The 57,671-nt window shown below is 35.3% G+C and carries 50 protein-coding genes, 1 tRNA gene and 1 pseudogene (1 of these 52 only partly in view); 29 read left to right on the top strand and 23 right to left on the bottom strand.

The window, feature by feature from the left end:
* On the top strand, nt 1-321 hold the end of the coding sequence (locus FNW52_RS02210; RefSeq protein WP_143375782.1) for a hypothetical protein. The gene continues 894 nt to the left of window position 1, outside the view; only the last 321 of its 1,215 coding nucleotides appear in the window; the start codon falls outside the window, past its left edge; it ends in the stop codon at nt 319-321.
* A gap of 375 nt (nt 322-696) precedes the next feature.
* Nucleotides 697-1,257 (top strand): fasciclin domain-containing protein, encoded by a 561-nt coding sequence (locus tag FNW52_RS02205; RefSeq protein ID WP_143375781.1) that lies wholly within the window; start codon nt 697-699, stop codon nt 1,255-1,257.
* A gap of 186 nt (nt 1,258-1,443) precedes the next feature.
* On the opposite strand, the gene FNW52_RS02200 is transcribed toward FNW52_RS02205, so the two are convergent.
* From FNW52_RS02200 to FNW52_RS02170, 7 genes are all read right to left on the bottom strand, one after another.
* Nucleotides 1,444-1,815 carry a group III truncated hemoglobin gene (locus FNW52_RS02200; protein ID WP_143375780.1) on the bottom strand — a complete coding sequence of 124 codons (372 nt, stop codon included), beginning with the start codon at nt 1,813-1,815 and terminating at the stop codon, nt 1,444-1,446.
* A 212-nt stretch (nt 1,816-2,027) separates the two neighbouring features.
* Nucleotides 2,028-2,795, bottom strand: a complete 768-nt coding sequence (locus tag FNW52_RS02195; RefSeq protein WP_143375779.1) for an ABC transporter permease subunit — start codon at nt 2,793-2,795, stop codon at nt 2,028-2,030.
* 46 nt (nt 2,796-2,841) lie between these two features.
* Complete coding sequence (locus tag FNW52_RS02190; RefSeq protein WP_143375778.1) at nt 2,842-3,585, bottom strand: ABC transporter ATP-binding protein; 744 nt, start codon at nt 3,583-3,585, stop codon at nt 2,842-2,844.
* Nucleotides 3,582-4,811 carry a nitrous oxide reductase family maturation protein NosD gene (locus FNW52_RS02185; RefSeq protein WP_143375777.1) on the bottom strand — a complete coding sequence of 410 codons (1,230 nt, stop codon included), beginning with the start codon at nt 4,809-4,811 and terminating at the stop codon, nt 3,582-3,584. Before FNW52_RS02185 ends, FNW52_RS02190 begins: the two co-directional genes overlap by 4 nt.
* A 70-nt stretch (nt 4,812-4,881) precedes the next feature.
* Nucleotides 4,882-5,898 (bottom strand): nitrous oxide reductase accessory protein NosL, encoded by a 1,017-nt coding sequence (locus FNW52_RS02180; RefSeq protein WP_143375776.1) that lies wholly within the window; start codon nt 5,896-5,898, stop codon nt 4,882-4,884.
* A 143-nt stretch (nt 5,899-6,041) separates the two neighbouring features.
* Complete coding sequence (gene nosZ / locus FNW52_RS02175) at nt 6,042-8,018, bottom strand: Sec-dependent nitrous-oxide reductase (RefSeq protein ID WP_143375775.1); 1,977 nt, start codon at nt 8,016-8,018, stop codon at nt 6,042-6,044.
* 36 nt (nt 8,019-8,054) lie between these two features.
* On the bottom strand, nt 8,055-8,540 hold the full coding sequence (locus FNW52_RS02170) for a cytochrome c family protein (protein WP_143375774.1): 486 nt from the start codon (nt 8,538-8,540) through the stop codon (nt 8,055-8,057).
* Nucleotides 8,541-8,919: 379 nt separating this feature from the next.
* On the opposite strand from FNW52_RS02170, the gene FNW52_RS02165 reads away from it, so the two are divergent.
* The 5 genes from FNW52_RS02165 to FNW52_RS02145 all read left to right on the top strand — a co-directional run bounded on the left by FNW52_RS02165 (nt 8,920) and on the right by FNW52_RS02145 (nt 15,564).
* Nucleotides 8,920-9,909 carry a sensor histidine kinase gene (locus FNW52_RS02165; protein ID WP_143375773.1) on the top strand — a complete coding sequence of 330 codons (990 nt, stop codon included), beginning with the start codon at nt 8,920-8,922 and terminating at the stop codon, nt 9,907-9,909.
* On the top strand, nt 9,887-10,615 hold the full coding sequence (locus tag FNW52_RS02160; RefSeq protein ID WP_143375772.1) for a LytTR family DNA-binding domain-containing protein: 729 nt from the start codon (nt 9,887-9,889) through the stop codon (nt 10,613-10,615). Before FNW52_RS02165 ends, FNW52_RS02160 begins: the two co-directional genes overlap by 23 nt.
* A gap of 113 nt (nt 10,616-10,728) precedes the next feature.
* A complete protein-coding gene (locus tag FNW52_RS21025; RefSeq protein WP_255515455.1) occupies nt 10,729-13,146 on the top strand; it encodes an agmatine deiminase family protein in 2,418 nt (805 codons plus the stop codon).
* 222 nt (nt 13,147-13,368) lie between these two features.
* Nucleotides 13,369-14,514, top strand: coding sequence for an agmatine/peptidylarginine deiminase (locus FNW52_RS02150; protein ID WP_143375771.1), 1,146 nt, complete (start codon nt 13,369-13,371; stop codon nt 14,512-14,514).
* A gap of 618 nt (nt 14,515-15,132) precedes the next feature.
* Nucleotides 15,133-15,564, top strand: coding sequence for a hypothetical protein (locus FNW52_RS02145; protein WP_143375770.1), 432 nt, complete (start codon nt 15,133-15,135; stop codon nt 15,562-15,564).
* 92 nt (nt 15,565-15,656) lie between these two features.
* On the opposite strand, the gene hemL is transcribed toward FNW52_RS02145, so the two are convergent.
* The 4 genes from hemL to FNW52_RS02125 form a co-directional block, all read right to left on the bottom strand.
* Nucleotides 15,657-16,943: a glutamate-1-semialdehyde 2,1-aminomutase gene (gene hemL, locus FNW52_RS02140; protein ID WP_143375769.1), complete on the bottom strand. Its 1,287-nt coding sequence runs from the start codon at nt 16,941-16,943 to the stop codon at nt 15,657-15,659.
* 172 nt (nt 16,944-17,115) lie between these two features.
* Complete coding sequence (locus FNW52_RS02135) at nt 17,116-17,952, bottom strand: glucosaminidase domain-containing protein (RefSeq protein WP_143375768.1); 837 nt, start codon at nt 17,950-17,952, stop codon at nt 17,116-17,118.
* Nucleotides 17,953-18,199: 247 nt separating this feature from the next.
* Nucleotides 18,200-19,093, bottom strand: coding sequence for a 1-aminocyclopropane-1-carboxylate deaminase/D-cysteine desulfhydrase (locus FNW52_RS02130; RefSeq protein WP_143375767.1), 894 nt, complete (start codon nt 19,091-19,093; stop codon nt 18,200-18,202).
* A 252-nt stretch (nt 19,094-19,345) separates the two neighbouring features.
* Nucleotides 19,346-19,687 carry a hypothetical protein gene (locus tag FNW52_RS02125; RefSeq protein ID WP_143375766.1) on the bottom strand — a complete coding sequence of 114 codons (342 nt, stop codon included), beginning with the start codon at nt 19,685-19,687 and terminating at the stop codon, nt 19,346-19,348.
* A gap of 125 nt (nt 19,688-19,812) precedes the next feature.
* On the opposite strand from FNW52_RS02125, the gene FNW52_RS20635 reads away from it, so the two are divergent.
* The 4 genes from FNW52_RS20635 to FNW52_RS02110 all read left to right on the top strand — a co-directional run bounded on the left by FNW52_RS20635 (nt 19,813) and on the right by FNW52_RS02110 (nt 24,414).
* The gene (locus FNW52_RS20635; protein WP_185965894.1) at nt 19,813-19,989 is read left to right on the top strand and encodes a DUF5522 domain-containing protein; all 177 of its coding nucleotides are present in this window, start codon (nt 19,813-19,815) and stop codon (nt 19,987-19,989) included.
* Between the two features lie 736 nt (nt 19,990-20,725).
* Nucleotides 20,726-22,702, top strand: coding sequence for a urocanate hydratase (locus FNW52_RS02120; RefSeq protein WP_143375765.1), 1,977 nt, complete (start codon nt 20,726-20,728; stop codon nt 22,700-22,702).
* A 31-nt stretch (nt 22,703-22,733) separates the two neighbouring features.
* The gene (locus tag FNW52_RS02115; protein ID WP_143375764.1) at nt 22,734-23,843 is read left to right on the top strand and encodes a hypothetical protein; all 1,110 of its coding nucleotides are present in this window, start codon (nt 22,734-22,736) and stop codon (nt 23,841-23,843) included.
* Between the two features lie 31 nt (nt 23,844-23,874).
* Nucleotides 23,875-24,414, top strand: coding sequence for a DUF4136 domain-containing protein (locus tag FNW52_RS02110; protein WP_143375763.1), 540 nt, complete (start codon nt 23,875-23,877; stop codon nt 24,412-24,414).
* Nucleotides 24,415-24,481: 67 nt separating this feature from the next.
* Here FNW52_RS02110 and FNW52_RS02105 read toward each other — a convergent pair whose 3' ends face one another.
* The 6 genes from FNW52_RS02105 to FNW52_RS02080 all read right to left on the bottom strand — a co-directional run bounded on the left by FNW52_RS02105 (nt 24,482) and on the right by FNW52_RS02080 (nt 34,431).
* Entirely contained in the window at nt 24,482-25,471 is a 990-nt protein-coding gene (locus FNW52_RS02105; RefSeq protein WP_143375762.1) for a phosphatidylinositol-specific phospholipase C, read from the bottom strand.
* A gap of 156 nt (nt 25,472-25,627) precedes the next feature.
* Nucleotides 25,628-27,454 carry an alkaline phosphatase gene (locus tag FNW52_RS02100; protein ID WP_143375761.1) on the bottom strand — a complete coding sequence of 609 codons (1,827 nt, stop codon included), beginning with the start codon at nt 27,452-27,454 and terminating at the stop codon, nt 25,628-25,630.
* A 177-nt stretch (nt 27,455-27,631) separates the two neighbouring features.
* Nucleotides 27,632-29,167: a RagB/SusD family nutrient uptake outer membrane protein gene (locus tag FNW52_RS02095; RefSeq protein WP_143375760.1), complete on the bottom strand. Its 1,536-nt coding sequence runs from the start codon at nt 29,165-29,167 to the stop codon at nt 27,632-27,634.
* Nucleotides 29,168-29,188: 21 nt separating this feature from the next.
* Nucleotides 29,189-32,581: a SusC/RagA family TonB-linked outer membrane protein gene (locus tag FNW52_RS02090; protein ID WP_143375759.1), complete on the bottom strand. Its 3,393-nt coding sequence runs from the start codon at nt 32,579-32,581 to the stop codon at nt 29,189-29,191.
* Between the two features lie 127 nt (nt 32,582-32,708).
* The gene (locus FNW52_RS02085) at nt 32,709-33,650 is read right to left on the bottom strand and encodes a FecR family protein (RefSeq protein ID WP_143375758.1); all 942 of its coding nucleotides are present in this window, start codon (nt 33,648-33,650) and stop codon (nt 32,709-32,711) included.
* A gap of 202 nt (nt 33,651-33,852) precedes the next feature.
* Nucleotides 33,853-34,431 (bottom strand): RNA polymerase sigma-70 factor, encoded by a 579-nt coding sequence (locus FNW52_RS02080; protein WP_143375757.1) that lies wholly within the window; start codon nt 34,429-34,431, stop codon nt 33,853-33,855.
* A gap of 618 nt (nt 34,432-35,049) precedes the next feature.
* Here FNW52_RS02080 and FNW52_RS02075 point away from each other — a divergent pair.
* The 7 genes from FNW52_RS02075 to FNW52_RS02045 all read left to right on the top strand — a co-directional run bounded on the left by FNW52_RS02075 (nt 35,050) and on the right by FNW52_RS02045 (nt 41,592).
* On the top strand, nt 35,050-35,487 hold the full coding sequence (locus tag FNW52_RS02075) for a hypothetical protein (protein ID WP_143375756.1): 438 nt from the start codon (nt 35,050-35,052) through the stop codon (nt 35,485-35,487).
* A 45-nt stretch (nt 35,488-35,532) separates the two neighbouring features.
* The gene (ilvA, locus tag FNW52_RS02070; RefSeq protein ID WP_143375755.1) at nt 35,533-36,777 is read left to right on the top strand and encodes a threonine ammonia-lyase IlvA; all 1,245 of its coding nucleotides are present in this window, start codon (nt 35,533-35,535) and stop codon (nt 36,775-36,777) included.
* A 255-nt stretch (nt 36,778-37,032) separates the two neighbouring features.
* Nucleotides 37,033-37,425, top strand: a complete 393-nt coding sequence (locus FNW52_RS02065; RefSeq protein WP_143375754.1) for a group III truncated hemoglobin — start codon at nt 37,033-37,035, stop codon at nt 37,423-37,425.
* 172 nt (nt 37,426-37,597) lie between these two features.
* Nucleotides 37,598-37,930 (top strand): PadR family transcriptional regulator, encoded by a 333-nt coding sequence (locus FNW52_RS02060; protein ID WP_143375753.1) that lies wholly within the window; start codon nt 37,598-37,600, stop codon nt 37,928-37,930.
* Nucleotides 37,930-38,532 carry an HAAS domain-containing protein gene (locus tag FNW52_RS02055; RefSeq protein WP_143375752.1) on the top strand — a complete coding sequence of 201 codons (603 nt, stop codon included), beginning with the start codon at nt 37,930-37,932 and terminating at the stop codon, nt 38,530-38,532. Before FNW52_RS02060 ends, FNW52_RS02055 begins: the two co-directional genes overlap by 1 nt.
* A 252-nt stretch (nt 38,533-38,784) precedes the next feature.
* Entirely contained in the window at nt 38,785-39,564 is a 780-nt protein-coding gene (budA, locus tag FNW52_RS02050) for an acetolactate decarboxylase (RefSeq protein ID WP_143375751.1), read from the top strand.
* 264 nt (nt 39,565-39,828) lie between these two features.
* Nucleotides 39,829-41,592: an aromatic amino acid hydroxylase gene (locus tag FNW52_RS02045; protein WP_143375750.1), complete on the top strand. Its 1,764-nt coding sequence runs from the start codon at nt 39,829-39,831 to the stop codon at nt 41,590-41,592.
* Nucleotides 41,593-41,760: 168 nt separating this feature from the next.
* Here the strand turns inward: FNW52_RS02045 and FNW52_RS02040 are convergent, their stop codons facing one another.
* From FNW52_RS02040 to alaS, 4 genes and pseudogenes are all read right to left on the bottom strand, one after another.
* Nucleotides 41,761-42,381 (bottom strand): DUF4230 domain-containing protein, encoded by a 621-nt coding sequence (locus tag FNW52_RS02040; protein WP_143375749.1) that lies wholly within the window; start codon nt 42,379-42,381, stop codon nt 41,761-41,763.
* 2 nt (nt 42,382-42,383) lie between these two features.
* Nucleotides 42,384-43,349 carry a GSCFA domain-containing protein gene (locus FNW52_RS02035; RefSeq protein WP_143375748.1) on the bottom strand — a complete coding sequence of 322 codons (966 nt, stop codon included), beginning with the start codon at nt 43,347-43,349 and terminating at the stop codon, nt 42,384-42,386.
* A 195-nt stretch (nt 43,350-43,544) separates the two neighbouring features.
* A pseudogene (locus tag FNW52_RS02030) lies at nt 43,545-43,922 on the bottom strand (GxxExxY protein).
* A 245-nt stretch (nt 43,923-44,167) separates the two neighbouring features.
* Nucleotides 44,168-46,798, bottom strand: a complete 2,631-nt coding sequence (gene alaS / locus FNW52_RS02025) for an alanine--tRNA ligase (RefSeq protein ID WP_143375747.1) — start codon at nt 46,796-46,798, stop codon at nt 44,168-44,170.
* A 435-nt stretch (nt 46,799-47,233) separates the two neighbouring features.
* Here alaS and FNW52_RS02020 point away from each other — a divergent pair, with 435 nt between their 5' ends.
* The 9 genes from FNW52_RS02020 (at nt 47,234) to FNW52_RS01980 (ending at nt 53,942) form a co-directional block, all read left to right on the top strand.
* Nucleotides 47,234-48,211: a M23 family metallopeptidase gene (locus tag FNW52_RS02020; RefSeq protein ID WP_143375746.1), complete on the top strand. Its 978-nt coding sequence runs from the start codon at nt 47,234-47,236 to the stop codon at nt 48,209-48,211.
* 98 nt (nt 48,212-48,309) lie between these two features.
* The gene (locus FNW52_RS02015) at nt 48,310-49,416 is read left to right on the top strand and encodes an AAA family ATPase (RefSeq protein WP_143375745.1); all 1,107 of its coding nucleotides are present in this window, start codon (nt 48,310-48,312) and stop codon (nt 49,414-49,416) included.
* A gap of 2 nt (nt 49,417-49,418) precedes the next feature.
* Nucleotides 49,419-50,075 carry a DUF4276 family protein gene (locus FNW52_RS02010; protein ID WP_143375744.1) on the top strand — a complete coding sequence of 219 codons (657 nt, stop codon included), beginning with the start codon at nt 49,419-49,421 and terminating at the stop codon, nt 50,073-50,075.
* 88 nt (nt 50,076-50,163) lie between these two features.
* Nucleotides 50,164-50,496, top strand: coding sequence for a MerR family transcriptional regulator (locus FNW52_RS02005; protein WP_143375743.1), 333 nt, complete (start codon nt 50,164-50,166; stop codon nt 50,494-50,496).
* 77 nt (nt 50,497-50,573) lie between these two features.
* Nucleotides 50,574-51,161: a LemA family protein gene (locus FNW52_RS02000; RefSeq protein ID WP_143375742.1), complete on the top strand. Its 588-nt coding sequence runs from the start codon at nt 50,574-50,576 to the stop codon at nt 51,159-51,161.
* Nucleotides 51,162-51,254: 93 nt separating this feature from the next.
* Nucleotides 51,255-51,692, top strand: a complete 438-nt coding sequence (locus FNW52_RS01995) for a TPM domain-containing protein (protein ID WP_143375741.1) — start codon at nt 51,255-51,257, stop codon at nt 51,690-51,692.
* A complete protein-coding gene (locus FNW52_RS01990; RefSeq protein ID WP_143375740.1) occupies nt 51,692-52,549 on the top strand; it encodes a YgcG family protein in 858 nt (285 codons plus the stop codon). The genes FNW52_RS01995 and FNW52_RS01990 overlap by 1 nt, the downstream gene beginning before the upstream one ends.
* A gap of 169 nt (nt 52,550-52,718) precedes the next feature.
* Complete coding sequence (locus FNW52_RS01985) at nt 52,719-53,132, top strand: Rrf2 family transcriptional regulator (protein WP_143375739.1); 414 nt, start codon at nt 52,719-52,721, stop codon at nt 53,130-53,132.
* Nucleotides 53,133-53,201: 69 nt separating this feature from the next.
* Nucleotides 53,202-53,942: a DUF2490 domain-containing protein gene (locus FNW52_RS01980; RefSeq protein WP_143375738.1), complete on the top strand. Its 741-nt coding sequence runs from the start codon at nt 53,202-53,204 to the stop codon at nt 53,940-53,942.
* A gap of 435 nt (nt 53,943-54,377) precedes the next feature.
* On the opposite strand, the gene der is transcribed toward FNW52_RS01980, so the two are convergent.
* Complete coding sequence (gene der / locus FNW52_RS01975; RefSeq protein ID WP_143375737.1) at nt 54,378-55,688, bottom strand: ribosome biogenesis GTPase Der; 1,311 nt, start codon at nt 55,686-55,688, stop codon at nt 54,378-54,380.
* Between the two features lie 141 nt (nt 55,689-55,829).
* Between der and FNW52_RS01970 the strand changes: the two genes are divergently transcribed.
* The gene (locus FNW52_RS01970) at nt 55,830-56,327 is read left to right on the top strand and encodes a hypothetical protein (RefSeq protein WP_143375736.1); all 498 of its coding nucleotides are present in this window, start codon (nt 55,830-55,832) and stop codon (nt 56,325-56,327) included.
* Between the two features lie 266 nt (nt 56,328-56,593).
* Here FNW52_RS01970 and era read toward each other — a convergent pair whose 3' ends face one another.
* Nucleotides 56,594-57,475, bottom strand: a complete 882-nt coding sequence (gene era, locus FNW52_RS01965) for a GTPase Era (protein WP_143375735.1) — start codon at nt 57,473-57,475, stop codon at nt 56,594-56,596.
* A gap of 118 nt (nt 57,476-57,593) precedes the next feature.
* On the opposite strand from era, the gene FNW52_RS01960 reads away from it, so the two are divergent.
* Nucleotides 57,594-57,666, top strand: a tRNA-Met gene (locus FNW52_RS01960).
* Nucleotides 57,667-57,671 lie beyond the last annotated feature (5 nt).

The following is a 57,671-nucleotide window of genomic DNA, read 5'->3' as shown; positions in this document are numbered from 1 at the left end:
AGTCAGCTGGCATTTGGGTTCAGACCCATTGTAATTGCCTATTTACACTTGGTTTTATTGGCTGTAATCTCATTGTTTCTATTGTTTTATATTTATACCAGTCATTTGATTTTAATTACAAAAAAAATAAAATTTGGTTTGATCTTATTTTCAACCGGCGTTTTACTGAATGAAATCATTTTAGCCATTCAAGGAATTGCTTCTTTCAGTTACACTCCAATACCCTATGCAAACGAGCTGTTGTTTATTACGGCTTTGATTCTTTTTTTAGGCATTGGAATCACTACTTATTATTCGTTAAAAAAAGTGGCTGTAGTCTAAAACAATGTTGCTAATGAAATTTGTTATTCACATTAAAAACAGCTATATAAATTAGTCTTGTATAGTCCCTACGGGACAATTGACACGGTGAATTTGTTTTTCTACCAACATTTAGCTCCTACGGAGCAATATCCCGTAGGGATTAAATGTTGGTAGCTAAAAATTTACGCACATGCTGTTGTCCCGTAGGGACTTTACATTTTTGATCAATTAATAGCTGACTGTTAAAGTTAAGTATAAACAATGAAAAATGTAAAACCATTTATTTAGACTACAGCCAAAAAAGCTAGAAACAACCCGGTTTTATGATTTCACTCATAAAATAAACGCTAGCTATTTTGGTAATTTGTTCTATAAAACCAAAGTACTATAATTATGAAAAAATCGATTCAATTATTATTAGCTGTTAGTTTTGTGACCTTCTCGAGTTGCAAGCAAAATAGCGAAACCAACGCTGAAACAGCAAAAACAACAGCAGCCACAGAAACTACAGACACTGGACAATCTGGAGTAAAAGATGAAACTTCATCCCCAAATATTGTACAAGTTGCATCAGGAAGTAAAGACCACACTACCCTAGTGGTAGCCGTAAAAGCTGCCGGATTGGTGGACGCCTTAAGCAATGCAGGTCCATTTACCGTATTTGCACCAACAAATGCCGCTTTTGATAAGTTGCCGGCTGGAACAGTTGATGGCTTGCTTAAACCAGAGAAAAAAGGAGATTTAGAAAATATTTTGGGATACCATACTTATGTGGGTACTTTGAAAATAGAGTATATGCAAGACGACCAAGAATTTGATATGGTTTATGGTGGTAAAGTAAAAATTACCAAAAAAGGAGACAAAACCTTCGTAAACGGTTCTGAAATTGTGGCTTCGATACCAACTTCAAATGGAATTATCCATGTTATTGGCGATGTGTTATTACCAAAATAAAAGTATTATTAATTCATATGTAGATAATATTTGTTTTTTATTTGAATATGGTATCGCCAGATCTTCATTGCTGTTTGCGACAACTGTTGTCATGGCGATTTCAAAATACTAAATTGAAAAAAGCGGAAGTTGTGATAACTTCCGCTTTTTTTATACAAAACCTTAAAACTATTTATTTTTAAACAATTACTCTAATGCTTTGGTCATCATAACTGCCGCTATATTCTGTGCTCTTTGCTTGATTTCGCTGGCTCTTTCGCCTGCAAACAACTCATCGACCGTATCATTAAACAGCGTATTCCAATGCAGGAAATGTGCTGGATTCAATTTGCTTTTTTGATGTAATTCTTTGTGTTTAAGCATAGGATTTCCATCAAAATTACCCGTAGAAAACAAAATATTCTCCCAGAAATCATACATTATAGGCAAATGTTTTCCCCAATCTACTTTGGCAACTTCTGTAAAGAAATAACCAATCTCGGCATCTGTTTTTATTTTATCATAAAAAACATTAACCAACTTTTCGATATCGGCTCTATTTATAATATCTGGTTTCATATAGATAATATTTAAATTTTAATGGATCCCGATAGCTATCGGGAGGTATCGCCAGATCTTTATTGGTGTTTATCTCATCGGTTAATATTTTGTTTTGGTATTCGATGATTTTCAATTGCGACAAACGGGGTCATGGAGATTTCATATCAATTCCAATTAACATTAAATACAAATTCCTTTCAACGGCATCAACCCAGCTGAAAACATAAAATTTACAAATCCTTATATTTGAATTTTCTCAAAGAAATAAAGAAGGGTACAATAAACCACAAACACAACAATAAAAAAGACAGTATCAATCCCCAAGTTGTGCCAAAAAAATCTTTAAAAATTGCCCCCGTATATCCCATCATGGCAGATTGATCCAAGTGCAACAGTATCTGTATTCTTGCTAAATCTATCGGACTGAATGCGGTAATAAAAACCATTGCTTTTTCTATAGGATAATCCGAAAGTTGGAACAGTAAAAACAAAACTATACCATCAAAAAGTAAGGCAAAATACAACCAAGTCATTATGGCGATTCCTATTCCTTTTGCTTTGTCTCTGGTGAGAATTGAACTTAAAAAAGCCAATGCAACGAATACCACAGAAATTAAGCATCCTACAATAAGCATCATTACCCCAACGATATCGGGTGCATTGATTAACAATGGAATTCCTGCTCCAACACAAAAAGCTAAAACCATGGAAAGCGACAAGCCAAAAAACAAGCTCAACCAAATCTTTTTGCGTTTTATAGGCTGACTCAACAACAGCTCAATAAACTCCGAACTATTATACAAATATATCGTTGCAAAAAGAATGGAAACTAAAGGCACCGTAAACAAAATAACGTTCAAAATCGTGAGTAAACCCTTGGCAGAATTGTCTTCTAAACCAAAAGAACTCCAGGAGAGTAATCCTAAAATTAAAGTATATCCAATGATAATTTTATTCTTAAGAATATCGAGCAGAATAATTTTAATGATTCTATTCATATGAAGATAATATTTGTTTTTTAATGGAATATGGAATCGCCATTCTTCATTCCAATTTTTGATTTGGAATCATGGCGATTTCATTTTTTTTATCTTTTAATATTTTAGCGATTGCTTTAGATATTTTTTGTTCGTTTGTAGAAAGCAATAAATCATCAATTGTTTTATGAAAATGGACTTTTCCATCTTGCATAAAAATAATTTGCGTGATCATATCATCCAATTCGCTTAATAAATGGGATGTAATCAAAATAAGTTTTCCTTTCTCTTTTTCTTTGATGATTTTCTCTTTTAATATCTCGGAAGCCAATGGATCTAAACCGGCAGTGGGTTCATCGAGAATCAACACATCAGGATTAAACAAGAAAGCCAATGTCGCACTTACCTTTTGGGTTGTCCCTCCCGAAAGCGTACGCATGGGTTTGTCGAATATTTTTTCCAGTTCAAAATTCTTGATTAAATCTACGTCCAATACTTGGTTTGAATTTCTGATTTTCTTCATCATTTCGATAATTTGACCAATAGTCATATAATCCGGATAGCGTCCCATTTGAGGCATATAACCAATATTCTCACGGTATCTATATTTACCTAAAATAGATTTTTGATCAAATAAAACATCCCCTTTGGACGGAATGACCATCCCCAAAATACATTTAATCAAAGTTGTTTTTCCACAACCGTTTGGACCAATGAGCGCAATACATTCGCCGCTATTGAAAGTTAGATTCACGTCATTTAGAACTTCTAAGTTTCCGAATTTTTTGGTAATATTTTTTATTTCAATCATAAAGACAAAGAATGCATTAATGGGGTTTTATCCACAAAATTATCGGGAGTGATACTGGGCAATATTTTTTCTGATTTATCCAAAAGCGTAATCATAAAACTTCTAAAAAGCAACATCGCAGAGGGGTTGTTTTCCGTAAGAACCGCAAACAAACTCAGCGGATGGTAGGGTACGTCCCCAACTCCATTTTTATTTAAATCATACCCTTCATATTTATCCCAATAATTACTGTTGAAGGTATTGAGAACCAAACTCCCGTTGGTACTAATGTCAAAAGTATTTCCCACAAAATTATTATTCTTGATTTCATTATCCATACAACTGGCCTGAATTTTCATCCCCCAGCCATTGGCTTCAAAAATATTTTTTTCAATAAGAATCCTACTCGTGCCCTCCATGTGAATTCCCGATGTGTTTTTGATAAATTTATTGCCTATAATATAGCTGTCCGAAATTTCTTTTAGCAACAATCCATAAGCGGCATCACCCCAATTTTCCTCAAAATAATTGTTAAACATCTTCACCCGCTTGGTAAACATAACAGCCACTCCAGCACCATTATTTTTAAAAACATTGGAAATATAAGCATCATCATTAGAGAACATAAAATGCAACCCATACCGAATGTTTTTAGTAGAAATATTTCTCCATATTACAGAATTGGTGACAAATTCAAAATAAATGCCATCACGATGACCCGAAACTGTATTGGCAGTAACTTGAAGACTATCGCTTTTCCAGCAATGAATTCCGTTGCCAATGCGTTGTTCTTCTTTTCCGTAAGCCCTGATTTTATTGTTTTTTATAATGCAGTTTGTTCCGTTTTGAATATAGATCCCAAAGAAATTATCATCCAGGATATTATTCTGAATTGTAACGTGATTCTTATTATAGACTTTTATTCCACAGGGATCATCAAGTGTTCCATAACCCGAATTTATTATTTTAAAACCATCAACGATAACACCATCCGCTTTTACCGAAAGTACTTCGTGTTTTTTTTGTCCATCCAATACTGGAAAGCCTTTTCCCAAAAAAACAATCCTTTTGTCGATAACAATATTCCCTTCTTTGTAAATACCTTTATAGACCAAAACTGTATCACCAACTTTGGCTAACGCAATGGCTTTTTTTATCGATTTTATGGGTTTATTTACTCCAACTTCAATTACGTTGGCTTTAAGGAATGAGGAAAAGAGAAGGATTATATAGAGGAGATTTTTCATGTATTGAGTAAAAAATGGCATTTGTTAAATTAAAAACTTAACTATTTAACAAACCAATAGGTTCCTTAAATTATTTTTTAATAACTGCATCCCAAGTTATTGATTCAGCCTTAAATTTTGATTCTAATGCTGCCGCTTCTTTATTGGATGAGAATGCGATCACTCCCCCTTTCATTGGGCTTAGAATCGTTTCTCCGGAAAGAAAAAAAGCAGTCTCTCCAGGAATTAAAACATTTTCTTTAGTAAAATCATTGACGTAAAAGGCTTTTATTTTGATAGCGGAATTTTCTCTACAATAATTGACCATACACATAATATCGTCAAATTTATAAACCCTTCCTTTTTGGGTAATCACTTCAGCCCCAAACTTACCGTCTGCAATGCTCATTTTACAAAAATCGCAATTATCCGTATTTAATTTAATTGCAACCGCATTGTAGTTGGTACAAGAAAAAACAGAAAAGGACAACAGAAACAATAAGACTGGCCCAATATTGGGTTTTCTGATTCTGCGTATCAAATGAAATTCTTTTACCACGATAACAAAAAGTAAAACCCCAGCAAGAACCATCATCCAACCTCCAACATCCGGAATGGAATAGGCTCCGAAATTCAGTAATTGTTTATACCCAATTAACGGCGGTTGATAGGCCATTCCAGGAACAACAATGGCGGCATTTGGATTCAGATTATGCCCGTATTCATAATTCCATCTGTAAAAATCAACACCTGCCAAAACACCAAAAAGCACAAAAGAAACAAAAAGTAAAATCACCCCTTTTCTTTTGGCGACGAAAACCATTATCAAGGAAACCAATCCAAAAAAACCGAAGACATAAGGCAATATCGAAAATTCGACAAAATCTTTAGTATGCAAGGTTTTCATCCCTATATAATGATTCAATCCATTGATAATATCTACATCTCCAGCAATTTTATTGGCGTGTAATTTTAACACTAATCCTTCAGGGTATTGAGGCGCTGTAAGTTCGATTCTCCACATTGGAAACAACAAAGAACCAAAAAACAAAGCACTTACAATCAAAAGAACCGCTTTTGAGAACAAAGATAATCTTGAAGTTTTCATAATTTATTTCTTAATATAAAAGTGATATAAAAAAAATGAACCATTAAGCATTTAAGCAGATTAAGATTATGAGTAACTTAAAATTCTTAACTTCTTAATGGTTCAAAAACACTAATTTTAACCTTAATTATTTACTTATTTATTTATTTAGTAGCTGGAAGATTTGTACCCAAACTAAAAGTCAAAGGAACATTGCTTCCTGCTGGAGATACTCTTACATATCCTTGCATTTCTTGATGCAAAGCACTACAGAAGTCTGTACAATAAAATGGCACTATTCCTATTTTTTTAGGAATCCATTTCAAAGTACAAGTTTCTCCTGGCATAATCAGTAGCTCTCCGTTATCGGCACCTTTAATGGCAAATCCATGAGGAACATCCCAATCTTGCTCTAAGTTGGTAACATGGAAGTACACCTCATCACCTAATTTAATTCCTTCTATATTATCTGAGGCAAAGTGAGAGCGAATAGAAGTCATATAAACGTCAACTCTTTTACCTGATCTCACCACTTTTGATTCTTTTTCTCCTTTTGTTACGAAAGGATGGTTGTTGTCTTCAATTTTATAGAATTTAATCTGTCCATTATTTCGAATCAAATCAGCTGGTGCCGCTTGTGCGTAATGTGGTTCTCCAATGGTTGGGAAATCCAAAATCAATTGCATTTTATCACCACTAATATCAAAAATTTGAGCACTTTGACACAATTCTGGTCCAGTAGGCAAATAACGATCTTTAGTGATTTTATTATAAGCGATCAAATATTTTCCAAAAGGTTTTCTACTGTCTCCACCAGGAATACAAAGATGTCCAACAGAATAATAAGTAGGAACTCTGTCTAATACTTTTAAGGATTTGATATCCCATTTCACCACTTCAGAAGAAACGAAGAAAGTGGTATAAGCATTTCCTTTTCCGTCAAATTCGGTATGCAATGGCCCTAAACCTGGTTTTTGTACTTCACCATGCAAAGCGGCTTCGTATTTAATAACTGGAATTCCATCATATTCACCATCAAACTGTTTGTTTTTGATAGCGTTTTGCAATTTATCAAAACTAAATACCGGAATTAACGCCGCTAATTTTCCTGAACCCACAATGTATTCTCCCGTTGGATCTACATCACAACCGTGAGGCGATTTTGGACAAGGAATCATATAGCAAATATCTTTGAATTCTTTGGAATCAAGTACTAAAACTTCAGTTCTGATTTCAGATTTTGCAGTATGTGTTTTTTCATCATACGTATTGTGGGCATATTTTACGGCTTGTTTTTTTCCTTTACCCGCTTTGATGTATTCTTCGGCTTTTTTCCAGTTTACAGCCATAATAAAGTCTTTGTCTTTTTGAGAAGCATTCACTTCAAGCAAAGTATTGGCTTTTTCTGTATTGTAGCAAGAGAAGAAAAACCAACCGTGTGATTTCCCTTTACCAGCGTGACTTAAATCGAAGTTCACCCCAGGAGCTGCAATTTGAAAAGCAATATCCATCTGACCTTCCTTACCTACTTTTACAAAACTCAAATAGCCTTTAAAATTTTGTTTGTACGTATTAATTGGCACATCACCATTAGCATCATCTGGCGGAATGCTAAAACGAGTTCCAGCCACTATATATTCTGTATTCTCTGTAATAAATGGAGAAGAGTGGTTACCCGCACTATTTGGCAATTCAATAATTTCTTTTGTAGTAAACGTTTTCAAATCAACACGTGCAATACGTGGTGTATTGTTGGCATTGGCAAAAAGCCAACGACCGTCAACTTCACCGTTTGTTTGTGACATTTCAACATGGTGTTGATCATCCCATGGCACAAAACCGTGAGAAGTGTTCAACATTGGTTTTGTTTCCTCATTGTAACCATAACCACTTTGGGGATCGGCAGAGAAAACAGGAATCACTCTAAATAATCTTCCACTTGGCAATCCATAAACAGTAACTTGACCACTAAAACCACCGGAAACAAAATTATAGAATTCGTCATATTTCCCAGGAGCAACGTATGCTTTTTGAGCGGCATCGCCACTTACTACATCATTGGAGTTTTTGGGTTTACAAGAACTAAAAAAAGCGGCAACTAAAGCAATCGCTAAAGTCCCTTTTAAAAATTTATTTTTCATAGTATTTACGATTATATGTTAACTAATTTTCTACAATTATTTTACACCATCATTTTGACGCATATATTCTAACACATGTCTAGCATCATCATCACTTAAAGACTGATTTGGCATACGCATCAAACAAAGCTCCAATTGTGCTTGCAGTTTTGGATCTTTGTCAATCATAGGATCTGGGTTTGTAATAAAGTTCATAATCCATTCTGGTTTATGACGAGAAGTAACCCCTTTCCAACCTGGGCCTACTAATTTTTCTTCAGTCAATTTGTGGCAAGCGGCACATTTTACGCCTTGTATAGCCTCCCCTTGCTTGGCCATAGCCACATCCAGTTTATCTCCTAGATCAACTGTTGTAAATTTCCCTAATCCTCTGTTTGGGTCATATGAAGACGGATCTGTTGCTTCGGCTGCAGTACCTTCTTCAGAAGAAGTGCTTTTTGAAAAATCTTCTGTGGACTTACTTTTATCTCCACAAGAAATTAACATTAACAGTGCAACTGCAATAAATGATAATTTGTACATAATAAATTGGTTTTAATATTTCTTAGGCAAATTTCAGAAAACAGTAACCATTTGATTATGATTACAATCATAGTTTATTGCTTTTTTAAATCCTATTTTAATCGAAATGAGTTAAACTTCTACTAAAGATTTCAACATCACAACACATTGAATATCTTGCAAATACAACAACTAAATAAAAACAAAAACACAACCAACCTTAAAAGTTAACCCCGAATTTTACAAATTAATTCGAGTCAATCAGCGCTATTCGGGGGCTTAAATTTTACCCAAATATTAATATCTGCACAATGGATCGCAATTTGGATTATTGCACTAATTTGAAATAACTAACCGTATTATTTCAAATTTAATTACTTTGCACAAAATTTAAAGTCAAATGAATAAAATTTACTACCATCTCCTTTTTTGGATGTTTATTTCTTTATACGTATTTGATTATATAGCCTCTTTTTACAATTTCAAAGAAAGTATCCTTTACTCCTCTTTTGAAGTAACTATACTTTGCGCCGAATTTTATATAAATCTATTCATTTTACTCCCTTTTGTTCTAAACAAAAAAGGCAAAACAGCCTATGCCGCAGCCCTAATCACGCTATTGAGTCTTAGTTTCTCTGCCTATTATGGTACCGGTTTAAACATCACTTTATACAATGATGATTTACTAAGGTCCATTATTTCTTTTCTGTTAAACCATTCACTTTATCTTTTCATCTCTTATATTGTTTGGTTTTTCAATAAATATTTTACGGAAAAACAACTGCGACTGCAATTGGAAAATGAAAAATTACAAACAGAAATGATGCTGTTAAAATCACAAATCAGCCCTCATTTTCTTTTTAATGCACTCAATAACATTTATACCTTGACATTGATAAAAAGTGACAATGCCCCAAAAATGCTTGCTACTTTAGCCGATATACTCCGCTATTTTCTTTATGAGGGAGACCAGAAACAAACATTACTAGCATCGGAAATTGAGATAATCCACAAATACATTCAAATCCAAAAGTACCGTCAAATTGAGGGAATGAACAATATCACTTTTAATGTATCCGACGACAATTCGGTAAAACAGGTACCGCCATTGTTGTTCATCACGCTTGTTGAAAATGCTTTTAAACATGGCGATATTATCGAAAACAAAAATGGATTTGTCACTATAGATTTGGCAACTTCCCACAACAAGATTGAATTCACTATTGCCAATTCTTTTCAATTTAAAGCAAACAACCAAGGAATTGGATTGAGAAATTTGGAATCTCAGCTTAAAAACCTATTCGAAAATAAGTATCAATTAAAAATTGAAGATAGCAATTCAATTTATAAAGTCAGCCTAAGTTTTTATGGAAACAAAGACAATATATAAATGTTTGATCGTCGATGATGAAACTTTAGCTCGCATATTAATTCGCACACACCTACTACAAATTCCCGAACTCGAAGTGGTACAGGAATGCTCTTCGGCAATTGAAGCAGATCACTATCTAAAAACGCATAAAGTAGATTTACTGTTCTTGGACATTCAGATGCAGCATCTTTCAGGAATAGATTTCTTAAAGTCATTAGAAAATCCGCCCAAAGTAATTTTTACAACTGCCTACTCCGAATTTGCGTTAGATGGTTATGAATTAAATGTTGTTGATTATTTATTAAAGCCCATAACTTTTGAACGATTCTATAAAGCAGCTCATAAAGCGTTAGAATTATTAAATTTAGAAAACGAGAATAAAGAAGCTGAGGAAGCTACTTTTATTGACAAATCAATAGTCATAAAGTCCAGTCATCAGCACATAAAAATTCTATTGACAGATATTTTATTTATTGAAGGACTTCACAAATATGTAAAAATTGTTACAGAGAAAAAAAATCATACCACTCTAATTGCCCTTACTGCAATGGAGGAAGAACTTTCAACCCTGCTTTTTTATCGCTGTCATCGTTCTTTTATTGTCAACCTCAGTAAAGTAGAGCTGATTGATGGCAACCAAGCTATTATTGGCACTCATAAAATACCAATCAGTAAATTAAACAAGCAAGAGTTCCTCGTTAAATTGGGTAAGAAAATAGGGTAGAAAAAAAAGTCAAACTAACTTTCTATACCCAAAACTAATCCATTGGGAGAAAAAAAATCAATTGAGCATCATTATTTATTCTATTTGGCAAATAATTAATAAACCCAAAAACAATGAAGCTCAAAAAATCACTTTTATCATTAGTTGTTCTCCTAATGGGAATTAACTTTAATTTGTTTTCGCAAACCGTTCAATATACTTTTCCTGATGAGACAGAACCCCATGAAGGAACTTGGTTGCAATGGCCCCATAAATATGAATATGGTGTAGCTTTCCCAAACTCAACCGATGCCACTTGGGTAGCCATGACAAAAGCATTAGTTGCCAATGAAAAAGTGCATATTATAGCTTATGATGCTACAGAACAAACCAGAATAACCAATTTACTGACTTCCAATAGTGTCGCATTGACCAATGTAACCTTCAAGATTGCTCCAACCAATGATGTTTGGGCTAGAGATAACGCAGGTGTTTTTGTCCGTAATGCTGCCGGAACATTAGTGCTTCAAGATTGGGGATTTAATGGATGGGGCGGAGATTATGCTTTCGCCAAAGACAACTTGATCCCAACAGCAATAAGCGCTGCAAGTGGAATTCCTGTCATAAACTTAAACAGCACAATGACCATTGAAGGCGGAGCATGGGAATTGGATGGTGCTGGAACCTTTTTGGCAACTAAAACTTCCATTTTGAGTCAAACCAATCCAACTGGAATTAAATCGATTCGAAATTCTGGAATGACCCAAGCACAAGCCGAAGCTATTCTTACTCAAAATATAGGGGCAACAAAATTTATTTGGTTAGATGGTTGGTTCAGTACTGACGACATAACCGATGCTCACATTGACGGATTTGCAAAATTTGCACCAGGTAACAAATTGGTCACTATGAGTCAAGCTGATCTAATATATTGGGGTGCTCCACAATCTGACATAGACAAATTATATGCAGCTACCAATAAAAATAATGTTGCTTATACCAAAGTTTATATACCAATAACTGTAAATAATGTAAAAACTACCGCAAACAAAGATTTAGGTTTCAAAGGAAGTTATGCCAACTATTATGTAGCCAATAGCCGTGTATTAGTTCCAAACTACAATGACCCTAATGATGCTACAGCAAATGCTATCATTGCAGGTCTGTATCCTGGAAGAACTGTAGTAGGAATTGATGTTAGAAATCTATACGAAAACGGAGGAATGGTTCATTGTGTAACGCAACAACAACCAATAGCGGGAGTAGTCGTTGGTGATACCCAAGCACCTACAGCACCGACTAATTTGGCTGCAGCTGGAACTACAGCAACAACAACCAACTTATCTTGGACAGCAGCTACCGATAATATTGGCGTTACTGCTTACGATGTTTACCAAGGAATGACCTTGAAAGCAACGGTTACAACTACTGCATATTCTGTTACTGGACTTACAGCTTCAACAGCTTATTCCTTTACAGTAAAAGCAAAAGATGCAGCAGCAAATGTTTCAGTGGCAAGCAATGCTTTTAGCGTTACTACAACTGCGCCAGCAACAGATACGCAAGCACCTACAGCACCAACCAATTTGGCTGCAGCTGGAACTACAGCAACAACAACTAACTTATCTTGGACAGCAGCTACCGATAATGTTGGCGTTACTGCTTACGATGTTTACCAAGGAACGACCTTGAAAGCCACGGTTGCAACCACATCCTATTCCGTTACAGGACTTACCGCTTCAACCGCTTATTCCTTTACAGTAAAAGCAAAAGATGCAGCAGCAAATGTTTCAGTGGCAAGCAATGCGGTTAGCGTTACTACACCGACTGCAACGACCGCTAACTATTGTGCTTCGAAGGGAACCGATGCTTCTGGAGAAGTTATAAAAACAGTTGCATTTGCATCAATCAACAAATCTTCTACGGCAACAATAGGGTATGAAAATTTCACAACGACTTCAACCAATATTACAAAAGGCACAATTTACACCATTACAATAACCCCACAATGGTTTTATGGAGCGTATGCCGAAGGGTATGCTGTATTTATTGACTATAATAATGATGGAGATTTTGCCGATGCTGGAGAGACCGTTTTCACAAAAGCAGCATCTACTGCAACAACTGTGACAGGAAACATTGCGATTCCTACAACTGCAACAACTGGAAGCACAAGGATGAGAGTGGCCATGAAATACAATGCGATTCCTACTGCATGCGAAACTTTCCCTTATGGACAAGTAGAAGATTACACTGTAAATATCACAGCTAGTACCGCAAGAATCGCAGCATCTGAGCCAGTTGCAACAAAAGGTGAGACTAATTTTACTGTTTCTCCAAACCCTGCAACGTCAGACATTGAAATAGAAGGAGCTCCAACTAACTCAATAATAGAAATATACAACAGCGCAGGAAAATTTATAAGAAAAGCGGATTTTAATTTGAATGGAAACAAAACTCCAATTACAGATTTAGTCCCTGGATTATATTTTATCAAATGTCTGGATGCTACTTCAAAAACAGTAAAAACAGTAAAACTTATCAAGCGATAAACTGTTTTACAAAAAAATAAAAATTTTACACGAATTTCACGAATTAACACGAATTCAGGATCAAAATTGAATCTAATTTCACAAAAAAAACAATTTCACAATGCAATTTGTGCAAATTTGTGTAATTCGTGTCTGTTTTTTTTTAATCCTACGTTAATTTGGTGTAGGCTGAATAGTAACAATAATTTTAAACAATAAATAAACAATAAAATGATTACCAGAATGAATAATAAAACAATCTTAATGATGTCTTTAGCAATTTTAATTTCGGCTTGTGATGGCGGTGGAGCTGACGAAACAACACCTAATCCTGATTCAAATACACCAGTTACTGATATTCTTTATACTTTTCCTGATGAGTCAGAAACACATGAAGGTACTTGGCTACAATGGCCACATGAACATGAATATGGAGTAGAATATCGCAATAGTTTAGATGCAACATGGGTTGCTATGGCTAAAGCACTTCAATCTACAGAAAAAGTTCACATTATCGCTTATGATGCAACAGAACAAACAAGAATTGAAGCCCTTTTGACAACAGCGGGAGTACCATTAACCAATATTAATTTCAAAATACATCCAACAAACGATGTTTGGATTAGAGATAACGGTCCTATTTTTGCTAAGAACCAATCAGGTCAACTAGTCCTTCAAGACTGGGGATTTAATGGCTGGGGTGGAAAATTTGGATTTCAAAAATGCGATGCAATACCAACTTTTATTGGAAATGAGATTGGCGTGACAGCAATAAATGTCCCAATGGTAAACGAAGGTGGATCAGTAGAATTAGATGGTCATGGCGTATTAATGGCTACTAGAAGTGCAGTGCTAAGTCAAAAGGATAAATCTACTAGAAATGTGGGAATGACTCAAGCGCAAGTTGAGGCCAATTTTACCAAATATTATGGTGCTACAAAATTCATTTGGTTAGAAGGAGGTTTTAGCAAAGACGATGTGACTGATATGCATATTGATGGTGTTGCAAAATTTGTTCCAGGTAACAAATTGGTAACCATGAGCAGTGCCGATTTATTAAACTGGGGATTAATTCAAAGTGATATCGACTTATTATTTAATGCTACCAACAAAAACAACCAAGCGTACACTAAAGTCTATTTGCCACTATCCAAAAACAATGTAGTAACTACAGACGGAACTGATTTAGGATACAAAGGATGTTACATCAACTTCTATGTAGCCAACGGAAAAGTTTTAGTGCCAAATTATAACGACCCGAATGATGCTGTTGCAAATGCTATTATTGCTGGTTTATATCCTGGTAGAACTGTAGTAGGTATTGATGTTCGAAATCTATACAAAAATGGCGGAATGGTTCATTGTGTAACGCAACAACAACCAAAATAGTGGTAGAAAAAAATGTCCTAAGCATTTGACCAACTAAAAATTCAGAACCCCTCAGACAAAATTGTTCGAGGGGTTTTTTTAACATTTGTTTAGTCTTAAAAAAAGTTGACTACAAAACAATGTCTAGTCCTGAAAAAAAATCCGCAGATTAAACCCAGAATCCACATTAGACTTCATGACGATGCCAAATTACAACTCATCCAAACCCTGAAAGGGTGCAATGATTATAGAATATATATAACGTTGACAATTAAACCCTGAAGGGGTGAAATCATTTAATTCCTTTTTTATTAAAAAATATTCATCGTAATAATCAATAATACCACCCCATTCGGGGTTTTGGGATGATGGAATTACTTTTTTCTATAATCATTGCACCCTTTCAGGGTTTTTAAAAGACATCGAAGATTACATTTGATCTATAAAAAACTATCAAAAATACCAATGAATTCAGACACAATAGATTTATCTCATATTGATATAGTTTTATGGGAGTAAGATGATTTATAATTCTAATGCAGAATATAGATTTTCCTGTCTTTCATAAATTAGCGTTAAGACATTAAACCTTTAATAGCCATAACCGTCTTATAGCCATAACTTCAAAAACAAATAAAAATGAAAAAATTAATTATCGCCTTAGTATTCGGAATTGGCATCACTGGATTTGCTCAAGAAGCCACCTCAAAACCCACCAAAGCCGACATGGAAAAAATGACTCCAGAACAACGTCAGGAAAAACACTTGGCCCACCTAACCAAAGAGTTGACTTTGGATACCAAACAAAAAGAAGCCGTAGGTACAATTTTAGCAGAGAAAAGTGCCAAAGCACAAGATGCAAAAACTCAAAAAGATGCCCGTAAATCTAGTGGCGAAAAAATGACCTCAGAAGAAAGAGCAGCTTTTAAGAATACAATGGAAGCCGAAAAAGCAGATACTGAAACTAAAATGAAAGCTATTTTATCTACCGATCAATATCAAAAATGGATTGCATTGAAAGAAGAAAACAAAGAAAAAATGAAACAGAGAAGAACAGAAAACAAAGAATAATTTCGTTTCTTTTTAAAAGTTAAACACAAATTCCACTAATTAGCACGAATCAATTTGTGCTAATTAGTGGAATTCGTGTTTTATGATTGCATTTAAAACGTTTTAGAAACTTTATCAATTGCTTGAATAGTGAAATCTAAATCTTCATACGTCAATGCATCAGTAATAAACCAAGTTTCATAAGCTGATGGTGCGATATAAACGCCTTCAGCAAGCAATCCGTGGAAGAATTTCTTGAAAGTTTCATTATCTCCTTTGGCCGCACTTTGAAAATCGGTTACAGGATTTGCATCAAAGTGCACTGAAATCATCGAACCAATTTGATTGATCGTAAAAACCACATTATTGGCTTTCAAAACCCTTTCGATTCCAGCGCCCAAATAGGCTGTTTTCTCTTCCAATCTTTTAAAAATTGCGCGATCAGTATCTAATGCTTGCAACATAGCCAATCCCGCTGCCATAGCCAATGGATTCCCAGACAAAGTTCCCGCTTGATAAACAGGTCCCAATGGTGCTAAGTAATTCATGATTTCGGCACGAGCTGCAAAAGCACCAACTGGCAGTCCGCCCCCGATTACTTTTCCGAAACAAACAATATCGGCATTGATGTTGAACAATTCCTGCACACCACCTCTAGCCAATCTAAAGCCTGTCATTACCTCATCAAAAATCAATAGAATTCCGTTGGCTGTACACAACTCACGTAATCCTTCTAAAAATCCTTTAACCGGTGGAATACATCCCATATTTCCAGCAACAGGCTCGACTATTATAGCCGCAATTTCATTTTTGTTGGCTTCAATTAAAGTCGCCACGTTTTCCAAATCATTGTATTTGGCTAGCAAAGTATCTTTGGCTGTTCCTGCTGTTACACCCGGACTATTTGGCGTTCCAAAAGTAACTGCTCCACTTCCCGCTTGAATCAAAAACGAATCGGAATGACCGTGATAGCAACCGGCAAACTTGATAATTTTATCTCTCTTGGTAAAACCACGAGCCAAACGCACCGCGCTCATACACGCCTCCGTACCCGAATTCACAAAACGGATTTTATCAATATTGGGAACCATCGAAACGGCTAGAGCTGCAATTTGAGTTTCCAATTCGGTTGGCATCCCGAAAGACGTTCCTAGTTTCGCTTTTGCAATTACTGCTTCCACCACTGGCTCGTAGGCATGACCTAGAATCATTGGCCCCCAAGAATTGATATAATCGATCAATCGGTTTCCGTCTTCATCGTACAAATACGCTCCTTTGGCACTTTTTACAAATATCGGGGTTCCTCCCACGGCTTTAAACGCTCTTACTGGTGAATTTACTCCTCCCGGAATTACTTTTTCTGCTTCCGCAAAAAGTTCGCTACTTCTTTTATATATCATTACTATTTATGATTTTAGATTTTTGACTTTAGATTTTAGATTAAACTGAAATAAATTAATAAAAACGATCTTTTGTCATTTCGACGGAGGAGAAATCACACTGGCTACTCACGTTATGTGATTTATCCCGTTGGTCGAAATGACAAAAAAATATTGACTGAACACTGCCAACTTACTTCACTATCAACTTCTGCCCTATCGAAAGCGCATTCTCCGACAGATTATTTTTCTGCTTTAATTCATCCACCGATAAATTAAATTTTTTGGAAACCGAATAAAATGTATCTCCTTTTTGAATTTCATACAAACCGGCTTGATCAGCATCAAAATTGTCATTAAGCAATACTTTCGCCTCTTCTTTTGCCATTTTATTCCCTAAAACTTTGGCATCAAATTGACTTAAATTGTACGACTCTATATAACTGATTAATTTTTCTGGATATCTAGGGTCAGTGGCATATCCTGCGTCTTTCAAGCCTCTTGCCCATGCTTTGTAATCTCCTTTTGGCAATGTAAACAAATTAGAATATCTTTTTTTACCCGTCAATACCATCGCGTGATCTTGGTAAGATTCGGAGGCTTGATTGTATTTTCGAAAACATTCTTGAAGACTATCATCATCTTTATAAACCTTATCTCCCGTCCAATCATTATGGCATTTGATACCGAAATGGTTGTTCGCTGTTACTGCCAAATCCCCTTTTCCTGCTCCCGATTCTAGAATTCCTTGTGCCAAAATAATGCTGGCAGGAATTCCATAAGCTTTCATATTAGCCATAGCAACCGCGTTGTATTGGGCGATGTAAGCATTAGTAACTTCATTGGTAGTCATTGTTCTGGAAGTCACTATTGCATTAGAGGAAGATTCCTTTTTTACCTGCTTATTATTCTGTTTTGTTTTAGAATACTTCCAATTAACAGGTTGTTTTGTAGTAACAATAACGGGTTTCGAAGAACCACATCCTATGATGGTTCCGATTAAAAGGAATAAGATTATTTTTTTTAACATGAAGCTTTATTTGGCGTTATATGTTATTGTTATTTTTCGAATTAATACATCATTGAACAACCTTGATAAAAGTAGTGGCACGCAGATTTAGTTCATTCTTCAATATTTATTTTGGTATTCACTGATTTTCAATTTGCAGATTTCGCAGATTAAAAAAGCTCTTAATATGTTTTATGCAAACAACTCCTTAATATTACCATTAAAATTGTCATTGCTATTGCCATTGAAATTGTTATTGTCCTTGCTATTATTCCACCTCAATCAACGTCTTATTCTTCTTCTTCAAAATCAAATTCATTCCCTGGATTCCCTGTAATCCTCCAGTATGAATCAATAAAATTTTGGCATTATTGGGGAAATATTTTTTCTGAATTAGATCTATAACGCCAAAAACCATCTTTCCAGTATAAACTGGGTCTAATGGAACTTGTGTTTGTTTGTAAAATTGATTTATAAACTGAATCAGTTCTTCATTTACCTTTCCGTAGCCCCCAAAATGATAGTCGGTTATTAATTCCCAATTTGTATTGGTGGCAAATTTACGAATTTCATCTTTTAAAAAGTCTCCTTTTAATGCAGGAAATCCCAAAACTTTTTGGTGTGCCAATGCGCTGTTAATAATCCCCGAAATGGTTCCGCCAGTTCCTACCGCGCAACAAATAAAATCGAAAGTGGCATCTTCCTCGGTTAGTATTTCTTCGCACCCTTTTATTGCATATTCATTGGTACCACCTTCCGGGACAAGGTAAAACGAGCCAAATTTTTGTTGTAGGTTGGCTATAAAATCAGCTTCGATTTTGAATCGGTAGGCTTCTCTGGTCACGAATTCGAATTGCATACCACACTCTTGCGCAAACTGCAAGGTTGGGTTTTCGGCAATTTTATCGCCCAACTCCTCTCCGCGAATCACTCCAATGGTTTTAAAACCCTGCTCTTTTCCCGCATACGCCACCGCCGCAATATGATTGGAATAAGCGCCACCGAAAGTAAGTACGGCTTCCTGATTTTCGGCTTTTGCCTGAAGCAAATTGTATTTTAGTTTCCTAAATTTATTTCCCGATATAAAAGGATGAAGCAAATCTTCTCGTTTTATTTCAAGCGAAATTCCATTAGGTAGTTCGTATGTTATTTTTTGATTCAAAATCGAGGATTTAAATTATTCACTGCTAATTTGGGTGTTTTTTTTTACCGCTAAAAATTAATTGTTTTATTACCACAAAGTCGCTAAGACACAAAGAAAAGAAGCCTTTTTTGATATAATTATTGTTTAATGGACATAGCGTGTTTTCTCAGTGAAAATTTGAAAATTAAAGTTGCACGCAGATTTTAACTTTTAGACCTCTTTAAACTTTTCTAAACCTTTCTAAACTTCTCTAAACTTTTAAAAACCTCCTCACTTCCTGTCTTCCCTCAAATAGTTTAAAAAACTAAAAAAAGGTCTCGTTTTAAGGTAGTCTAATTGGCGTTCATTGGCGTATGCCTCTCTTTCGAAACTGATATTTCTATAAGCCAAATTGGCGTTTTTATACTGCAACAAACGTACCGCATATTCTAGAAAATACCAAACAAAAAAAGGCAACACTAGTAACTCCAATTGTTGCCGAAGATGTATTTTTTCGTGATTTACTACTACTTTATCATCTGAGTCAAACCGGTATTTTATAAACACAAAAGGAAAGAGGGTTAGCCCTCGATATCCTTTTGGAATTAAATATTTGGCAACAATAACAAACATTGATTATAAAATTTATAGATTTGTACAGGCAATTTAGACCAAATTTAAAGAAAAAAACAATCGCCTAGTAGCGAATTTCAAAATACAGAGGTCTCCAAAAGAGAAATCTTCAAGCATAAAACAGAATGGCGGAACAAAGTAATGAAAATAAATTAACCGAAGGAGAGGATTTTTATTACACTCCCGAAGGTTACAAATGTTTTACCGAAAAATACCATTTAAAAAGAGGGTATTGTTGCAAAAGTGGTTGTCGTCATTGTCCTTATGGGTTTGATAAGAAAACTGGAGGAATTAGAAAATAGAAAATAGAGAATAGAGTATAGACTGCAGATGGCCGAATTTAGATTTAAGATTGCGCCTTTTTAAAATTTATAATTTCTAGATTTATTTCAAACAGCATTGAATTGCCTCCTGCTTTAGCGATACTATTTAATGGCTTTTGATCAATATTATTAAGGATTAAGAAAAAATGGAACGGAATTAATACCTAACAGGTTAAAAAAAACCTGTTAGGAAACGCAATCCTAACAGGTTTTTTTTAACCTGTTAGGTATTACAACTCATAACTTAATGCTATTGAGCTAGAGCTTAAAGGCAATTCAAAAGCGAAAGACAATTTAGATAAAGCATACTTCTTAAAACATTAAATCATTCAATAACAGCAATGGACACCATTTCTTTAAAATATAAAATTAAAATCCATAAATCCTACCACAGGTCGGATATACGGTATCCCTAGTGGTCACTTTTTTTAGTACATAAAAAAGCAACAAACACGATTGAATAATAGGACACCTTTTGAAAAAGTCATTTCTGGTTTTCCAAAAAAGGTCTTGATTTACGGGATGTGCGTGAGGGATAGAAGTAAGCTACCAAAGTAGCACGTCCCGATAATTATCGAGAAGCCCGACCGTCCCGATAGCTATCGGGAGAAAAGGGGCAACTCACGACCCTCCTAAATCAGCCCCTTTTTCTATTGTGGTCACGCCAAAATGTTGCTCATTAGAACGATTAATTTTAAATTTTAAAACAAAAAACATGACTTTTCAAGAACAAATACAACAAGGAATTCCATCTATATTACCTCAACCAAAAGCGTACGAAGCCAACATCAATCACGCGCCGAAACGGAAAGAAATCTTATCTGACGACGAGAAAAAACTAGCGCTTCGTAATGCTTTGCGTTATTTTGAGCCGCAGCATCACGCTGAGTTGATTCCTGAATTTCGCAATGAACTAGAGACTTACGGTCGTATTTACATGTACCGTTTGCGTCCCGATTATAAAATGTATGCCCGTCCAATTTCGGAATATCCTGGAAAAAGCGAGCAAGCCAAAGCCATTATGCTGATGATACAGAATAATCTGGATTATGCGGTGGCACAACACCCGCACGAATTGATTACCTACGGTGGGAACGGAGCGGTTTTCTCGAACTGGGCACAATATTTATTGACGATGAAATACTTATCGGAAATGACCGACGAGCAAACATTGACGATGTATTCAGGACATCCGATGGGATTGTTTCCTTCCCACAAAGAAGCACCGAGAGTTGTGGTTACGAACGGAATGGTAATCCCCAATTATTCGCAACCCGATGATTGGGAAAAAATGAATGCTTTGGGCGTTTCCCAATACGGGCAAATGACCGCAGGAAGCTACATGTACATAGGCCCACAGGGTATTGTACACGGAACTACGATTACGGTTTTGAATGGTTTTAGAAAAATAAAACGCAGTCCAAAAGGAGGTTTATTTGTGACTTCTGGTCTTGGAGGAATGAGTGGCGCACAACCGAAAGCAGGAAATATTGCAGGTTGCATCACGGTTTGCGCCGAGGTAAATGCAAAAATCACTCACATTCGCCACAGTCAAGGTTGGATTAATGAAGTAGTTGAAGATATTGATAAATTGGTGCAAAGAGTAGCTTTGGCGAAAGCCAATAACGAAACCGTTTCTATCGGCTACCTTGGAAACGTGGTAGATGTTTGGGAACGATTTGACGAAGAAAACATGCATATTGATTTGGGTTCCGACCAAACATCGCTTCACAATCCGTGGGCTGGTGGCTATTATCCGGTTGGAATTTCATTTGAAGAAGCCAATGATATGATGGCCAACAATCCTGATTTATTCAAGGAAAAAGTACAAGAAACATTGCGTCGTCATACTAAGGCTATCAACAAACACACAGCTAAAGGAACGTATTTCTTTGATTACGGAAATGCCTTTTTACTGGAAGCTTCTCGCGCCGGAGCCGATATTATGGCCGAAAATAATATTGATTTTAGATACCCGAGTTATGTGCAAGACATTATGGGGCCAATGTGTTTTGATTATGGTTTTGGGCCTTTCCGTTGGGTTTGTGCCTCTGGAAAACCGGAAGATTTAGCCAAAACTGATGCTATTGCCTGCCAAGTATTAGAAGAAATGGCCAAAACGGCTCCAATAGAAATTCAGCAACAAATGCAGGATAACATTCAGTGGATCAAAGGCGCACAAGAAAACAAATTGGTTGTGGGTTCTCAAGCCCGAATCCTATATGCCGATGCAGAAGGTCGTGTAAAAATTGCCGAAGCTTTTAATCAGGCTATTGCCAAAGGTGAGATAGAAACCGTAGTTTTAGGCCGTGACCATCACGATGTTTCGGGAACGGATTCACCTTACAGAGAAACTTCTAATATTTATGACGGATCTCGTTTTACAGCCGATATGGCGATTCAAAACGTGATTGGGGACAGTTTTCGTGGCGCCACTTGGGTTTCTATACACAATGGTGGGGGCGTAGGATGGGGAGAGGTTATCAACGGTGGTTTTGGTATGGTGCTAGATGGTAGCAAAGACGCTTCAAGACGTTTAGCTTCTATGCTTTTTTGGGATGTCAATAACGGGATCTCAAGACGTAGTTGGGCTAGAAACGAAGGAGCTGTTTTTGCCATAAAACGAGCTATGGAAGCCGAACCTTTGTTGAAAGTAACCCTTCCGAATCTTGTTGACGAAAATTTATTTTAGTATTTAGAAGCTAATCAATCTGTACATTACAATGAACAACGAACTAAAAGTCATACTTCAAGAAAAATCTGGAGAAAAAAAGAATAAAAAAATTGAAGACATTAGCAAAAAACTTCAAAAAATAGAAAAGCTAAACGCCGATTTTGTAACTTTAAATAAAAAAATAAAAACCATTCGGGAATTGGTTGATGAAAAAACGACCAACACCAAAAAACTTTTGTGCCAAACCATAGAAAAATTTATCATTTTGTTGATAAAAAAGTACGGTATGAAAAGTTTTGCCAAATGGGAAAAAGAAACCATAGCAGGCATTATAAACGAAGAGTTAGAAACTTTGGCTAATTACGATTATAAATCCGAAACGCTACAAAACGCCATTGACCAATTTATCACGTTTCAAAAAGAAAACATGAGTAAATATGAGAAGGAATTGGCACAAGAAAGCTACAAGTTAATGATGGATGAATTCGATTTGGATTTTGAAGAAGGTGATTTAGATTTTGACAAAATAAACGACCCTGCCTTCAAGAAACAATTTGAAGAAAAAATAAGAGCCAAACAAAAAGAACAGCAAGATCGCCAAAAGCAATTTGAGAAAGAACAAAAAATAGAAAAAACCGACATTGATTTTCAAAAAATTTACAAAAAATTAGCCAAATTAGCACACCCCGATTTGTACAAATCAGAAAGCGAAAAAGCGGTAAAAGAGGAGCAAATGCAACGGCTTACCAAAGCTTGGGACGAAAGAGATTATTACGAATTGTTGATGCTTTGGCTAGAAATAGATCCCGAGAATACCATTGAATTAGAAATAACAGAAAAAAATCAGAAAAATATAATTGCCCAATTAAACAAAAAAATAACCGAAATCGAAGCCGAAACCTATCGTGTGAAATTTCATTTTGGCGACACCGCTTTTTACTACCAGTTTAACGCTCCGTCTGAAAAAGGCATCAATACCAAAATAGAAAAATACAAAAAAACGCTTGACAAAAACTCAGAAATGACCGCATTAAAGCATATTGATGTCGAGAAAACAAAAACATTCAAAATTATATTAAACGAAATTTACGAATCAAACCAGCAGGACGATTTTGATGATTTTTTAACAAATTTCGGCATGGATTTTGATGAAGATTAACCGAAGTACTAATCATTAAATAAAATTAATCATGAAAACATTTAAATTCTTACCCTTAATGTTACTTTTCATAGTTGCCTCTTGCGACTCCGTAAGAGTATATTCTGATTATGACAAATCAGCCAATTTTGCACAGTACAAAACTTTTGCCTTTATGAAATCAGGCATTGACAAAGTTGAAATTTCTGAATTGGACAAAAAAAGAATTCTAAACGCTATCGACCAACAATTACAATCCAAAGGATTGACCAAAAGTGAGAATCCTGATTTATTAGTTAATATATTTACTAAATCCCGCGAAGAAATTAGTGTAAACCAATTCAATTCTGGTTGGGGATACGGATGGGGATGGGGATGGAATCCTTATATGTATGGCGGACAAACCACCGTTAGCACCTCTACAGAAGGTACTTTGTATATAGACCTTATCGATGCCAAAAAGAAAGAACTAATTTGGCAAGGAGAAGGGACCGGAACGCTCTCTAAAAACATGGATCGAAAAGACGAAATCGTAAATAACATTGTCTCTCAAATTTTGGCTCAGTACCCACCGACACTTCCAAAAAAATAATAAATAAGCCTACGTTTTTGTAGGCTTATTTGTTTAAATAAATGTTTTTATCCGAAGTTTATACCTTTTAAAAGTTTGTCTTTACTACCAAGCTGTTTCGACTTGCTACTGCAAAATCCATTATAATTACCCCATAATGTCCTTTAGGATTAGTTTCAAAATAGGAAGTTACTTTAGGATTTATTGAATTTGAAACCGTTGAAATATTAGGAATTCCAAAAAAACCTGGCTTATAACCACTACAGTAATTAAGATATAATTTTGAATCATTTCCGTTTTTGGCTTCTTCTGCTAAAGCATAAATTAGGTTAAACTTAGTTTCATTATCAGGCACCTTATATTGATCTTGTACTTTAATCGGTTGTGTGCCGATAATATCAAAAACAGTATTATCAGACCATAAAGAAGCATCAATTCCTTTTGATGACGAAGCAGAAAAGCGTCTTAACAATACTATTTTACCTTTAGCACTTTTTAGTGTTGGTACTGTAGTTCCCATAAACCATAAGTTTGTATTTAGATTACAATACGAATCAAAAGTCGCTTCAAATGAACGATTATTTCCAGAAGCGTCATACTCTTCTTTGACAGACATGATAATTGTCTCTGAAGGATTTTGCGATAAAAAAGAAGAACAACTGTTTAATACATTCGTGAAATTTATTTTTTGATAAACCGACCCGTGGTGGATTACAAAATTATTATCCAAGTGACGGCAGCGAATATCTAAATACCGTACACCAGCTTTAAGCTGTTCATCAATTGTTAAATTTTGACAAATCGCAGTTCCTGAAAAAGATTCAAACCTAGCTCCAGAATCATGAGTCCCAGGAATAGATAAAGCGGTTAATTTTAAATTCTCATCTAATGCTCCCATCCAATTAGACATAGTGTAATTGGCCACTTTAGCAGTTAGCCCTTTCTTGATTTGTTTTCCAACCATAGTTGATTCGACATTTGCGGCTTGAATTTCATCACTTGGACTTGTTTCACAGGAAGTCAACATCGTTCCAATCATACAAATAACAATTCCTAAATTTTGCACATAGTTTTTCATAAAATAATTAATTAAGATTATACTATCAATATAGTCTCAAAAACTAATCAAAGAGGTAGTACGAAGTCAATTACCAAATGGTTAAATAATTGTAACCCAATGAAAAAACCGCTACATCACAAGTAAGTTGTATTGTAGCGGTAAACAAAAAATGTATTATTTTAAAGACAAGACTTCAACTATTTTAGAATAAATGGCCGTATTTTGATACACGCCTTTGAAGTTCTCAGCACCAGGGCCGTAGGCAAAAACCGGAACAGTAACCGCAGTATGATCATTGGTACTAAAATCCCCAAGAACATAGCCCGTTTGAGAATTTCCATCAATTAAAGTAAGTCCGCCCGTCTCATGATCGGCAGTTACAATAAGTAAGGTTTCTTGGTTTTCATCAACAAACGCCATAGCTTTCCCTACTAGCTGATCAAAATCTAAAACTTCCCGAATCACATACTCTAAATCATTTTGATGGCCTCCATAATCAATTTGCGCTCCTTCTTCCATAATAAAAAATGGTTTTGAGGTTTTAGAAAATGAATTACACGTTTTTTCAAAGGCTTTCTCCAAGAAATCACCTCTTCCTGCTTTTTTAGACACAACAGCTTCATTATCTAGTAGAACAAATCGTTTATTTTGAATAGTATCAATTGCTTTCCATTGAATGGAAAAAGTATATCCTTTTTTCCTCAATATTTCTCCTAGATTTATATCATCCTTTCGTTTTGTAAATTCTTCTACTCCTCCACCAATTAAAATATCTGATGGATTCGATAAAAAATCATTTGCAATAGCCTCATTAAAACTTCTATCGATTTGATGAGCATAAAACCCAGCGGGTGTAGCATCTGTAATATTGCCCGAAGAGATAATCGCAGTTTGATATTTTTTTTTGGCTAATTTTTGCGTAATAGATTCTAAGGGGCTTCCTGACGGATCAACGCCTAAGAATCGATTTTTACTTTTGTGACCGGTAGCCATTGCTGTTGCTCCAGCTGCGGAATCCGTAATGTAACTATCTGATGCCTCTGTTATCGAAAAGCCTTGTGTTGGAATATTGAACATATTTAACTGTCCTTTATTGGCAGTATACCCAGCATAAATTTGGGTCAGTCCCATACCATCCCCTATGAGTAAAATGATGTTTTTAGGATGTTTTTTTACAAAAGGTTCCGAAATATTTTTAGGAATATATGCTTTATAGAATGCTGTATTATTATAAGAAAATTTTTTATTATTACTGAGAAACTGAGAAAGTTCACTCGTTTTATCGGTACCTATATAATCTACTTTCAAACCCATTAGCGTAATCCAAGTATTCACATTATCTTGAGTAGACCAAAAACGGATTTTTTTATTTTTATTGTGAACCTCTCTAATTAAAGTCTGAATTTTATCTAAATCGGCTTGCACCAATACTCCTTTCCCATTCCATACTGTCTGATTTTTAATATCTTCACTTATCATAGCTACCCGAGCTAATTGTTGAGAAGTATAGATTTCGCTTATTCTTCCATCAAAACAAATAAAACTAGGATACTTTTGCCATAATGTACGATCTGGTCTATTTCCTGATATTACTATGCGTATTGCATTACAAGACACTATTTCTGGGTATGCATTTAATTGTTTGACAATTACATCTAGAGTACTAACTGCCTCAGACTTTACATCAATCATTATGTCCAAAGTTTTATCATTCTTATAAGGATACCCCTTAAGCGCTTTTATTTTATCCAAAAGAGGGTCTAAATATATTTTTTTTAAAGTGTAATTAGGTAAAATTTCATTTGCCGTATGAGCTAAAAACAAATCATTATTAAGCAAAAACACATCAGCTTCAATAACTCCAACTTCATTATTAAAGGCTTCTACAAAAGGAAGCTTATTAGAATAATCGTTATGCGAATGAATGTTAGCAGAGCTATATTCTTGAGCACATAAAGGCATTAGAATATGGAGACAAAAAAGGGTTATTATTTTTTTCATTAGGACAGTTGTATTTGTGCGATTATCGAGAAGTAATTAATAAGGAAACCGATCATTTTATAGAATAATCGGTTTCCTATTTATTGTTTTTGCTTTCATTTAAAACCTCAGCAGGTTATTGTGAAAATAACCTGGAGGTTTCACCAAAATACAAAAAAACTAACTAAAATTTATGAATTACCATCCTTCGTTTTGAGGTAGTTTTCCTTTGCTTACTGCAATTTCATCTGGTGGTATTGGCCAAACATGGTGGATTTTTGGATTAAAATTACGCCCTGGATAGATTACAGTTCCGTCATAATGATGCAAAGGTTGCGCATAAACGGTTTGTGCATCCCCCCAACGAACGAGGTCAAAATGACGGTCTGTCCACTCACCTGCTAATTCACAACGCCTTTCTATTTTTAGATTTTTCATTGTTGCTCCAGTAATACTTATTAAACCAGCACGATTCCGAATCATATTGATTTCTAAATCTGCATTTTGTCCTTTCATTAGTTTGGCTTCGGCCAACATCAAAATTACATCTGCATAACGTAACAAAGGTAAATTTAGAGCAGTAGAAGGCTTGTCGCCATTGGCATTTACATAACGAATATCTACACCATTTGAAGTTGTTTTAGCATAACTGAATGGCTCCATGTATTTTTTGAACTGGTATCCTGTTCTGTTGCTAGAACTTACAACATATTTCCCTTCATTGAATGTTACTTCTTCACCAAAATACTTAAATTTATCTCCTTTTTGAAGGATTGTAGCACTTCGCCTTTTGTCTCCTGATTGGTACGAGTCAAACAACTCTTTTGTAGGATAAAAATTCCCCCAACCATTGTAAGCTCCCCAACCTTTATCTTCTAAACATACCCCGGCGAAGATAGAACCTAAACTAGTGTTAGAAGCACTTGAGGTTACTGACCAAATGTACTCTGGCGACCAGTTGTTGGCAATTTTAAACACATCTTCAAAATTAGGCAACAAAGCATGTTTACCGCTTACCACAATCATATTCGCATATTTGATAGCATTGTCCCAATCTTTAGCATACAAATAGGTACGTACTAAATATCCCCATGCAGCCGTTTTATGAGCGCGCCCATAATTATCGGCAGTGATTTCGTTGAAATAGGGTAATAATTCAGAAGCTTTGATTAAATCTTTGGCAATGTAAGCGTAATTTTCGGCTACATTTTTGGCACGAGGTACATAAATATTCGCAGGGTTTTCTCTGTCTTGAATAGGTATCCCCGCACGTTCATCACCATAACGATAAGCTAGTTCTAAGTGCATTACAGCATGATTAAAATAAGCTTCGCCAAGCATTTTGTTTTTAGTAGCTTCATCGATAGCTATTTTTGGAACATTACGAATTACATCATTACAACGTTTCATAATTTCGTAGTGAATTCCCCAAATGTTTTTGGTGTCAGATTCTGAGCCATCAACAATAAAATTTTTGATACGCTCTGCATTTTGTCTTGGTTTTGTGCCAATATCATCACTTGCATTGTTCAACCAAAAGAAACCACGACCATACATATTATCATCACTATACAATCCATAAATAGCGTTTACTCCTGCCTTTGCATCGGCAGGTGTTTTCCAAAAATTAGCACTAGAAGGAGCCCCTTGAGGAACTAAATCCAAATCACTCTCGCAAGCAACAGTTAAGAAAAACAGGATAAAGCCAAAAAATAAAAGACTTATTTTTTTCATTTTATTAAAATTTATTATTTATTAAAAAGTTAAATTAACACCTGTCATATATATTCTTGACAAGGGGTAACGACCTAAATCCACACCAAAATTATTGATACCTACCTCGGGATCCATTCCAGAATATTTAGTTATGGTAAACAAGTTTTGACCGGTAACAAAAATTCTAGCCTTTACTTTATTGTTCAGCCAATTTTCATTAATAGTATAACCAAAAGAAACATTTCTTAATCGCAAGAAGGAAGCATCTTCAATATAAAGATCAGAAATTCGTCCAAAGTTGTTATTGTTATCTTTGGCCGAAAGAATAGGTATAGCGGTATTGGTGTTTTCTGGCGACCAAGCATTTTTAGACTCTGCCAATAAATTATAACCTGGAAAAGAGGCATTTAACCCAGTATATTTCACCGCATTAAAAACACTTACACCAGATACCCCTTGAAAGAAGATATTCATGTCAAATCGTTTGTACTTCATGTTCAAATTTAAACTGTAAGTCGTACTAGGAAATGGACTTCCTAATATTACACGATCACTATTATTGATTATTCCGTCACCATTTATATCTTTAAATTTAATATCACCCGCTTTTGCATTTGGCTGATACACTACGCCTTTATCATTTTTATATGCATTTACCTCTGCATCCGATTGAAACAACCCATCCGTTGAAAACCCATAAAAAGCACCCACAGAACTTCCGACTTGATATATATTCGCTAGTGGTAAACTTCGTACTCTAGGAGCATTTAGTGGTTCTAGATTAGTCAAACCTTCTTTGATTGAAACAATTTCATTTTTAAAGTAAGCAGCATTCACATTTACATCAAATTTAAAGTCTCCAAATGATTTCTTATAGCCAAGACTCAATTCGACACCTTTGTTTTGAACATCTCCCGAATTTACGATACGCCCTAACGGAGTACCTGCAACACCAGGTAATTGGTCGCGAACAAGCATATCTTTGTTTGTTTTTACAAAAAAATCAAGAGAACCTGACAAGCTATTATTAAAAAAACCAAAATCTAATCCTACGTTCGTTTGTTCCGAACTCTCCCATTTTAAATCAGGGTTTGATAATTCTTTTTCAGAATACCCATAATTAATTATTGGATTTGCTCCCAACAAAGAAGAACTTTGAGAGAGAGGCACACTAAATTGATAGGGGCCTAAGCTTCCTAAATTACCCAATTGCCCCCAGCTTGCACGTAATTTTAAGTTAGAAATAATTGGTTTTAAGTTCTCCATAAAACCTTCTTTTGTAATTATCCAACCAGCCGAAACTGACGGATACACTTCCCAACGATTTTGAAAAGTTAATTTTGATGTTCCATCTCTTCTTACAATTCCAGAAAACAAATATTTATCATTAAACGAATAATTTAATCTCCCTATATAAGAGATAACCACTTCTTGAATATTACCAGCTCCTTGTTGTTCTATAAGTTTGGCATTAAGCAAATAACGTTGAGAAGGGTCTTCGTTATCAAAACCTGTACCTGCTACACTGTAAAATTCCTGTTCAGTAGATTGATACGTATAACCTACTAAAGCAGAAAAATTATGTTTATCAATGTTTTTATTAAATGTAAGGGTTTGTTCGCTTAACAAATCTGTCAACGTATTACACGAATGAATTAACTGGTTGAAATCGAAAATTTTTCCCGGCTCTGTAATTTTAGTATTAAATATTTTGTTATCATTTTGAATACGAGTAAAACCCCAATTGGATTTAAATGAGAGTCCTTTAACAATTTCTAAATTAAGATAAGGATTAATTAAAATATTTGAAATAGGATTCCTATTGTCTAACCTGTTCAAATAAGCGACAGGATTTATTACGTCCCCATAAGACCCTACATACTTGGTAGGCACACCTCCATATTGACCTGAACCATCTTGCTTGTAAATTGTTGCATTAGGAGGATAAAAAATGGCAGATAGAATAGCTCCTGTATAACCATTGGCAGTGTTGGCGGTTTGCCCATCAGTTAACGAATACGTAAAATTTTCGCCTATCATTACTTTGGGTGACAACTTATATGTCGAATTTATTCTTGCCGTATATCTTTCAGAAAAAGTATTCAATAAGATCCCTTCATTTTTACGATAGCCACCTGATACAAAATAACTTGATTTATCATTCCCTCCATCAATAGAAGCTGCGAAATCTATAACCTTTCCTAAATGAAATATTTCATCCATCCATACCGTATTTGTCGAACGAGCAGAAGGCTCCTTATTCACATCAAAAGCTGGAATTCTTGGCAAACCTGCATTATCACTAGCGGTATTCATAGCATCTGCATATTCCGCAGCATTTAAAGCTTCTAGCTTATTGGCAACTTTTTGAATTCCTGATTGAAAATTCACATTTATGTTTACACGCTCTGAAGCTCCTTTCTTGGTTGTAATCAAAATAACTCCTCCCGAAGCACGAGCACCATATATAGCAGCCGAAGCAGCATCTTTCAATACACTAATCGATTCAATATCATTTGGATTAATGTTATTAATTGACCCACTATAAATAATTCCATCCAACACTAATAGCGGACTCTCCGCATTTAATGAACCAATACCTCTTATATTAATTACTGGAGGAGATGTAGGATCACCACCACTATTAATAACGGTAACACCTGCAGCCGTTCCTTGCAATAATTCGGCTGTTGAATTGTAGGTTCTACTTGAAGCTTCTTTTAAAGAAACACTAGAAACGGCTCCAATAACTTGAGCTTTTTTTACACTTCCATATCCCATAACCACTACTTCTTGCAATTGTTTCGCATCTAGAACCAAACTAACATTTAAATTGGCAGATGATTGGTCAACAAACACTTCTTGGGTTACATAACTTAAATAGGAGAAAACTAATATGGCTGTAGGATTATCCAAGGTAATTGTAAAATTTCCATCAAAATTTGTTGAAGTTGAAATATTAGAATCCTTGACTTTTATAATTACCCCCGGTAAAGGTTGTCCATCATCTTTTCCCACTACTTTACCTGAAATAATCAAATTACCATTGGTTTTCTTTTTGATGACTTGCCCTTTAGTCACCACTATATTTTTATCAATTATTTCATAGTTTAGCAAAAGTGAAGTACATATTTTGTCCATTACTTGCGATAAACCCTGATTATTAACAGTTAAGCTTATTTTTTGCGAATTATTTACTTGAGAGGCTTCATATATAAAATGAACATCTAATTGACTTTCTATTTTTTTAAAAACTACTTTAATTGACTCATTTTCAATCTTTAAAGTTAAATTTTTAAAATTTTCATTCTTTTTTACATTTGCATAGGCGTTTTGACCTGTAACTATAATTAATAGCGCCATTATAGCATTTGTAACAACAATCTTTCGTACTATATTCCATTTTAAAAAATGTATTAGTTTTAGATTCATAATTATTTAGATTTATTTATTTTTTAAAAGTGGTTTCAATTTTAACTTAATTCCTTTTCGCATTCTATCATTTGTTTTTAAAAAGACTTTTTTTACTTACATAATGTTTAGTTTTAATTAATTTGTATTATTTTATTATATAGCTATTTTTTTCTTGCTTATAAGAAGCGTCAATGCTTTTACATAGTAAATTAAGAACTTGTTCCGGCTCAGCTTCCTCAAAACTGGCGTTGATTATAAGATTTTGCAAACTTTCATTTTGAATTTTTATTTTAACACCATAATGTCTTTCCATTGTCGCAACAACCTCGTTTACAGCCACATCTTCAAAAACCAAAATATTTTTGCGCCAAGAAGCTATAGTAGATATGTTGATCTGAGAATATGCTTTTAAATTATTCGTTCCTTTTTCTACTGTAGCCTTTTGACCTGGAAATACCAATACATTTTGCTTGGTAACAGTAGAGCTTACCGATACTTTTCCGGTAACTACTGATACTTCTTGATTTTTTTGATCAGGATAGGCTAGTATATTAAAACTGGTTCCTACTACTTTTGTATCCATTTTTGAAGAATGAATTATAAACGGATGTTTCTTATCTTTGGCTACTTCAAAAAAAGCTTCTCCTTCTAGATAAACTTCGCGAGTATTTCCACTAAATTTATTTGGATATTTTAAAACACTTTCGGCATTGAGATGTATAAGAGTACCATCACTCAAACGAATAGTAGCATTTTCACCAGACAGTGTCACACTTTTTTCATAAACCAATGGGAACAACAAATTTTCTATAGCTGTAGAATAATTGAACCAACTACCCAAACCTATGATTACAATAACAGCTGCGGCCATTTGTATTTGCGAATAGTTTAAACCAAACAGTCTAAAAGATTTTCTTTTAATACTTTTAATCTCTTTTTGCAAATCTGATGAAGAAGAAATGATTGTCACATCATTTGTTAGAACTACATTTGGTTGTAGAAACCAACTATTCCAGATCATTTCTCCTTCTTGCGAAAGTTTGCCTTGCAAGAATTTTTCTACTGCTTTATTCAATTTATCTGTCATTTTAGAATCTTTATCCTAGTTAATATAATGTCCTGGAATTGCGCTTTTTAGTTAGGTCGGCAAGGTTACGATTGTGTTAAGACTTAACGAGAATCAATAACAATTTAATAATTCAGGTGTTTTCATCAAAAATCAAAACACCCAAAACAAGCCACTAATCAACTATACACCACTACCTTACACATCTTGATCGGGGTTATTTTTACTTGCAAAAAAAGAACAGAGTCAAAAAATAAAACTCTCTTAAATTTGAACGCATAAATTTGAGTGCGTAATTAATATGATATTTTACCGTTTCTATAGAAATATTGAGCTCTACGGATATCTCTTTATTGGTGTAGTTTTTATAACGGCTTAGAATAAAAACCTCTTTGGCCTTAGGGGGTAAAAGTGCTGTAGATTTCTGGAGTGCCTCCTGTAATTCTTCGTGAAAAATATAATCCTCTGTAGAATTCTTCATCGAACTAGAAAAGGAATCGACTACCTCCTGCACATACTCTTCTGTTATTGTATTAGCTTTGAAATAATCTAAAGTTACATAACGAACAGAAGTATATACATAGGAAGAGAATTTTTTTTGAATCACAAGTACTTTTCTGCGTTCCCAGAGATTGGCAAAAACTTCCTGAACAATTTCCTCTGCAACAGAAACAGACTTCACCCGTCTATAAACGAAGTTGACTAACAAATCTCGATACCGAAGATACAATTCATCAAATGCCTTATTCTTACCTTGCTGTAACAACACAACTAATTCTTCATCAGTACGCTCTTTAAACATGGTATCCCCTTTTAACAGATTTCATACTAATCATTCCTGCAATAACGAAGAATACTACTTCTACATACTTTTGAAAAAAATTCGAATCTAGTGGTGACATATAATACATTCTTAAGTAGTTTAATATATGTCTCGCAAAGTAACGGCAAGGGTAGGTACAGGAAGTTACCCTTTCATTAATAAAAAAATAATAGAATAACAATTTAATAAAATCAATCTGTCGTGCACCCCCTGAATACCCACCAGCACTTCCAAAAAAATAAATGATTTATAGTCTTGTTTCTCTAAAAAAGAATATATTTGCATTATAAGGGCTTGCTCTAAAATACAAAAAATGAAAAACTTAATTAACATCATCATTGTCATTATTATAATTATCATTCGATAGTTATGACGAGGTGTTATATAAAAAAGTAATCAATATACAATTTATGAAACCTCCCACATCGGGAGGTTTTTTTATTTTAAACAAACATGCAAAATTTAGCAACAATTATTAGTATCGCAATTATCATTATTCGTTTCACATGACGAGTCAGGATTCTATTTTCTAATAAAGCCTTTCTCAGTTCAAATGGAGAAAGGCTTTTTTTTTAACCAAAAACAAACTATTCAGCAATGAAACAAGAATTTACAATAACACTTTTCAGCGAAAAACAGGAAGGATTAATCAATAAAGTAGCCCTTATCTTGACTCGAAGAAAAACAAACATAAACAGCTTCTCAGTATTTTTTTGCAAAACAGTAAATTTATATCGTTTTACGATTACGCTTATTGAAACAGAATTAGCAGTTCAAAACATAGTGTATCAAATGGAAAAAATCATTGAAGTTTTTAAATGTTATTTACAGACTGAAGCTGAGCTTTCTACTTACCAAATTCTATTATTAAAGTTTCCGAATTCCGATGAAAAAGAAAAAGAAAAACAAGTCACATCAATTATCAATGCCTTTCCAATTATTCAGGAAACTGATTATTGCGTTTATACCAGTAAAACGCACAAAGAAACAATCCAACAATTAGCCACAAAAATAGCCGAATTAGAAATAGCCTAATGAATTCCTTTTAATTCAAAATTTTAAATTCCAAATACTAAAAAAATGACTTTATTCACAGCAATACAACAAGCCCAAAAACAATTACAAAATGTAGTCCCCTCTACTCCCCTAATTGAAAACTTAAATTTATCGGAGGAGTTTGGTGCGACTGTCCTACTAAAACGCGAAGACCTGCAAGTCGTTCGATCCTACAAAATAAGAGGTGCCTATAACAAAATTAGCTCCTTGACGGATGCCGAAAAAGAAAACGGAATCGTCTGTGCCAGTGCAGGGAATCATGCGCAAGGCGTAGCTTTCTCTTGCCATCTTTTGAAAATAACGGGCAAAATTTACATGCCCAAAACCACTCCCAAACAAAAAGTCAAACAAGTGCAGTTGTTTGGAAAAAACTATGTCGAAATTGTCTTGATAGGAGACACTTTTGATGACGCTTACGCAAAAGCAGTAGCCGACGCCACACTAAACAACAAAGCGTTCATCCATCCTTTTGATGATGTAGAAGTCATTGCCGGTCAAGGAACTGTTGGATTGGAAATTCTGGACACTTACAAAGAACCTATCGATTATGTATTTGTACCCATAGGCGGCGGCGGACTGGCTTCGGGTCTTTCAACGGTATTCAAACACCTGAGTCCGAATACCAAAATCATTGGTGTAGAACCTCAAGGCGCTCCTTCGATGAAAACTTCTATTGCCAATCACAAAAACACGGCATTAGACACTATCGATAAGTTTGTGGATGGAGCGGCTGTAAAACAAGTGGGCGATCTGACTTTTGCCATTTGCCAAAAAAACCTAGACGACATTATACTGGTTCCCGAAGGAAAAGTATGCACCACCATATTGCGATTGTACAATGAAGAAGCCATGGTCGTAGAACCTGCCGGAGCATTAACCATTGCCGCATTAGATTTTTACAAGGACGAAATAAAAGGAAAAACGGTAGTTTGCATTGTTAGCGGCAGCAACAACGACATCGAAAGAACCGCCGAAATCAAAGAACGTTCCCTACTCTACGAAGGGTTAATGCATTATTTTATGATTCAGTTTCCGCAACGCCCAGGAGCATTGAAGGAATTTGTAAACGACATCTTAGGACCAGATGATGATATTACTTATTTTCAGTTTGCCAAAAAGAATAGCCGCGAAGTAGGATCTGTAGTTGTTGGGTTAGAATTAAAGAATCCAAATGACATTCACGCCATCAAAGCCAACATGAATACCAAAGGTTTTGAATACCAATACCTCAACGAAAGACACGATCTGTTTACCCAATTAATAGGATAAAATAGTACCGTTTGTTATTTTAGTTTATCCAACAATCTAGTTAATTATTCCGTTACCAATTACAATACCTAACAGGTTAAAAGAAACCTGTTAGGATGACGTTTCCTAACAGGTTTCTTTTAACCTGTTAGATATAAATACAACATACAATCAAAGCATTGAAACAAAATAATACCTAATACTATAACAATTATTTTTTGTCGGTTTTCTAATTATAGCCTACCTTTGAGTAGGCTATTTTTATTCCCAAAAACAATGAAAAACAAAGACATCACAAACATAGAAGACATTAAATTATTGGTAGACACATTCTACTCCAATGTGCGAAAAGACGAACTAATTGGTTCTATTTTTGACGAGAAAATTGGCGATCGCTGGCCAGAACATTTGGAGAAAATGTACCGTTTTTGGCAAACTGTTCTGCTCGATGAACACACCTATTCAGGCAGTCCTTTCCCGCCCCACAAACAACTACCCGTAGAGAAAGAACACTTTACCCGCTGGATGGAAATTTTCACGAATACCGTAGATAGTTTATTTGCAGGTTCACTTGCTGACGAAGCCAAAATACGAGGCCAAAATATGGCAGAAATGTTCAACCACAAAATTGAGTATTTCAGGCATGAAGCGAAACATCCGCTTTTGTAATATAAAGACAGAAACCGTAATAGAAATGTTGCGGTTTTTTTAGTTTATCACACAAATAGTTGTCTTAGTTGCTATTTCATTTAAAACACTAAAAATCAGAACGAATTAAAAGAAAAATATTTTTTTATTTAAATACATTGTATAGCTATGTATTTTGCATTACATTTGAAATATGAATGAAACTTTTGTAACAAATTGGAAATCGCAAGTAAAAAAAGGGACTCTTACCTTTATTATCTTAAATGTACTCAAAGAAAATGAGTATTATGGCTATGAACTTATTGAACAAATAAGGAAACATACCGAAATAGAAATCGCCGATGGCACACTTTATCCATTAATGAATAGACTGAAAAATGAAAATTTAGTATCTTCAAAATGGGTTGAACAAGAAACAGGAATCCCAAGAAAGTATTATTGCTTAACCGATGTTGGCACCACAACACTCATTCAGATGAATGAATATTGGGAAAATTTAGCAAAATCAATAAACAAAATAATATAATGGAAATAGAAGAAATTAAATTCAGTCAAATTGCTTCGCAAAGAATATATAGCGAGTATATGAAGCGAGTAAAAAAAGCAACCCATTCGCTTTCAAAAGAAGATCAAAATGACATTTACATGGAGTTTAACAGTCATATTTACGAATCTTTACAGCATAAAAATAATGCAAATGAAATTGATTTACTACTCGACGTTATTGAAAGACTTGGAACTCCAGAGGAAGTATTAAAACCACTTGTAGCTGATAAAAAACTAGAACAAGCGACAAAAACATTTAATCCTGTTCATGTTTTTAAAGCGTTGGTTTTAAACTTCACAAATGGAATTTCATATGTGTTTTTCTTTCTCTTATATTTATTTTTGTTCGCTTTTGTTTTCCTGATTTTTGCCAAAATAATAAATCCGTCCGAAGTTGGAATGTTCGTGCAAAACAAGTCAATTATAGCAATGGGATATATCAAAACTGACGACAATGAAAACGTTACAGAAGTCTTAGGCAATTGGTTTATTCCATTTACATTACTTTGTATTTTAGTGTTTTATTTTTTGCTCACTGCATTACTAAAATTTAAAAAATCAATAAATCAAAGGAGAAAATAAAAAATAGCATTCAAAAACCAATAATCCCACAACTCCCATAGCCCAATTGAAATGAAAAGCTTTTTGTGAAAGCCGTTTTAGTTTTTCTTGTTGTGGCAAAGCGACCGGAGGAAGCTCTTGCCACAACAGTAGAAAAACAAACGGGTTCACAAAAACTTGCAATGAAAAGCTGGAATAGCTCCAAGAAAAATCTAGCGCATCAAAATCAAAACCATTGTATTACTTTTGCTACACTAACAAAACCAAATTACAATGACCAACTCTTTAAAAACAATAACTTTTCTATTCACAGCACTCTCCTATTTTACGAGTACCGCCCAAAAAGATAAAAACAAAACGGTATATCAATATGCCACAATCAATGCCTTGATGGAAGGCGGTTTTGATGGCGATATGACTCTGGCTGCATTGCAAAAGAAAGGAAGTTTCGGGATTGGGACTTTTAATGAATTGGACGGCGAAATGATTGGGTTTGACAATCATTTCTACCAAATCAAATCCGATGGAAAAGCGTATGCTGTTGTTCCTTCGCAAAAAACGCCTTTTGCCGTGGTAACGAATTTCTCTAAAGACCAAAATTTTACCAGCACTCAGACATTAGACCTCAAAAAACTCTACGCTTTGTTGGACAGTTTATCGCCCAACAAAAATTTATATGTGGGGTATAAAATCAAAGTAAAATGTCAAACAATAAAAACCCGAAGTGTCTCCAAACAAGTAAAACCCTATCCTTTGATGGTTGATGCCGTAAAAAAACAGTCGGTTTTTGAGCTGCAAACAATTTCCGGAACACTGGTTGGTTTCCGATTTCCTGAATTTATGAAAGGCTTGAATGTTCCGGGCTACCATTTTCATTTCCTTTCGGATGATAAAAAAACGGGTGGACACGTGTTGGATTTATCGGCATCTAATTTTGAAATAGAAATGGACTTCATGGATGATTTTGAGCTTCATATCCCTAACAATGAAGACTTCAACCGACTGAATTTAACCAAAACCAAAGCAGAAGACTTAGAGAAAGTAGAGAAATAATTTCGTTACTATTCAGCGCACACCAAATTAACGTAGGGTTTAAAGAAAAAACAGACACGAATTACACAAATTTGCACAAATTGCATTGTGAAATTGTTTTTTTTTTTTGTGAAATTAGACTCAATTTTAATCTTGAATTCGTGTTAATTCGTGAAATTTGTGTCAAATTTTTGTTAGGCTGAATCGTTAGATAATTTCTAATACAAAAGTTAGAATTCACTCCTTAAAGTTGTATTTTTGCATTAAAACTATATCGATTTCGTCATGAACACAAACATAGAAAGCAATCCCTTATTAGAGCGATTGCCTAAACATTTAAAACAGTTTATCAAACCACAGGATTATAGCGATTACACGCCTATCAATCAAGCGGTTTGGCGTTATGTGATGCGCAAAAACGTGAATTATCTCTCGAAAGTTGCCCACAGTTCGTATCTGGATGGTTTGAAAAAAACAGGAATTGAGGTAAACAATATTCCGAGTATGTACGGCATGAACCGCATACTAAGCGAAATTGGCTGGGCTGCCGTTGCGGTAGATGGATTTATTCCGCCCAATGCTTTTATGGAATTTCAAGCCTATAACGTATTGGTTATTGCTTCGGACATTCGACAACTCGAACATATAGAATACACTCCTGCTCCAGATATTATTCACGAAGGTGCCGGTCACGCTCCTATTATTGCGAATCCGGAATATGCGGAATACCTGCGTCGTTTTGGCGAAATAGGTTGCAAAGCCATTTCTTCGCATAAAGATTACGAAATGTACGAAGCCATACGCTTGCTTTCTATTTTGAAAGAAGCCGAAGGCACACCAAAAGCCGAAATTGAAGCTGCCGAAAAAGCAGTGGAAGATTTGCAAAATAATATGGGCGAATTATCTGAAATGGCCCAAATCCGAAACCTGCACTGGTGGACGGTTGAATATGGTTTGATTGGAACTATCGAAAACCCAAAAATATACGGCGCTGGATTATTGTCGTCTATTGGCGAAAGCGCTTGGTGCATGACGGATAATGTAAAGAAAATCCCTTATGGTTTTTCGGCAGTCAACCAAAGTTTTGACATTACCAAATTACAACCGCAACTATATGTCACTCCAGATTTTGCTTATTTGAGTTTGATTCTGGAAGAGTTTGCCAACACAATGGCCTTACGCACTGGCGGATTATCAGGAATTAACAAACTAATCCATTCGAAAGCATTAGGAACGGCAGAACTGAGTACTGGCTTACAGATTTCAGGCATATTTACAAATGTTATCGAAGAAGACGGAAAACCAATCTACTTTCAAACCACAGGAAAAACAGCTTTATCCTACCGCGAAAAAGAAATGGTAGGACACGGAACGAGTACGCATCCGGAAGGTTTTGGTAGCCCAATTGGAAAACTAAAAGGAATCAATCTGGCTATTGAAGACATGAGTCCAAGAGACTTAAAAGCCTATGGTGTTTATGAAGGCCAAACCGCTACTCTTGAATTTGAAGGTAATATAAAAGTGGTTGGAGAAATCGTTACCGGCAAGAGAAATCTACACGGCGAGATTATTTTAATTTGTTTTAAAAACTGTACCGTTACACACGGAGACACTATATTATTCCAACCGGAATGGGGGAATTATGATATGGCGGTGGGTAAAAAACTGGTTTCAGCCTTTTCTGGCCCAGCCGATGTGAATAGCTTCGATTTAATTTCGCATGTTCCTTCGAGCAAAACCATTAAAGCCAAACATACTTTCGAAAGAGACGATCTGGAAGTATTATACCAAACTGTAAGAAGCATTCGCGAATCTAATGACACAAAGACTTCATTAGAACCTATTTTTGCAAAACTACAAGGAAATCATCCAAAAGACTGGTTGCTGGCTGTAGAAATAGTTGAACTTTTGAATACCAGAAACGAATCGGATTTAATGCAACAAGTGCTACTGCATTTGGAAAACCTAAAAAAACAACGTCCCGAAATCGAAAAATTAATTTCGAATGGATTGGAGTTGATTTTTGAGAATGAGGAAACGACTCATTAAAATATTTATAGAACACGAATTTCACGAATTAGCACGAATTGGATTGCTGTAAATTGAAAATAGAATCGTTTACAAAGTAAGTTTAAATTAAAAAATTAAACACGAATTTCACGAATGGACACGAATTAATTATTCGTGCTAATTCGTGAAATTTGTGTTTAAAATACCCTATAACTTCAAATCCTGTTGCAGTTCTTTTTCGTTTGAGATGACTTTACCGTCGTATTGCAGTTTCCAACCCATCGTATTGGTCAGAATTAAAATCTTGGAGAGTTCACTTATCAAACGGTTTTGGGCATTGGATTTCAACGAAGATTTTTCGATTTTCTTGGACAAATTCGCCTTTACCGATTTATTGATTTTATTGTAATCCGCACCCGTAAATGGATTCATCTGACTTTGCTCTACGTCATAAAACTTGATGTCTGGGCTTATTTTTATTTCTTCTTTTGGGATGCTTAAAATCGTAATGGTTTTGTTTTTCTCATCAATATCGTATTTCATTTGGTGCAAATCATAGGAAACTGTAACATCGGCGTTTACAACAATCAGTGCTTTTTTCTCAAACGAAAGCATATCCATCATGTATTTTTGTTGGTTCTTATAAGTCACTACTTCCGAAAAATGTCCTTCAGTAACCACCAATTTACCTACATTCACAATTTGTTGTTGGATTAAATTGGTATTGTAATCCATCGTTGAATCATCCTCTTTCTTGAATTCACAAAATTTGAATGCCAAAACTATTGCCACTACTAATACTGCTCCAACTAAAATTCTTTTTAGCATAATTAAAATTTCATAAATGAATACTGAGCCACTAATGTAGCGATTTTCGCTTGAAGATTCAATTCGAATTTTTTATGGTTCTCCGAATGGGGATTAAACGGGCGATGTTGCAGACTTCTTTGAACACTTTCGACGGCATCCATAGTAGTATAAACCGTTTCTGAAATGGTACTTTCCTTGAATCGTTCCCAAATATAATCTACCGCCATTGGACTCGGATGTAACATATCTTCGGCATAGAAACGATAATCCCGTAGTTCGTCCATCATGATTTCGTAGGAAGGGAAAAGCCCCCTAGCCCCCGAAGGGAGAACTCCTACCGATTCCTTTAAAACGTGGTAAACCGATGTAATCAAATGCGCTTTGCTGACTTGATTTTCAACAAAGCCATCTTTGAGGTGGCGCACTGGGGAAACGGTAAAAATGAAATTGCAATCGGGATTTATAGACTGAATGAGATGTATTGTATTTTCGATACTACCTTGAATGGTTGCAACAGTAAGTAATTCTTTGGCAAACTGCTTTTGAGGTACTTTATGACAATTGGCAACTATAGCGTCTTTTTCGACATTTCGGTACACCCAAGAAGTTCCATACGTAATGATAATATGAGTTGCTTCCTGCAATTGCTTTTTGGTTTCCCTGAGAATTTGATTCAAATTCCCTAACAAATCTTCAGGATTCGAATGACTTAAATCCGAATGTACTTCAAAACAATGCCATCGCTCATTATGAAAAAAAACATCTTCTTCTGTGAATAGCGTATCATTGACAACTCTATCAATAATTCTCTCAATAGCAACGGGATTAAAAATAATTCCGAACGAATTGGTCGTACTTTGAAATTTAAAATATTGAAATTTATCTCCCATATTTTCCGCAAAGCAGGAACCCAAGGATACAATTTTGGAGTTGTAGTCTATGGGATTAGGATGATTGGGAATGGGTATTTGGGTTCTGAAGTTCATAGTTATTTCTTTCTAATACCGATAACTATCGGGCAAAGTCATTAGGCAAAGTACTCTTTTCTCGCAAAGGCGCAAAGCCGCAAAGTACAAAGCCGTTTTCTTTACGACTTAGCTCCCGATAATTATCGGGATTAATGAGGACAAATTTAACAAAATCCTTGCAAGAAATCCCATTAAACTATAGAGAGTAGAAGGTTAAAGATTATTTACTATTCTTGTAATTCCGTTTTTTATTAATGATTCATTGAAATTAATCAACAACCCTAATTTCATACCTGTTACTTTTAGATAAGTTAAAAGTTGTTTCGGATGGACATTTACAATCTGTTCAATCTATTTTATTTCTATAATCACTTTATCTTCAATTATTAAATCGGTTCTAAAACCTATATCTAAATACACCTCCTCCCAAATTACTGGCAATGGTTTCTGTCTTTCAACATTCAAACCCCGTTTAGATAATTCATAATAAAGAATAGCTTCATAAACAGATTCTAACAATCCCGGGCCAAGTTTGGTATGAATTTTATAAGAAACATCAACAACAATTCTAGAAATCTCGTTTTCAGTCATTTTTATAATTTACCACTAATATACTTAAAATCTCGCAAAGACACAGAGTCGCAAAGTTCTAAAATGTCATAATCAATATTTACAACATAAAACCTTTGCGTCTCCGCGCCTTTGCGAGACATAATTTTCTAAAAACAATCGAGCAAATTCACAAACTAAACCGCTTCTATTTTATAATAATATCTTCACATAAAACCTTTGCGTCTCTGCGCCTTTGCGAGAAATTAATAAAACCTTAGCGTGAATTACTTCACAAACTCAACCGCTTTAGCCAAAGCCTCTACAATTCCATCTACATTCTTTCCTCCAGCGGTAGCAAAGAAAGGCTGCCCTCCACCTCCACCTTGAATGTACTTCCCTAGTTCACGAACCACTTGACCCGCGTTTAGTTTTTTATCAGCCACTAACTCTTTAGAGATGTAACACGTTAACATTGGTTTTCCTTCTTCGGCTGTAGCCAAAACCAAGAACATGTTAGTTCCTAATGTACCCAATTCATAAGCCAAGTCTTTGGCTCCTTCCGGACTCAAATCAACTTGTTTGGCAAGGAACTGAATACCATTAATATCTTGTAATTCTTTAGCCAATTCCCCTTTCATATTTTTAGCTTTATCTTTCAATAAAACCTCCAATTGTTTTTTCAATTTTGCATTTTCTTCTTGCAATGAAACAACTGCTTTAATAGGATCCTGTGGATTTTTCAACACACAGTTAATCGCTGTCAATTTTTCAGACTGGCTTGCAAAATATTCTTTCACTTTAACCGAAGTAATGGCTTCAATACGACGAATTCCAGCCGCAACAGCGCCTTCACTCACAATCTTGAAATACCAAATATCAGCAGTGTTCTTTACGTGAATTCCACCGCACAATTCCATGCTGTTTCCAAATTTAATCGCACGAACCGTATCGCCGTATTTCTCTCCAAACAATGCCATAGCACCTTCTTCTACTGCTTGCGCAAAAGGAACATTACGTCTTTCTATTAACGGCAATTGCTCCTGAATTCTTGCATTTACAAAATCCTCTACTTGTTGAATTTCATCATCCGTAACTTTAGCATAGTGCGAAAAGTCAAAACGCAAATTGTTTCTGTTCACCAAAGATCCTTTTTGCTCCACATGCGTTCCTAATATAGTTCGTAAAGCTTGGTGCATCAAGTGGGTAGCCGAGTGATTGGCAGCCGACTCCAATCGTTGGTTTTCATAAACGATGGCCTTGAACGTTTCGGTAACATTTGCAGGCAAATCTTTTACAAAATGAATAATCAAATTGTTTTCTTTCTTGGTATCAATGATATAAATAACATCCCCATTTCCGGTTTCAAAATACCCTTTATCTCCTACTTGTCCACCACCTTCTGGATAAAAAGGAGTCATATTGAATACCAATTGGAAAATCTCTCCATCTTTGGCACTTTCTACTTTTCTATAACGGGTAATTTTTACCGTAGCTTCGGTGTGGTCATACCCAATAAATTCTTCGTCTTCATCTTCCATCAAAATTTGCCAATCGCCAGCTTTCACTTTTGAAGCCGCACGAGAACGCTCTTTTTGTTTTTGCAATTCAGATTCGAATTCTGATTCGTCTAATGACAACCCTTTTTCAGACAAGATCAAAGCGGTTAAATCAATAGGAAAACCATAAGTATCATATAATTCAAATGCTTTTTTACCTGAAATAACTTTTTCGGTTGAATTTGCGATTATATTGTCCAACAAAATCAATCCTTGGTCCAGTGTACGCAAAAACGAACTCTCTTCCTCACGAATCACATTGGCGCAAAGCTCTTTTTGGGATCTAATCTCAGCAAAAGAACCACCCATTTGAACACTCAAAGTTTCAACCAATTTATAGATGAACGGCTCTTTGGTGTCCAAGAAAGTAAAACCGTAACGAATCGCACGACGCAAAATTCTACGAATTACATAACCCGCTCCCGTATTCGATGGCAATTGACCATCGGCGATAGAAAAAGCAACAGCGCGCACGTGATCAGCAATCACACGAATGGCAATATTCACTTTATCTTCGGCTTCGTCTTTCGCTTTAATCGTATATTTTGAACCTGTAATGGTTTCAATTTCTCTAATAATTGGTGTAAAAACATCAGTATCATAATTCGACTGAACCCCTTGCAAAACCATACACAAACGCTCAAATCCCATTCCGGTATCTACGTGTTGTGCTGGCAATTTCTCTAGAGAACCATCGGCTTTACGATTGAATTCCATAAATACATTGTTCCAAATCTCCACCACATGCGGATGGTCGTTGTTCACTAAATCTTTACCCGAAACCAATGCTTTTTCTTCAGCAGAACGAATATCAACGTGAATTTCAGAACAAGGTCCACAAGGTCCCTGATCTCCCATTTCCCAGAAATTATCTTTCTTGTTTCCAAGAATAATTCGGTCTTCATCAATCAACGTTTTCCAAATATCCCAAGCTTCTTGGTCAAAAGGCACATTCTCATCAGGATTTCCTTCAAAAACCGAAACATAAAGAATGTCTTTTGGAATTTTATACACCTCAGTCAACAATTCCCAAGCCCAGTGAATCGCCTCTTTCTTGAAATAATCGCCAAAAGACCAGTTCCCCAACATCTCAAACATCGTGTGGTGGTAGGTATCAATCCCCACTTCCTCCAAGTCATTATGCTTTCCGGAAACACGAAGACATTTTTGCGTATCGGCAATTCTCTTGCTTTTTGGCGTTCCGTTTCCGAGGAAATATTCCTTAAACTGCGCCATTCCCGAGTTATTAAACATCAAGGTTGGATCATCCTTAAGAACAATCGGAGCCGAAGGAACAATTAAATGCCCTTTACTTTCAAAAAAATCTAAAAATTGTTTACGTACGTCTTGTGATTTCATTTTGCTGTATATTCAGTAATTCGTTGAATTATTATTTATTATTTTATCTAAAATCTATTTTCTAAAAGCCATCGTTTTCATCATCATTTGGGCGTGCCACCATTAGAAAAAGGGGCCTAATTCAGCAACAGGGTAGTAGGCCCCTTTCCCTAATGCTGTCGGGCTATTGCCATTACTTCGGTAATTTGGCGCTATCCCTCACGCGGTGCTATCAAGACCTTTATTACAAATGAAGAAATTTAGTTTTCAAAACGCTCTGCAATCCTCAAACAAAAGAAGCAGAAGCAAGAGCATCAAACCTTTAGTTCTCCCAATATCCGTAAAGACAGGCAACCATTTTATTTATTATTAAAAAAAGAGCAGAACAACTGAAACATTTATTAAATTTGTTCGACTTACCTTTTACTAATTTGCAAAAATAGGGTATTTTAAAATATGGCGAAAGTAAAATATTATTACGATTCTGTAAATCTGGCATATCGGAAGATAAAAATCAGAAAGAGACGGAAAATTGGCTTTGCCATACTGTTTTTATTAGCATCGGCTATCTTTGGGTTTCTGACCTTCATCATATTATTGAACACCCCTTATTTTGACACACCAAAAGACCGTTTGCAAGCACGCGAAATCGAAAATTTAAAATTGAATTACGCCATTTTAAACAAAAAAATGGATCAAGTAGAGGATGTTCTTGAAGATATTGAAGACCGAGACAACAATTTATATCGTGTTTACTTTAACACAGCCGCCATTCCGGAAGAAGAAAGAAAATCAGGCTATTCCAAAATAAACCGATATGCCGCCTTACAAGGTTATAACAATTCAAAATTGGTAATCAGCACCACTGAAAGAATAGATGGCTTGAGCAAAGAATTAGTCATACAATCCAAATCATTGGATGAAATTTTAAAATTAGCCAAAGCAAAAAATAAATTACTATCTGCTATTCCGGCGATACAGCCCGTAAAGAATGAAAATTTAAAACGAATGGCTTCTGGATTCGGATACCGTTCAGATCCATTTACAAAGGCCAGAAAAATGCACGAAGGAATGGATTTTACAGCCAAAACAGGAACACCAATCTTCGCCACAGGCGATGGAGTTGTAGCAAGAGCTGACAATACCGCTTCCGGATTTGGAAACCATATCGTAATTAGACACGGATACGGATACGAAACGCTTTATGGCCATTTAAGCAAATACAATTGTAGAGCAGGAAAATCGGTAAAACGAGGAGACATTATAGGATACGTAGGCAGCACAGGACGTTCCGAAGCACCGCACTTGCATTATGAAGTGCACAAAAACGGAAAAGTGGTCAACCCGCTTAATTTTTATTACGGCAATATTTCGGCAGTAGAATACGTTGCCATTTCAAAAATAGCCAACCAAGAAAATCAATCTTTGGATTAGTTTTTTTTTAAAAAAGTGGTCAGTCTTCAGCCCCGAGGCTTCGGGATAGTAATCAGTCCTAGTAGACTTCAAAAAGTGTTCAGAAAGAAATTAACATTATGATCGATTATTTAGAAATAAAAGGATACAAATCTATTAAGAGTTTAGAATTGGAACTAAAACCAATTAACATTCTTATTGGTAGTAATGGAGTGGGTAAAAGCAATTTTATTTCTTTCTTCAAACTTATTAATTCAATTTTCAATGAGCGTTTTCAAAAATATGTTTTAGAAGAAAGAGCTGATAATTTACTTTATTTTGGAAGAAAAACAACAGACCATTTATTTGGAAAACTAATATTCAACAGTGGTAACGGCAACAATAACGGCTACTTTTTCGACCTTGCCCAAACAAAAGAAGGCGGTTTATACTTTGAGAAAGAAGGTTCTGGATATAATGTGATAAGAGACAATATAAATGACAACTATTATACTTTATATAATTTAGAAGAAAGCAATATCCAAAAAAATAGTTCTTTCAGAAACAATTACTTAGCAGAACATCTAAAAAACATTCAAGTATTCCATTTTCACGACACTTCCACAACTTCTTTTTTAAGAAGAGAGAGTGATATAAATGACAATCTCTATTTGAAACAAGACGGCAGAAACCTTCCAGCATTTCTATATTTATTAAAAGTCAATCATCCTAAAATTTACACTAGAATTGAAAAGACAATACAAAAAGTTGCGCCTTACATTGAAAAATTTATTTTAGAGCCAAATCGTCTTGATGAAAATCAAATTGCGTTACGTTGGGTTGACAAAGGCGACCCTGAAAGTAATTTTTCAGCCTATCAATTATCAGATGGAACATTGCGCTTTATTGCGTTATCCACCTTATTAATGCAACCTACACCTCCAACAGTAATTATCATTGATGAACCTGAATTAGGCTTACATCCATTTGCAATAGGCAAGCTAACCGGAATGATTCAAGCGGCATCTAATAAATCTCAAATAATTATAGCAACCCAGTCACCAGGATTAATCGCTAAATTCAATCCAGAAGACATCGTTGTTATAGACAGAAGCATCCAAGAAAATCAAACTGTTTTTAGCAGATTAAATTCAGAGGATTTAAAAACTTGGTTAAATGAATTCACTCTGGGAGATTTATGGGAAAGAAATATCATTAATTCAGGGCAACCTTTTACGAAAATATAATTATGAAACGCTTAATTATAATTTGTGAAGGGCAAACCGAACAAGAATTCTGCAACGATATTTTACAGCCCCATTTTAACCAATTCGGTATTTTTATTCAAAATCCTACTATAAAGAAAACAGCAGGAGGTATTGTAAGTTGGGCTTCATTGAAACATCAAATCGAAACGCATTTTAAGCAAGATCATAAGGCATTTGTAACTACTTTGATAGACTTTTATGGTATTCACGCTTTTCATAATTATCCAAATTGGTTACAGGCCAATCAACATACAGATAAAAACATCGGAATGGATTTAATGGAGCAAGGTATGCTAGTTGATATTTCTGCTCAATACCAACAAAAATTCATTCCATACATTCAGTTACATGAGTTCGAAGGATTATTATTTTGTGATATTGATGTTTTTAATAATGGATTTGAGCAAAATGAGTTTCTGGATTACAACTATTTAGTCCAAACTATTACTGACAATCAGAATCCAGAATCAATAAACGACAGTAGTATTACTGCACCATCTAAAAGATTACAGAAAACAATTAAAGATTATTCAAAAATTACTCATGGTTGTTTAATCGCTCAAGATATAGGCATAAATAAGATACGAAAAAAATGTCCCCGCTTTAATGAATGGATTTCAAAACTAGAAAAAATATAAGCCATTAATTTGCAAAGCAAACAAAGAAGTAAATTACTAACTTGCAATACCCTTGCAAAAATTGAAACATATCTTAACAAATATTAGCATGCATATTGAACTTTCAAAAGATAAAAGATACTACAGCATAGGCGAAGTCGCCAAAGCATTTGATGTAAACGCTTCCCTGATTCGATTTTGGGACAGTGAATTTGACATACTGAAACCAAAGAAAAACGCCAAAGGAAACAGAATGTTCACCCCCGAAGACATCAAGAATCTACAGCTAATTTTTCATTTGGTCAAAGAAAGAGGTTTTACACTCGAAGGTGCCAAAACCCATTTGAAAGAAGGTCAAAAGAAAACAATGGATAAATTTGAAATTATCAGTAAATTAGAATCCATAAAAATGCAGTTGACAAATATCAAAAATGAACTTTGAAATAGCAATGGCAATTTCAATGACAATTAAAAAATAAAAAACAGAAACTTAAATATTAAACATTAAATTAAACAAACATGAAAAGATTTTTGCCTTGGATTATCGTAGCAGTAGTAATCATTGGAATTTACAGCTGGGTTAAGGGAATTAACAACACAGCAGTTACATTAAGTCAAACCGTTGAGCAATCCTGGGGAGATGTGCAAACCGCTTACCAAAGAAGAAATGACCTTATCGGAAACTTAGTAAATACCGTAAAAGGAGCGGCCGATTTCGAAAAAAGCACTTTAACCGCTGTAATCGAAGCACGTGCCAAAGCGACTTCAGTAACTATTGACCCAAAAAATATTTCTCCAGAACAATTAGCAGCATTCAATTCGGCTCAAAGTGGTGTAAGCAGTTCTTTGTCTAAATTATTAGTATCTGTAGAACGTTACCCAGAATTAAAAGCCAATGCTAACTTCTTGAAATTACAAGATGAATTGGCCAGTACAGAAAATCAAATCTTGACTGCTCGTACACGTTTCAACGAAGCGGTTATGCCTTATAATACACACATCAAAACCTTCCCAAACTCTATGTTTGCAGGAATGTTTGGTTTCAAAGAAAAAGCGTATTTCCAAGCGGTAACGGGAGCAGAAAAACCTGTTGAAGTAAAATTCTAAAAAAGATTTAAAATTTTTGATTAACGATTTTTGATTGCAGAATGAATAATTCTAAGATCAAAAATCGTTAATCTTCATTCAAAAATAATTTCCATGTCAAAAGTAGAAGAATTTTTAAGCAAAGAAGAAGAACAAGAAATTGTTGAAGCTATTCGAATAGCCGAAAAAAATACTTCTGGCGAAATTAGAGTTCATATAGAAAAAACAACTTCCATCAATCCTTATGATCGTGCTACAGCAGTTTTTCATGAATTAAAGATGGATGAAACCGAACTCAAAAATGGGGTTCTTATCTACCTCGCCGTTGATGATCATCACTTTATTATTTGTGGAGACAAAGGCATTAACGATTTAGTCGAACCCGATTTTTGGGATTGCACCCGTGATGTGATGGCATCTCAATTTAAAAAAGGAGACTTTAAGCAAGGCCTTGTCGATGGAATACTGAGAGCAGGAGAGCGATTACAAAAATATTTCCCTTGGCTAGAAGGCGACACCAACGAATTAACAAACGAAATCTCTAAAGGGTAATGAAAAAAAGGCAGAAGGCAGAAGGCAAAAGGCAGAAGGCAGAGAGCACAAATCATTTGGCAAAAGCAAGATGGAAACTATTTCTTTATGTTTTCCTTTTCTTAAATAGTGGTTTTCTATTTGCTCAATTTACAATTCCGGAGAAACCTAGTTTTCAAACTTCGGTTTACGATTATGCCAAAGTTTTGAGTCCAGAAGAAAAAGCACAACTCGAAGAAAAACTCATCAAATATTCCGATTCTACGTCTACTCAAATTGTAGTAATCACAATTGAAAGTCTCAAAAATGAAGACGTTAGCCAATTAGCGACTAAATGGGCTCATACTTGGGGATTGGGACAAGCCAAAGAGGACAATGGTGTTATCATTCTTTTAGCCAAAGCAGAAAGAAAAATAGCCATCAATCCTGGTTACGGTCTTGAAGATCGATTAACCGCCGGAATTGGAGGAGAAATAATCAGGAACATTATCGTTCCCGAATTTAAAGCCGGTAGTTATTACAAAGGTTTAGACAAAGGTGCAGACGCCCTTTTTGATGTTTTCAAAGGCAAATACAAAGGAGAACGCAAACAAACTAAAGGGAAAGATTTCCCTATTTTCCCGTTCATTGTTATTGTTGTGATTATTTTGGTTTTACTATCAAAAAACAAAAATAGTGGTGGAGGTGGAAATTCTGGCAACCGTGGAGGCGGAGGCCCTAGCCTACTCGACGTTATCATCCTAAGCAGTCTCGGAAGAGGTGCCGGTGGTGGTTTTGGCGGATCTTCAGGTGGTGGTTTTGGAGGCGGAGGTGGTGGCTTCGGAGGCGGATTTGGCGGAGGCGGATTCTCTGGTGGAGGTTCGAGCGGAGGCTGGTAAAACGATACAAATACAAAAGAGAGTTCGATGCGGACTCTCTTTTGCATTTTGTAGAAAAAAATCAGGGCATTGTTTGAATTTAAAAAAAGAACTATATTTGATATTTCCTTTTCTTCTCAAAATAGAATCCCTTACACTTTACATTCATTATAAACATCAATAGTCAATAATGCTTTCACAAAAGACCAAATACGCCCTTAAAGCGCTCCTTTATTTAGCACAACAAGACGAGAACCACATTTCAAGAACAATTGAAATTGCGGAAGGAGCCTCTATTCCTAAAAAGTTTTTGGAGCAAATACTTTTGGATTTAAAGAGAGGTCATTTTGTAGGCAGCAAACAAGGAAAATTTGGCGGTTATTATCTTTTAAAACCAACAGAAAGCATCACTTTGGCTGATATTCATCGCTTATTTGATGGTGCCATCGCATTACTCCCCTGCGCTTCATTGAATTTTTATGAGCGTTGTTCGGATTGTGTAAGCGAGTCGGAATGTCTGTTACGACACGGATTGATGACTATTCGCGACGAAACTTTGAAAGTCATGCAAGGCATCACAATCGCCTCATTGGTAAAAAAATAAAAAAACATCTTTTAAACTCTACCTTTTTTGTAGAGTTTGGTATATTTGCAGTAAATTTAAAAAAACTTCATGAAAATCTTCAGAATCCTTTGCCTATTATTTATCTGTTTTGTTTCCAGAGCGCAAACGGAAAAAAACGTAGATCATCAAAGTTTGCTTTGGACACGTTATTACAGCCATTTGACATTAAACAATAAATGGTCTCTACACACAGAGTTTGACAATCGGGTATTCCTAAAACCTACCGAAGAAAATTTATATTTAATCCGATTACAAGGACGTTATAAAATCAATAATGAATTTGAAACAGGAGGTGGATTTGCCTATTTCTCTGTAGCCACACAAGATCCCGATGTTACCAATGATTTTAATGTACCTGAATACAGAACTCAACAAGACATCACATGGAAACAAGATATAGGTAGAGTAACTCTGAATCAACGTTTTCAAGTCGAGGAACGTTTTATTCACAATGCCAACAAAGAAGAATTACTTCCGGGAACCACTTTTTCTTGGAGATTTAGATACCGACTTCAAGGGGAATATTCCTGTTGGAAAAAGGAAAATCAGTATTTAAAAGCAATTGTATATGACGAATTGATGATCAATGCTGGAGAAAGTATTATTAAAAACACCTTTGACCAAAACAGAATCTATGCCGCTTTACAATATGGAGTCAACAAAAATATCGCATTAGAATTGGGGTATCTAAAAAGTTTCCAACAACGCGCCAGTGGTGTGGATTATTTTGACCGAGATATTATTCGGTTTACCTTTTTCCATAAAATAAACGGTTACAAAAAGAAGTAACCTATTCAGGTTGCAGTTTTCAGTTTTCAGTCGCAGTTTTCAGAGTTGACAGCAAAACATTGCGACTAGCTTTCTTAAAAAAACTAATCTGTTTTTACTACTGCTTTCAAAATTAGTTTGTTCAGCTATATTCTAAAATAAATAGCATTAAATTGTAACCATATAAGAAATATAAGGTCCTTTAAGTTAGGACATAAAAAGCAACGCCTTGTTTTTTCTTACATTTCTTACATGGTTAATCTTTTGATCCCGATCCCGACGCTTCGGGAGTCATGAGTTTTTTTTTATTTTCTGTAAAAGGAATACAAGTTGAAAACGGTTTATTATAGAATTTAGCGGTTTGTTCCAGCAAAACGGATTGTATTCTTCTCCCGTAACTATTCAAAACAATCTGATCCAAAAAAAAGTCCCGAATTTCTTCGGGACTTTCTGTTTTTATTTTTCTCTAATATAAATATCAATTGGCACTCCCGAGAAGTCCCAATTTTCTCTAATCTTATTTTCAAGGTAACGTTTGTACTGTTCCTTTACATATTGTGGCATATTGGCAAAAAACACAAACTGAGGTGTTGGTGTTGGCAACTGCATACAATATTTAATTTTCACATATTTACCTTTGGTTGCAGGTGGCGGATACGCTTCAATCACCTTCAACATAAACTCATTGAATTTTGAAGTTGGAATACGTTGTTGTCTATTTTCATACACTTTAACCGTTGCTTCCAAGGCTTTCAACAAACGTTGTTTCGTTAACGCCGAAACAAAAAGAATAGGCACATCGGTAAACGGCATTAATTCTTTTTTAATTTTCTCTTCATAATCACGGGTTGACATGGTTTCTTTTTCAACCAAATCCCATTTGTTCACCAAGATTACAACACCTTTACGGTTTTTCTCGGCCAACCAAAAAATACTTTGATCTTGTCCTTCAAATCCTCTAGTAGCATCAATAATCAAGATACAAATATCAGCATGCTCAATCGCACGTACCGAACGCATCACCGAGTAAAATTCTAAATCTTCTTTTACTTTAGCTTTACGACGAATTCCTGCCGTATCCACCAAGTTAAACTCAAAACCAAAACGGTCGAATTTAGTATCAATAGCATCACGAGTGGTACCCGCAATATCAGTTACCATAAAACGTTCTTTACCAATCAATGCATTGATAAAACTAGATTTCCCTGCATTAGGACGACCCACTACAGCAAAACGAGGCAAAACTACCTCTTCTTGAACCGGTTCTGGTTTCACTGGAAAAGCATCAATCAACGCATCCAATAAATCCCCTGTTCCGCTACCAGAAATACTGGCAAACGTATAATATTCACCCAAACCAAGGTTATAAAACTCAATAGCATCTTTTTCACGCATGGCATTATCCACCTTGTTCACAGCCAATAAAACGGGCTTGGTCACTTTACGCAACAAACGGGCAACAACGTCATCCATTGGAGTAATCCCCTCTTCAACATCTACCACAAATATAATAACATCAGCTTCGTCGATAGCCAATTCTACTTGTTTACGTATCTCGCCTTCAAAAACATCATCCGATCCACGAATGTATCCTCCCGTATCAATCACAGAAAACTCTTTTCCGTTCCACTCGCTTTTACCGTAGTTTCTATCTCTGGTAACCCCAGAAACTGAATCTACAATAGCTTCTCTTCTTTGTATCAGCCTATTAAAAAGGGTTGATTTCCCTACATTAGGTCTTCCTACTATCGCAACAATATTGTTCATAATATAAATTCAAATATTTACTTCGCCCGTTCAACTGCTTCGCCGTTTCGGGCTGCAAAGGTAGTGTTTAAAACCATGAATATCAATTTTTTTGGTATATTCGCTATACCTTATTCACTTAACCACTTCATTTCTAAATTTATGGACACTAATAATGAGATCCGTTTGCGTTTGCGATTCTACAAAGAAGTCAATCAGGACATCGATTCACTGCGTCAAAAATTCATACAATTCACCACAACGAATTCTCCGGATTTCATTCTAAAAATAAAAGAATACCACATTTGGATCAACATTAAAGGCGCCAAGAAAGCTTATTGGTCGCCTCATTTGCATCTCGAAATGGAATCCAAAGGCGAAAATCAAACCCACATTAGAGGTTTATTTGGCCCCGATCCTAATCTATGGACGTTTTTCATGTTTTTACATTTTATGATAGCGGGTACTTTCATCATTTTTTGCGGCATCGCCTATTCCCATTACGTTCTAAAAGCATCCACAACTGGCGATTTTGTCGTGATGTCCCTAATGGTTTTCGCGTGGTTTCTACTCTACGTTATCGCCAAACAAATCCGAAGCAACGGCGAAAAACAAATGAATGACATCGAAAAAATATTTTTGGAAATTATAGAATCATAAGTACCGTTTTCAGTCGCAGTCGCAGTCACAGTTTTCAGAGTTGTCTGCAAACTTTATAATTCATTTTCTTAACAAATTTGCAAAAAAGTACATCCGTTTTAACACTGTTTTTGAGACTGAAAACTGAGAATGAATACTAAAAACCTTTCGATCTGGGCTAAAAAAAAATCAGCATTAGAACAAATTCCAATACTGATTTTAACTTATTTTATTTTAGCCTTTACTCTCGAACCAATTCACTGAAAACTGAGACTGAGACTGAAAACTTATTGATTATACCCAAAACGCTTCAACATATTCGCGTTGCTTCTCCAGTTTTTATTCACTTTAACATACAATTCAATATGGATTTGTTTCCCAAAGAATTTCTCTAAATCTGCACGGGCTTCCGTTCCTACTTTTTTCAGAGCAGCACCTTTGTGACCAATGATTATTCCTTTTTGTGTATCACGTTCCACCATAATCAAAGAACGAATGCGGATGATATTCTCATCTTCAAAAAATTCTTCGGTTACGATTTCTACTGCGTATGGAATTTCTTTGCTGTAGTTCAACAATATTTTTTCACGGATAGTTTCATTTACAAAGAAACGTTCCGGTTTATCCGTCAATTGATCTTTTGGGTAATAGGCTGGCGATTCTGGCAATAATGAAATAATTCTTTGAAAAACTTCGGGTACATTAAAATTCTGCAAAGCGGATATAGGATAAATCTCGGCATTTGGAACTTTGGCTGTCCAAAAAGCCACTTGCTCTTCTAATTGCGCTTGATTCGAGTTGTCAATTTTATTCAACAACAACAAAACTGGAATTTTAGAATGAATGATTTTATTAAAGAATGCTTCGTCCTTTAATTCCTGTTCGCCAATCTCTACCATATAGATTAAAACATCGGCATCTTCAAAAGCGGACTTTACAAAATTCATCATCGATTCCTGCATTTCGTAGGCCGGTTTGATGATCCCAGGCGTATCCGACAAGATCATTTGAAAATCCTCCCCGTTTACAATCCCCAGAATCCTATGACGTGTTGTTTGTGCTTTTGATGTAATAATTGATAACCTTTCACCTACAAAGGCATTCATTAACGTTGATTTCCCAACGTTTGGATTCCCTATGATGTTTACAAAACCTGCTTTATGTGACATTTTAAATATAATTTATGCTGCAAAGGTAGTCATATCAAGTCAATAGATAAAATAAAACATTTTTTAAAAATTTGTGTTGGAAATACAATAATTCGTCGTACCTTTGCACCCGAAACAACGCGGGATAGAGCAGTAGGCAGCTCGTCGGGCTCATAACCCGAAGGTCACAGGTTCGAGTCCTGTTCCCGCTACTAAG

Source organism: Flavobacterium sp. ZT3R18, from assembly GCF_007097385.1.
GTDB lineage: Bacteria > Bacteroidota > Bacteroidia > Flavobacteriales > Flavobacteriaceae > Flavobacterium.
This window is presented reverse-complemented; position numbering and strand designations above follow the sequence as displayed.

Coding starts and splice junctions, on each gene's coding strand:
- budA (WP_143375751.1), top strand. CDS start 38,785: ATGACCAACTCTTTAAAAACAATAACTTTTCTATTCACAGCACTCTCC.
- FNW52_RS02055 (WP_143375752.1), top strand. CDS start 37,930: ATGGAAATAGAAGAAATTAAATTCAGTCAAATTGCTTCGCAAAGAATA.
- FNW52_RS20635 (WP_185965894.1), top strand. CDS start 19,813: ATGGCGGAACAAAGTAATGAAAATAAATTAACCGAAGGAGAGGATTTT.
- FNW52_RS21025 (WP_255515455.1), top strand. CDS start 10,729: ATGAAGCTCAAAAAATCACTTTTATCATTAGTTGTTCTCCTAATGGGA.
- FNW52_RS01970 (WP_143375736.1), top strand. CDS start 55,830: ATGGACACTAATAATGAGATCCGTTTGCGTTTGCGATTCTACAAAGAA.
- FNW52_RS02190 (WP_143375778.1), bottom strand. CDS start 3,585: ATGATTGAAATAAAAAATATTACCAAAAAATTCGGAAACTTAGAAGTT.
- FNW52_RS02045 (WP_143375750.1), top strand. CDS start 39,829: ATGAACACAAACATAGAAAGCAATCCCTTATTAGAGCGATTGCCTAAA.
- FNW52_RS02005 (WP_143375743.1), top strand. CDS start 50,164: ATGCATATTGAACTTTCAAAAGATAAAAGATACTACAGCATAGGCGAA.
- FNW52_RS02200 (WP_143375780.1), bottom strand. CDS start 1,815: ATGAAACCAGATATTATAAATAGAGCCGATATCGAAAAGTTGGTTAAT.
- nosZ (WP_143375775.1), bottom strand. CDS start 8,018: ATGAAAAATAAATTTTTAAAAGGGACTTTAGCGATTGCTTTAGTTGCC.
- ilvA (WP_143375755.1), top strand. CDS start 35,533: ATGACTTTATTCACAGCAATACAACAAGCCCAAAAACAATTACAAAAT.
- era (WP_143375735.1), bottom strand. CDS start 57,475: ATGTCACATAAAGCAGGTTTTGTAAACATCATAGGGAATCCAAACGTT.
- FNW52_RS02170 (WP_143375774.1), bottom strand. CDS start 8,540: ATGTACAAATTATCATTTATTGCAGTTGCACTGTTAATGTTAATTTCT.
- FNW52_RS02125 (WP_143375766.1), bottom strand. CDS start 19,687: ATGTTTGTTATTGTTGCCAAATATTTAATTCCAAAAGGATATCGAGGG.
- FNW52_RS02020 (WP_143375746.1), top strand. CDS start 47,234: ATGGCGAAAGTAAAATATTATTACGATTCTGTAAATCTGGCATATCGG.
- FNW52_RS02115 (WP_143375764.1), top strand. CDS start 22,734: ATGAACAACGAACTAAAAGTCATACTTCAAGAAAAATCTGGAGAAAAA.
- FNW52_RS02150 (WP_143375771.1), top strand. CDS start 13,369: ATGAATAATAAAACAATCTTAATGATGTCTTTAGCAATTTTAATTTCG.
- FNW52_RS02145 (WP_143375770.1), top strand. CDS start 15,133: ATGAAAAAATTAATTATCGCCTTAGTATTCGGAATTGGCATCACTGGA.
- FNW52_RS02160 (WP_143375772.1), top strand. CDS start 9,887: ATGGAAACAAAGACAATATATAAATGTTTGATCGTCGATGATGAAACT.
- FNW52_RS02195 (WP_143375779.1), bottom strand. CDS start 2,795: ATGAATAGAATCATTAAAATTATTCTGCTCGATATTCTTAAGAATAAA.
- FNW52_RS01995 (WP_143375741.1), top strand. CDS start 51,255: ATGTCAAAAGTAGAAGAATTTTTAAGCAAAGAAGAAGAACAAGAAATT.
- FNW52_RS02110 (WP_143375763.1), top strand. CDS start 23,875: ATGAAAACATTTAAATTCTTACCCTTAATGTTACTTTTCATAGTTGCC.
- FNW52_RS02095 (WP_143375760.1), bottom strand. CDS start 29,167: ATGAAAAAAATAAGTCTTTTATTTTTTGGCTTTATCCTGTTTTTCTTA.
- FNW52_RS02105 (WP_143375762.1), bottom strand. CDS start 25,471: ATGAAAAACTATGTGCAAAATTTAGGAATTGTTATTTGTATGATTGGA.
- alaS (WP_143375747.1), bottom strand. CDS start 46,798: ATGAAATCACAAGACGTACGTAAACAATTTTTAGATTTTTTTGAAAGT.
- FNW52_RS02180 (WP_143375776.1), bottom strand. CDS start 5,898: ATGAAAACTTCAAGATTATCTTTGTTCTCAAAAGCGGTTCTTTTGATT.
- FNW52_RS02135 (WP_143375768.1), bottom strand. CDS start 17,952: ATGTTAAAAAAAATAATCTTATTCCTTTTAATCGGAACCATCATAGGA.
- FNW52_RS02085 (WP_143375758.1), bottom strand. CDS start 33,650: ATGACAGATAAATTGAATAAAGCAGTAGAAAAATTCTTGCAAGGCAAA.
- FNW52_RS02035 (WP_143375748.1), bottom strand. CDS start 43,349: ATGAACTTCAGAACCCAAATACCCATTCCCAATCATCCTAATCCCATA.
- FNW52_RS02165 (WP_143375773.1), top strand. CDS start 8,920: ATGAATAAAATTTACTACCATCTCCTTTTTTGGATGTTTATTTCTTTA.
- FNW52_RS02000 (WP_143375742.1), top strand. CDS start 50,574: ATGAAAAGATTTTTGCCTTGGATTATCGTAGCAGTAGTAATCATTGGA.
- hemL (WP_143375769.1), bottom strand. CDS start 16,943: ATGATATATAAAAGAAGTAGCGAACTTTTTGCGGAAGCAGAAAAAGTA.
- FNW52_RS02185 (WP_143375777.1), bottom strand. CDS start 4,811: ATGAAAAATCTCCTCTATATAATCCTTCTCTTTTCCTCATTCCTTAAA.
- FNW52_RS02010 (WP_143375744.1), top strand. CDS start 49,419: ATGAAACGCTTAATTATAATTTGTGAAGGGCAAACCGAACAAGAATTC.
- FNW52_RS02040 (WP_143375749.1), bottom strand. CDS start 42,381: ATGCTAAAAAGAATTTTAGTTGGAGCAGTATTAGTAGTGGCAATAGTT.
- FNW52_RS01990 (WP_143375740.1), top strand. CDS start 51,692: ATGAAAAAAAGGCAGAAGGCAGAAGGCAAAAGGCAGAAGGCAGAGAGC.
- FNW52_RS02065 (WP_143375754.1), top strand. CDS start 37,033: ATGAAAAACAAAGACATCACAAACATAGAAGACATTAAATTATTGGTA.
- FNW52_RS02080 (WP_143375757.1), bottom strand. CDS start 34,431: ATGTTTAAAGAGCGTACTGATGAAGAATTAGTTGTGTTGTTACAGCAA.
- FNW52_RS02075 (WP_143375756.1), top strand. CDS start 35,050: ATGAAACAAGAATTTACAATAACACTTTTCAGCGAAAAACAGGAAGGA.
- FNW52_RS02060 (WP_143375753.1), top strand. CDS start 37,598: ATGAATGAAACTTTTGTAACAAATTGGAAATCGCAAGTAAAAAAAGGG.
- FNW52_RS02205 (WP_143375781.1), top strand. CDS start 697: ATGAAAAAATCGATTCAATTATTATTAGCTGTTAGTTTTGTGACCTTC.
- FNW52_RS02015 (WP_143375745.1), top strand. CDS start 48,310: ATGATCGATTATTTAGAAATAAAAGGATACAAATCTATTAAGAGTTTA.
- FNW52_RS01985 (WP_143375739.1), top strand. CDS start 52,719: ATGCTTTCACAAAAGACCAAATACGCCCTTAAAGCGCTCCTTTATTTA.
- FNW52_RS02120 (WP_143375765.1), top strand. CDS start 20,726: ATGACTTTTCAAGAACAAATACAACAAGGAATTCCATCTATATTACCT.
- FNW52_RS01980 (WP_143375738.1), top strand. CDS start 53,202: ATGAAAATCTTCAGAATCCTTTGCCTATTATTTATCTGTTTTGTTTCC.
- FNW52_RS02090 (WP_143375759.1), bottom strand. CDS start 32,581: ATGAATCTAAAACTAATACATTTTTTAAAATGGAATATAGTACGAAAG.
- FNW52_RS02100 (WP_143375761.1), bottom strand. CDS start 27,454: ATGAAAAAAATAATAACCCTTTTTTGTCTCCATATTCTAATGCCTTTA.
- der (WP_143375737.1), bottom strand. CDS start 55,688: ATGAACAATATTGTTGCGATAGTAGGAAGACCTAATGTAGGGAAATCA.